This is a genomic window from Mesorhizobium sp. M6A.T.Cr.TU.016.01.1.1, assembly GCF_003952585.1.
In the GTDB taxonomy this organism is placed as follows: Bacteria; Pseudomonadota; Alphaproteobacteria; order Rhizobiales; family Rhizobiaceae; genus Mesorhizobium; species Mesorhizobium mediterraneum.
The window spans coordinates 2,845,114-2,899,302 of sequence record NZ_CP034452.1 but is presented as its reverse complement, the minus strand read 5'-3'; the positions used below and the strand labels follow the sequence as shown (position 1 = coordinate 2,899,302).

General features: G+C 61.4%; 62 protein-coding genes, 1 tRNA gene, 2 pseudogenes and 1 riboswitch (2 of these 66 cut by a window edge). Of the genes and pseudogenes, 32 read left to right on the top strand and 33 right to left on the bottom strand.

Going from position 1 to position 54,189, the window contains the following annotated elements; genetic code table 11:
• Nucleotides 1-311, top strand: partial view of a zinc-binding dehydrogenase gene (locus tag EJ075_RS13975; RefSeq protein WP_126104731.1) — the 3' portion only. The gene continues 670 nt to the left of window position 1, outside the view; the window shows 311 of its 981 coding nt (coding positions 671-981); its start codon lies beyond the left edge, outside the window; the stop codon is at nt 309-311.
• An 82-nt stretch (nt 312-393) separates the two neighbouring features.
• On the opposite strand, the gene EJ075_RS13970 is transcribed toward EJ075_RS13975, so the two are convergent.
• Entirely contained in the window at nt 394-942 is a 549-nt protein-coding gene (locus EJ075_RS13970) for a gamma-glutamylcyclotransferase (protein WP_126104730.1), read from the bottom strand.
• Between the two features lie 120 nt (nt 943-1,062).
• Between EJ075_RS13970 and EJ075_RS13965 the strand changes: the two genes are divergently transcribed.
• Entirely contained in the window at nt 1,063-2,061 is a 999-nt protein-coding gene (locus EJ075_RS13965; protein WP_126104729.1) for a DUF2125 domain-containing protein, read from the top strand.
• 56 nt (nt 2,062-2,117) lie between these two features.
• Nucleotides 2,118-3,043, top strand: a pseudogene (locus EJ075_RS13960) (sugar kinase).
• A 21-nt stretch (nt 3,044-3,064) separates the two neighbouring features.
• On the opposite strand, the gene EJ075_RS13955 reads toward EJ075_RS13960, so the two are convergent.
• Both EJ075_RS13955 and hisC read right to left on the bottom strand, forming a co-directional pair.
• A complete protein-coding gene (locus EJ075_RS13955; RefSeq protein WP_185928137.1) occupies nt 3,065-4,000 on the bottom strand; it encodes a prephenate/arogenate dehydrogenase family protein in 936 nt (311 codons plus the stop codon).
• Nucleotides 4,001-4,021: 21 nt separating this feature from the next.
• Nucleotides 4,022-5,131, bottom strand: a complete 1,110-nt coding sequence (gene hisC / locus EJ075_RS13950; RefSeq protein WP_126104727.1) for a histidinol-phosphate transaminase — start codon at nt 5,129-5,131, stop codon at nt 4,022-4,024.
• 157 nt (nt 5,132-5,288) lie between these two features.
• A riboswitch (SAM riboswitch) is annotated at nt 5,289-5,366 on the top strand.
• 120 nt (nt 5,367-5,486) lie between these two features.
• Between hisC and EJ075_RS13945 the strand changes: the two genes are divergently transcribed.
• Both EJ075_RS13945 and metW read left to right on the top strand, forming a co-directional pair.
• The gene (locus EJ075_RS13945) at nt 5,487-6,656 is read left to right on the top strand and encodes a homoserine O-acetyltransferase (RefSeq protein ID WP_126104726.1); all 1,170 of its coding nucleotides are present in this window, start codon (nt 5,487-5,489) and stop codon (nt 6,654-6,656) included.
• 115 nt (nt 6,657-6,771) lie between these two features.
• Nucleotides 6,772-7,386: a methionine biosynthesis protein MetW gene (gene metW, locus EJ075_RS13940; RefSeq protein WP_126107333.1), complete on the top strand. Its 615-nt coding sequence runs from the start codon at nt 6,772-6,774 to the stop codon at nt 7,384-7,386.
• A 15-nt stretch (nt 7,387-7,401) separates the two neighbouring features.
• Here metW and EJ075_RS13935 read toward each other — a convergent pair whose 3' ends face one another.
• Nucleotides 7,402-7,722: a DUF1330 domain-containing protein gene (locus tag EJ075_RS13935; RefSeq protein ID WP_095485946.1), complete on the bottom strand. Its 321-nt coding sequence runs from the start codon at nt 7,720-7,722 to the stop codon at nt 7,402-7,404.
• Nucleotides 7,723-7,963: 241 nt separating this feature from the next.
• On the opposite strand from EJ075_RS13935, the pseudogene EJ075_RS34120 reads away from it, so the two are divergent.
• The 4 genes and pseudogenes from EJ075_RS34120 to EJ075_RS13920 form a co-directional block, all read left to right on the top strand.
• A pseudogene (locus EJ075_RS34120) lies at nt 7,964-8,043 on the top strand (methionine biosynthesis protein MetW); the annotation flags it as partial.
• Between the two features lie 11 nt (nt 8,044-8,054).
• The gene (locus EJ075_RS13930) at nt 8,055-8,237 is read left to right on the top strand and encodes a methionine biosynthesis protein MetW (RefSeq protein WP_245329896.1); all 183 of its coding nucleotides are present in this window, start codon (nt 8,055-8,057) and stop codon (nt 8,235-8,237) included.
• Nucleotides 8,238-8,359: 122 nt separating this feature from the next.
• A complete protein-coding gene (locus EJ075_RS13925; RefSeq protein ID WP_126104725.1) occupies nt 8,360-9,352 on the top strand; it encodes a glycosyltransferase in 993 nt (330 codons plus the stop codon).
• A gap of 239 nt (nt 9,353-9,591) precedes the next feature.
• Nucleotides 9,592-10,524 carry a glycosyltransferase family 2 protein gene (locus tag EJ075_RS13920; protein ID WP_095485944.1) on the top strand — a complete coding sequence of 311 codons (933 nt, stop codon included), beginning with the start codon at nt 9,592-9,594 and terminating at the stop codon, nt 10,522-10,524.
• Between the two features lie 116 nt (nt 10,525-10,640).
• Here EJ075_RS13920 and EJ075_RS13915 read toward each other — a convergent pair whose 3' ends face one another.
• The 3 genes from EJ075_RS13915 to EJ075_RS13905 all read right to left on the bottom strand — a co-directional run bounded on the left by EJ075_RS13915 (nt 10,641) and on the right by EJ075_RS13905 (nt 14,376).
• Entirely contained in the window at nt 10,641-11,453 is an 813-nt protein-coding gene (locus EJ075_RS13915) for a DUF1194 domain-containing protein (RefSeq protein ID WP_280953369.1), read from the bottom strand.
• 199 nt (nt 11,454-11,652) lie between these two features.
• Nucleotides 11,653-13,479, bottom strand: a complete 1,827-nt coding sequence (locus EJ075_RS13910) for an ABC transporter ATP-binding protein/permease (protein WP_126104724.1) — start codon at nt 13,477-13,479, stop codon at nt 11,653-11,655.
• Between the two features lie 120 nt (nt 13,480-13,599).
• Nucleotides 13,600-14,376: a methyltransferase domain-containing protein gene (locus EJ075_RS13905; RefSeq protein ID WP_126104723.1), complete on the bottom strand. Its 777-nt coding sequence runs from the start codon at nt 14,374-14,376 to the stop codon at nt 13,600-13,602.
• 97 nt (nt 14,377-14,473) lie between these two features.
• On the opposite strand from EJ075_RS13905, the gene gloB reads away from it, so the two are divergent.
• Nucleotides 14,474-15,241 carry a hydroxyacylglutathione hydrolase gene (gloB, locus tag EJ075_RS13900; RefSeq protein ID WP_095485941.1) on the top strand — a complete coding sequence of 256 codons (768 nt, stop codon included), beginning with the start codon at nt 14,474-14,476 and terminating at the stop codon, nt 15,239-15,241.
• Between the two features lie 23 nt (nt 15,242-15,264).
• Nucleotides 15,265-15,705, top strand: coding sequence for a cupin domain-containing protein (locus EJ075_RS13895; RefSeq protein WP_126104722.1), 441 nt, complete (start codon nt 15,265-15,267; stop codon nt 15,703-15,705).
• Here the strand turns inward: EJ075_RS13895 and EJ075_RS13890 are convergent.
• The 3 genes from EJ075_RS13890 to EJ075_RS13880 are packed head-to-tail and all read right to left on the bottom strand — an operon-like array spanning nt 15,680 to nt 18,052.
• Nucleotides 15,680-16,348: a lysoplasmalogenase family protein gene (locus EJ075_RS13890; protein ID WP_126107332.1), complete on the bottom strand. Its 669-nt coding sequence runs from the start codon at nt 16,346-16,348 to the stop codon at nt 15,680-15,682. The genes EJ075_RS13895 and EJ075_RS13890 overlap by 26 nt on opposite strands.
• Entirely contained in the window at nt 16,348-17,235 is an 888-nt protein-coding gene (locus tag EJ075_RS13885; RefSeq protein WP_126104721.1) for an EamA family transporter, read from the bottom strand. The genes EJ075_RS13890 and EJ075_RS13885 overlap by 1 nt, the downstream gene beginning before the upstream one ends.
• 28 nt (nt 17,236-17,263) lie before the next feature.
• Nucleotides 17,264-18,052 carry a DUF3108 domain-containing protein gene (locus EJ075_RS13880; protein WP_126104720.1) on the bottom strand — a complete coding sequence of 263 codons (789 nt, stop codon included), beginning with the start codon at nt 18,050-18,052 and terminating at the stop codon, nt 17,264-17,266.
• Between the two features lie 254 nt (nt 18,053-18,306).
• On the opposite strand from EJ075_RS13880, the gene rpmB reads away from it, so the two are divergent.
• The 3 genes from rpmB (at nt 18,307) to EJ075_RS13865 (ending at nt 20,070) form a co-directional block, all read left to right on the top strand.
• Complete coding sequence (gene rpmB, locus EJ075_RS13875; RefSeq protein ID WP_006328411.1) at nt 18,307-18,603, top strand: 50S ribosomal protein L28; 297 nt, start codon at nt 18,307-18,309, stop codon at nt 18,601-18,603.
• 81 nt (nt 18,604-18,684) lie between these two features.
• Nucleotides 18,685-19,365 (top strand): queuosine precursor transporter, encoded by a 681-nt coding sequence (locus tag EJ075_RS13870; protein WP_095485934.1) that lies wholly within the window; start codon nt 18,685-18,687, stop codon nt 19,363-19,365.
• Between the two features lie 3 nt (nt 19,366-19,368).
• Nucleotides 19,369-20,070 carry a hypothetical protein gene (locus EJ075_RS13865; protein ID WP_126104719.1) on the top strand — a complete coding sequence of 234 codons (702 nt, stop codon included), beginning with the start codon at nt 19,369-19,371 and terminating at the stop codon, nt 20,068-20,070.
• Between the two features lie 41 nt (nt 20,071-20,111).
• Here the strand turns inward: EJ075_RS13865 and EJ075_RS13860 are convergent, their stop codons facing one another.
• From EJ075_RS13860 to EJ075_RS13845, 4 genes are all read right to left on the bottom strand, one after another.
• Nucleotides 20,112-21,143 carry an esterase-like activity of phytase family protein gene (locus tag EJ075_RS13860; RefSeq protein ID WP_126104718.1) on the bottom strand — a complete coding sequence of 344 codons (1,032 nt, stop codon included), beginning with the start codon at nt 21,141-21,143 and terminating at the stop codon, nt 20,112-20,114.
• Nucleotides 21,140-23,038 (bottom strand): cobaltochelatase subunit CobT, encoded by a 1,899-nt coding sequence (gene cobT, locus EJ075_RS13855; RefSeq protein WP_095485931.1) that lies wholly within the window; start codon nt 23,036-23,038, stop codon nt 21,140-21,142. Before cobT ends, EJ075_RS13860 begins: the two co-directional genes overlap by 4 nt.
• Nucleotides 23,039-23,050: 12 nt before the next feature.
• Nucleotides 23,051-24,037, bottom strand: a complete 987-nt coding sequence (gene cobS / locus EJ075_RS13850; RefSeq protein WP_095485930.1) for a cobaltochelatase subunit CobS — start codon at nt 24,035-24,037, stop codon at nt 23,051-23,053.
• Between the two features lie 123 nt (nt 24,038-24,160).
• The gene (locus tag EJ075_RS13845) at nt 24,161-24,790 is read right to left on the bottom strand and encodes a J domain-containing protein (RefSeq protein WP_095485929.1); all 630 of its coding nucleotides are present in this window, start codon (nt 24,788-24,790) and stop codon (nt 24,161-24,163) included.
• Nucleotides 24,791-24,983: 193 nt separating this feature from the next.
• Here EJ075_RS13845 and EJ075_RS13840 point away from each other — a divergent pair, with 193 nt between their 5' ends.
• Nucleotides 24,984-25,286 carry a BolA family protein gene (locus EJ075_RS13840; protein WP_126104717.1) on the top strand — a complete coding sequence of 101 codons (303 nt, stop codon included), beginning with the start codon at nt 24,984-24,986 and terminating at the stop codon, nt 25,284-25,286.
• 3 nt (nt 25,287-25,289) lie between these two features.
• Here EJ075_RS13840 and EJ075_RS13835 read toward each other — a convergent pair whose 3' ends face one another.
• The 4 genes from EJ075_RS13835 to EJ075_RS13820 all read right to left on the bottom strand — a co-directional run bounded on the left by EJ075_RS13835 (nt 25,290) and on the right by EJ075_RS13820 (nt 28,828).
• A complete protein-coding gene (locus EJ075_RS13835; RefSeq protein ID WP_126104716.1) occupies nt 25,290-26,093 on the bottom strand; it encodes an alpha/beta hydrolase in 804 nt (267 codons plus the stop codon).
• 82 nt (nt 26,094-26,175) lie between these two features.
• Nucleotides 26,176-27,069, bottom strand: coding sequence for a transporter associated domain-containing protein (locus tag EJ075_RS13830; RefSeq protein WP_126104715.1), 894 nt, complete (start codon nt 27,067-27,069; stop codon nt 26,176-26,178).
• Nucleotides 27,066-28,226 (bottom strand): 3-dehydroquinate synthase, encoded by a 1,161-nt coding sequence (gene aroB, locus EJ075_RS13825; RefSeq protein WP_126104714.1) that lies wholly within the window; start codon nt 28,224-28,226, stop codon nt 27,066-27,068. The genes EJ075_RS13830 and aroB overlap by 4 nt, the downstream gene beginning before the upstream one ends.
• Nucleotides 28,223-28,828 carry a shikimate kinase gene (locus tag EJ075_RS13820; protein WP_126104713.1) on the bottom strand — a complete coding sequence of 202 codons (606 nt, stop codon included), beginning with the start codon at nt 28,826-28,828 and terminating at the stop codon, nt 28,223-28,225. The genes aroB and EJ075_RS13820 overlap by 4 nt, the downstream gene beginning before the upstream one ends.
• A 147-nt stretch (nt 28,829-28,975) precedes the next feature.
• Between EJ075_RS13820 and EJ075_RS13815 the strand changes: the two genes are divergently transcribed.
• The 5 genes from EJ075_RS13815 (at nt 28,976) to EJ075_RS13795 (ending at nt 32,949) form a co-directional block, all read left to right on the top strand.
• Nucleotides 28,976-29,128, top strand: coding sequence for a histidine kinase (locus EJ075_RS13815; protein WP_095485924.1), 153 nt, complete (start codon nt 28,976-28,978; stop codon nt 29,126-29,128).
• 24 nt (nt 29,129-29,152) lie between these two features.
• Entirely contained in the window at nt 29,153-30,070 is a 918-nt protein-coding gene (locus tag EJ075_RS13810; protein WP_126104712.1) for a site-specific tyrosine recombinase XerD, read from the top strand.
• A gap of 99 nt (nt 30,071-30,169) precedes the next feature.
• A complete protein-coding gene (locus tag EJ075_RS13805; RefSeq protein ID WP_126104711.1) occupies nt 30,170-31,120 on the top strand; it encodes an acetyl-CoA carboxylase carboxyltransferase subunit alpha in 951 nt (316 codons plus the stop codon).
• A gap of 198 nt (nt 31,121-31,318) precedes the next feature.
• Nucleotides 31,319-32,647 carry a murein L,D-transpeptidase family protein gene (locus tag EJ075_RS13800; protein ID WP_126104710.1) on the top strand — a complete coding sequence of 443 codons (1,329 nt, stop codon included), beginning with the start codon at nt 31,319-31,321 and terminating at the stop codon, nt 32,645-32,647.
• A gap of 11 nt (nt 32,648-32,658) precedes the next feature.
• Complete coding sequence (locus EJ075_RS13795) at nt 32,659-32,949, top strand: sulfurtransferase TusA family protein (protein ID WP_126104709.1); 291 nt, start codon at nt 32,659-32,661, stop codon at nt 32,947-32,949.
• 14 nt (nt 32,950-32,963) lie between these two features.
• On the opposite strand, the gene EJ075_RS13790 is transcribed toward EJ075_RS13795, so the two are convergent.
• A complete protein-coding gene (locus tag EJ075_RS13790) occupies nt 32,964-34,076 on the bottom strand; it encodes a GTP-binding protein (protein ID WP_126104708.1) in 1,113 nt (370 codons plus the stop codon).
• 4 nt (nt 34,077-34,080) lie between these two features.
• Entirely contained in the window at nt 34,081-35,253 is a 1,173-nt protein-coding gene (locus tag EJ075_RS13785) for a D-alanyl-D-alanine carboxypeptidase family protein (protein WP_126104707.1), read from the bottom strand.
• 231 nt (nt 35,254-35,484) lie between these two features.
• On the opposite strand from EJ075_RS13785, the gene EJ075_RS13780 reads away from it, so the two are divergent.
• Complete coding sequence (locus tag EJ075_RS13780) at nt 35,485-36,648, top strand: M20 aminoacylase family protein (RefSeq protein WP_095485917.1); 1,164 nt, start codon at nt 35,485-35,487, stop codon at nt 36,646-36,648.
• Between the two features lie 101 nt (nt 36,649-36,749).
• On the opposite strand, the gene EJ075_RS33130 is transcribed toward EJ075_RS13780, so the two are convergent.
• Entirely contained in the window at nt 36,750-36,896 is a 147-nt protein-coding gene (locus EJ075_RS33130; RefSeq protein WP_164547102.1) for a hypothetical protein, read from the bottom strand.
• A gap of 78 nt (nt 36,897-36,974) precedes the next feature.
• On the bottom strand, nt 36,975-37,274 hold the full coding sequence (locus EJ075_RS13775) for a DUF768 domain-containing protein (protein ID WP_126104706.1): 300 nt from the start codon (nt 37,272-37,274) through the stop codon (nt 36,975-36,977).
• Between the two features lie 236 nt (nt 37,275-37,510).
• Between EJ075_RS13775 and EJ075_RS13770 the strand changes: the two genes are divergently transcribed.
• Nucleotides 37,511-37,587 (top strand) — tRNA-Arg (locus tag EJ075_RS13770).
• Nucleotides 37,588-37,854: 267 nt separating this feature from the next.
• Here EJ075_RS13770 and EJ075_RS13765 read toward each other — a convergent pair.
• Entirely contained in the window at nt 37,855-38,085 is a 231-nt protein-coding gene (locus EJ075_RS13765) for a hypothetical protein (RefSeq protein WP_126104705.1), read from the bottom strand.
• Nucleotides 38,086-38,466: 381 nt separating this feature from the next.
• Here EJ075_RS13765 and EJ075_RS33350 point away from each other — a divergent pair, with 381 nt between their 5' ends.
• Nucleotides 38,467-38,682: a hypothetical protein gene (locus EJ075_RS33350; protein WP_206437548.1), complete on the top strand. Its 216-nt coding sequence runs from the start codon at nt 38,467-38,469 to the stop codon at nt 38,680-38,682.
• Nucleotides 38,683-38,930: 248 nt separating this feature from the next.
• Nucleotides 38,931-39,467: a J domain-containing protein gene (locus EJ075_RS13755; protein ID WP_126104704.1), complete on the top strand. Its 537-nt coding sequence runs from the start codon at nt 38,931-38,933 to the stop codon at nt 39,465-39,467.
• On the opposite strand, the gene EJ075_RS13750 is transcribed toward EJ075_RS13755, so the two are convergent.
• Both EJ075_RS13750 and EJ075_RS33125 read right to left on the bottom strand, forming a co-directional pair.
• A complete protein-coding gene (locus tag EJ075_RS13750) occupies nt 39,455-39,910 on the bottom strand; it encodes a hypothetical protein (RefSeq protein ID WP_126104703.1) in 456 nt (151 codons plus the stop codon). The two genes, EJ075_RS13755 and EJ075_RS13750, sit on opposite strands and share 13 nt — an antisense overlap.
• Nucleotides 39,911-40,189: an HNH endonuclease gene (locus tag EJ075_RS33125; protein ID WP_164547101.1), complete on the bottom strand. Its 279-nt coding sequence runs from the start codon at nt 40,187-40,189 to the stop codon at nt 39,911-39,913. It lies immediately after the preceding gene.
• A gap of 124 nt (nt 40,190-40,313) precedes the next feature.
• Between EJ075_RS33125 and EJ075_RS13740 the strand changes: the two genes are divergently transcribed.
• The gene (locus EJ075_RS13740) at nt 40,314-40,619 is read left to right on the top strand and encodes a hypothetical protein (protein ID WP_164546993.1); all 306 of its coding nucleotides are present in this window, start codon (nt 40,314-40,316) and stop codon (nt 40,617-40,619) included.
• A 173-nt stretch (nt 40,620-40,792) separates the two neighbouring features.
• On the opposite strand, the gene EJ075_RS13735 is transcribed toward EJ075_RS13740, so the two are convergent.
• From EJ075_RS13735 to EJ075_RS13700, 8 genes are all read right to left on the bottom strand, one after another.
• A complete protein-coding gene (locus EJ075_RS13735; protein ID WP_164547100.1) occupies nt 40,793-41,818 on the bottom strand; it encodes a phosphatase PAP2 family protein in 1,026 nt (341 codons plus the stop codon).
• Nucleotides 41,815-42,537, bottom strand: coding sequence for an isoprenylcysteine carboxylmethyltransferase family protein (locus EJ075_RS13730; protein WP_164547099.1), 723 nt, complete (start codon nt 42,535-42,537; stop codon nt 41,815-41,817). Before EJ075_RS13730 ends, EJ075_RS13735 begins: the two co-directional genes overlap by 4 nt.
• On the bottom strand, nt 42,509-43,306 hold the full coding sequence (locus EJ075_RS13725) for a sterol desaturase family protein (RefSeq protein WP_126104698.1): 798 nt from the start codon (nt 43,304-43,306) through the stop codon (nt 42,509-42,511). The genes EJ075_RS13730 and EJ075_RS13725 overlap by 29 nt, the downstream gene beginning before the upstream one ends.
• Nucleotides 43,307-43,411: 105 nt before the next feature.
• Nucleotides 43,412-43,936 carry a prepilin peptidase gene (locus tag EJ075_RS13720; protein WP_126104697.1) on the bottom strand — a complete coding sequence of 175 codons (525 nt, stop codon included), beginning with the start codon at nt 43,934-43,936 and terminating at the stop codon, nt 43,412-43,414.
• Between the two features lie 9 nt (nt 43,937-43,945).
• On the bottom strand, nt 43,946-44,479 hold the full coding sequence (locus EJ075_RS13715; protein ID WP_126104696.1) for a tetratricopeptide repeat protein: 534 nt from the start codon (nt 44,477-44,479) through the stop codon (nt 43,946-43,948).
• A 67-nt stretch (nt 44,480-44,546) separates the two neighbouring features.
• Nucleotides 44,547-45,497, bottom strand: coding sequence for a type II secretion system F family protein (locus EJ075_RS13710; protein ID WP_126104695.1), 951 nt, complete (start codon nt 45,495-45,497; stop codon nt 44,547-44,549).
• Between the two features lie 18 nt (nt 45,498-45,515).
• On the bottom strand, nt 45,516-46,487 hold the full coding sequence (locus EJ075_RS13705) for a type II secretion system F family protein (RefSeq protein WP_126104694.1): 972 nt from the start codon (nt 46,485-46,487) through the stop codon (nt 45,516-45,518).
• Nucleotides 46,487-47,875 carry a CpaF family protein gene (locus EJ075_RS13700; protein ID WP_126104693.1) on the bottom strand — a complete coding sequence of 463 codons (1,389 nt, stop codon included), beginning with the start codon at nt 47,873-47,875 and terminating at the stop codon, nt 46,487-46,489. The genes EJ075_RS13705 and EJ075_RS13700 overlap by 1 nt, the downstream gene beginning before the upstream one ends.
• Nucleotides 47,876-48,406: 531 nt before the next feature.
• Between EJ075_RS13700 and EJ075_RS13695 the strand changes: the two genes are divergently transcribed.
• The 7 genes from EJ075_RS13695 to EJ075_RS13665 all read left to right on the top strand — a co-directional run.
• Complete coding sequence (locus EJ075_RS13695; protein WP_126104692.1) at nt 48,407-48,580, top strand: Flp family type IVb pilin; 174 nt, start codon at nt 48,407-48,409, stop codon at nt 48,578-48,580.
• Nucleotides 48,581-48,675: 95 nt separating this feature from the next.
• Nucleotides 48,676-49,716: a Flp pilus assembly protein CpaB gene (cpaB, locus tag EJ075_RS13690; protein WP_126104691.1), complete on the top strand. Its 1,041-nt coding sequence runs from the start codon at nt 48,676-48,678 to the stop codon at nt 49,714-49,716.
• Nucleotides 49,717-49,758: 42 nt separating this feature from the next.
• Complete coding sequence (locus EJ075_RS13685; RefSeq protein WP_126104690.1) at nt 49,759-51,204, top strand: type II and III secretion system protein family protein; 1,446 nt, start codon at nt 49,759-49,761, stop codon at nt 51,202-51,204.
• Nucleotides 51,191-51,475, top strand: a complete 285-nt coding sequence (locus tag EJ075_RS13680) for a hypothetical protein (protein WP_095485896.1) — start codon at nt 51,191-51,193, stop codon at nt 51,473-51,475. Before EJ075_RS13685 ends, EJ075_RS13680 begins: the two co-directional genes overlap by 14 nt.
• Nucleotides 51,476-51,539: 64 nt before the next feature.
• Complete coding sequence (locus EJ075_RS13675) at nt 51,540-53,021, top strand: pilus assembly protein TadG-related protein (RefSeq protein ID WP_126104689.1); 1,482 nt, start codon at nt 51,540-51,542, stop codon at nt 53,019-53,021.
• A 5-nt stretch (nt 53,022-53,026) separates the two neighbouring features.
• Nucleotides 53,027-53,560: a TadE/TadG family type IV pilus assembly protein gene (locus EJ075_RS13670; RefSeq protein WP_245458151.1), complete on the top strand. Its 534-nt coding sequence runs from the start codon at nt 53,027-53,029 to the stop codon at nt 53,558-53,560.
• Between the two features lie 2 nt (nt 53,561-53,562).
• A protein-coding gene (locus tag EJ075_RS13665; protein ID WP_095485893.1) for a TadE/TadG family type IV pilus assembly protein crosses the window boundary here: on the top strand, nt 53,563-54,189 show its 5' portion. The gene runs 9 nt beyond the window's last position; the window shows 627 of its 636 coding nt (coding positions 1-627); its start codon is at nt 53,563-53,565; its stop codon lies beyond the right edge, outside the window.

Sequence of the window (54,189 nt, the reverse complement as noted above, 5' to 3'; positions counted from 1 at the left end):
GCGAATTGATCCGCGCCCTCGCGATGGGCGGGCAGATGGTCATCAATGGCGGCATGAGCGCCGAGCGTTTCGAACTGCACAATTTCGACGTGCTGCTGAGCGGCGTCGAGATCAGGGCAAATATCTACCGCTACTTCTTTTCGCCGCCTGTCGAAGCCGACCGGCCAGTATTGCACGAGATTGTCGATACCTTCGGCCAACCCGATTTCCATGTCCCTGTCGGCGGCATCCATCCGCTGTCGGAGTTCAAGCTCGCCGTGACAAACAGCCTGGACCGCACCGATCTCGGAAAACAGATTTTCAGGATGTAGCCCGGACCATCACCCGAACCGAAGGTCAGCGAAAAAGTGGGAACCGGTTTTCGGAAAAGATCATGGTCAACAGCGAAAGCGATCACGACCCGATCCGTTTCGCCACCTCTTCCAGCCAGTGGTCGCGGATCCCCAGCGCCTCGAGGTGCTCCAGCGTGCTGAGCACATAATCCTCGTTCTTTCCCGACTGTCCGACGGCGCCGGAAACGACGGTCGCCGCATCAGCCGCATCGAGCGCGCCGGCATATTGCTCGTGGGCACGGTCGACGACATAGGCGACCGCCGAGACCGTCTCGCCGCCGTTCGTATCGCCCCCGTTCATACCGCCACCGTCGAGCCGAATGCTAAGTGTGCGCTCGAGATAGACATTGGTGACCAGCTCGCGCTCGCGCAGATAGCTGATGACCTCGTTGCGCAGATCGCCGGGGACGCGGAAAGCCAGCCCGATGCAGGAGCCGCCACGGTCGAGGCCGAGCACCAGGCCGGGCCGTTCGCGTGTGCCGCGATGCACGAAGGAGTAGACGCACAGCGACCGGCGATAGCCGTGAAGGCGGGCGCGCCGCGTCTCGACATGCGCAAATCCCGGCCGCCAGATCAGCGAGCCGTAGCCAAAAACCCAAAAATCGCCCATATCGCCAAGCCTGGTTGCAGCACCGCACTGGAATCGGTGTTTTTAAAATCCGTCTCCGTCTACCCGATGTTGCCGGAAACGACAGTCCCCTCTGCAACACGCGTTAACGAGAGCCGCAGCATGACGTCAAGTGACGAGCGCCCGCCGAATTTTCGCCGCCGCCTCTTCTGGCTTGGCGCTTTCATCGTCGTGCTGTTCGGCCTCTACAGCGCCGGCTGGTTCTACCTGGCAGACAAGGTCAAGAGCGAAGCCGCCAAAGCAGTCACCGAGCTCAACGGCAATGGCATCGAGGCGGACTGCGCCAATCTCACGGTTAGCGGCTATCCCTCGAGCTTCGCCATTTCCTGCGACAGTCTGGCTTATCAGGACGACACCAGGAACGTCGCAGCCTCGCTCGGCAGTCTCAACGCGGTTACGCACATCACCCAAATCCTGTCGCCTGGCGCCGACTTGCGCGGACCGCTCAGGACCTCAGCCCCGGGGATGACGCCGCTGTGGATCGACTGGGATAATCTGCGAGCGAACCTGAAATTGTCCTGGCCGCTGCCCCGGGGCGTTTCACTGGAGGCAGAGGGCCTGTCCGGCCAGACCGATCCGGCGGATGGCACAGATCCGGTCGAGCTGTTCAGCGCCGGGACGGCGGCCGGACAATTGCGTCCGAACGGTCAGGACATCGACTATGCCGGGAGTTTTACCGATCTCGAAATCGATCCAGGGGCGATCGATGGCCGCGTGTTGCCGCCGCTCGACGGCAGCGGCGACGTGACGCTGAAGAACGGCGTGGCGCTGATCAAGACGCAGCCAAGGAGCTTGCGCGGCCAGGCGGTCGATATCGGCAAGCTCGATCTATCGTCGGGGACCGCGCGCGTCACCGTCTCCGGACCAGTTTCGGTCGATGCCGATGGGCTGATCGACGCCGACCTGATGATCAAGCTCAGTGACCCGAAGGCCGTGGCGGCCATCCTCGGCAAGGCCATTCCCGAGCAGAAGAGCCAGATCAAAACCGGCTTTGCCGGGCTGGCGCTGCTTGGCAACGAACCGTCGATGCCCCTCAAGATCGTCAAGGGCAAGGCCTCGCTCGGTTTTATCCCGCTGGGCAGGATCAAACCGGTCGATTAGACCCATGATTGCGAATCCTCCAGTTCGGAAAAGATCACGGTCAAACAGGAAGATAAATGAACAGCCCGGTGAAGCTCCTGAGTGTTGGCGCGCTGACGCTCGATACGATCCTTCGCGTCGACACGCTTCCGACACGTCAGGGCAAGTTCATCGCGTCCGACGGCGTCCAGATCGCCTCGGGCATGGCTTCGAGCGCGGCCTGCGCCGCGCGCCGCCTCGGCGCGGACGTATCGCTGTGGGCGAGCGCGGGGGACGACTCCGTCGGCGATCAGCTGGTCGCCGGGATCGAGGCCGAGGGCGTCGATTGCAGCTTTGTCCGGCGCGTCAGCGGCGCGCGGTCGGCACTGTCGGCCATCTTGGTCGACACGCATGGCGAGCGCATCATCGTTCCTTTCTATGACAAGCTCGCCCAGGCCGACCCCGAGGCGCTCCCCACCCAGATCTCACCGCATTCGACGCCGTCCTGGTCGACGTGCGCTGGCCGGGCGCAGCAGCTGTGGCGCTGGCGGCGGCGCGCGCAATCGGCCGTCCGGCCATACTGGACGCCGACACCGCGCCACGGGACGTGCTGGAACGTCTGTTTCCGCTGGCCTCGCACGTCGTCGCGTCGGAGCCGGCAGCGTTCATCCTCTGCGGCGAGGAGCAAGGCCCGCAAAGGGCCTGTGAAGCGCTGGCCAGACGCATCGATGCATTTGTCGCGGTGACGGGCGGCGCTGCGGGAAGCTGGTGGTTCGACCGCTCGGCGGGTTCCGTGCGCCATGTCGCGGCGCCAAGGATCAAGGCAGTGGATACGCTTGCCGCCGGCGACGTATTTCACGGCGCCTTTGCCGTCGGGCTGGCGGAGGCGATGCCGATCGAACGGACATTACGCTTTGCCAGCGCCGCCGCCGCGCTCAAATGCCTGCGCTTCGGCGGCAGGCTGGGCGCGCCGGACAGGGCCGAGACGCTGGCCATGATGGCGGCTCACTGGCCGGCGGACTAACGGCCTGGCGGTCGAGACAGGCTACTGTTTGGCTGGATGCTCGACCGCCTGCCGGCCAAAGTCCGGTACGTCGATGTCCTGGCCGGCCTCGATGATCGAGCGACGGACGGCGCGGGTGCGGGTGAACAGGTCGAACAGCTTTTCGCCGTCACCCCAGCGGATCGCCCGCTGCAGCGAGGCCAGATCTTCCGAGAACCGCGCCAGCATTTCGAGGATGGCATCCTTGTTGTGCAGGCAGACATCCCGCCACATGGTCGGGTCGGAAGCGGCAAGGCGCGTGAAGTCGCGAAAGCCGGAGGCTGAATATTTGATGACCTCGGATTTCGTCACCGACTCCAGGTCGTCGGCAGTGCCGACGATGTTGTAGGCGATGATGTGCGGCAGATGCGAGACGATGGCCAGTGTCATGTCGTGATGCTGGGGATCCATCGTGTCGATGTTGGAGCCGCAGCGGCGCCAGAATTCCGAGAGTCTTTCCAGCGCCTCGGGATCCGTGCCGGGCAACGGCGTGAAGATGCACCAGCGGTTTTCGAACAGTTCGGCAAAGCCGGCGTCCGGGCCCGATTTTTCAGTGCCGGCCAACGGATGGCCGGGGATGAAATGCACGCCATCAGGCACATGCGGTTGCATCTGCGCAATGACCGATGCCTTGGTCGAGCCGACATCGGTGAGGATGGCGCCCTGCTTTAGCGCCGGTGCGATTTCCTCGGCGACCTCGCCCGAAGAGCCGACCGGCACCGAAACGATAACCAGGTCGGCATCGCGGACCGCCTCTTTCGCGTCCATCGTGTAGGAGGAGCCGAGGCCGAGTTCGCTTGCCCGCGCCAGCGTCGTTTCGCTGCGTGTCGAGATGGCGACGTGGCGGGCCAGACCTTCGCGGTGGATGACGCGGGCCAGCGACGAGCCGATCAGGCCGATGCCGACCAGCGCGATCTTTTCGAACATCGGTGATGTCATTGTTTCAGCTTTTCGGGGGTTTCAGCTTTTCAGAAATGTCGTGAGTGCGGCGACAACGCCGCGATTGGCCTCTTCGGTGCCGATGCTCATGCGCAGTGCATTCGGGAAGCCGTAGCCGGAGACGCGCCGCAAAATGTAGCCGCGCGCGGAGAGGTAATCGTCCGCAGCTGCCGCCGAATGTTTTTTGTCCTCGGGAAAATGGATGAGGACGAAATTGCCGACGCTCGGCGTCACCCGTAGCCCGAGCTTGGTCAATTCCTCGCTCACCCATGACAGCCAGGTCTCGTTATGCGCCACGCTGCGCTCGACATGGGCACGATCGCGGATCGCTGCAATGCCGGCCTCGATCGCCGTCGCGTTGACGTTGAAGGGACCCCGCACGCGGTTGATCGCGTCGATGATATGCATCGGCGCGTACATCCAGCCAATCCGCGCGCCGCCGAGGCCGAGCTTTGAGAAGGTGCGGGTCATGACCACGTTTTCCGCGCCAGCCACCAGTTCGACGCCGGCTTCATAGTCGTTGCGGCGGACATATTCGGCATAGGCGCCATCCAGCACCAGAAGCACGTTTCGAGGCAGGCCGGCATGCAGGCGGCGCACCTCCTGGAACGGCAAATAGGTGCCGGTCGGGTTGTTGGGATTGGCGAGGAAGATGATCCTGGTGCGCGGCGTCACCGCAGCGAGGATCGCATCGACGTCGGCGCGCTCATTGGTTTCCTGGACCGACACCGGGACAGCACCTGCCGACTGGATGTAGATCTTGTAGACCATGAAGGCGTGTTCGGTGATGACAGCTTCATCGCCGGGCGCGAGGTAGGTCTGCGCAAGCAGGCCCAGAATCTCATCGGAACCGTTGGAACAGACGATGTTCGCAGGGTTGAGGCCATGCACCTCGGCGATCGCCTCCCGCAGGCGCCTGGCGGTGCCATCGGGATATATGTCGAGTTTGGCCGCGACGTCACGCGCGGCTTCTATCGCCTTCGGCGAGGGGCCGAGCGGGTTCTCGTTCGACGACAATTTATGGACCTTGGCAACGCCGGCCGGCGCCGTGCTTTTGCCCGGCACATAGGCTTCGATGTCAATGATCCCCGCGCGGGGCGTTGGACGTGCCTGATCCGATGCCTGGTTCATATTGCAAAAATCCGTCGAGAACGCTTCCGCCTGGGGAAGCCGCAGCGGAAATACAAGCCGTGGCCTGGAATGTCGAGAGGCGGCTATCATGGGTGAACGACTGGCATGGGTGAGCGACTGGCCGTTGACGCCGGGCCGCGCCGGTCCTAGAAGAAAGGCGAAATCCCGTGGTGATTTGGCCGGTCGGCTTGCAGCCACGTTAAACAACTCGCTAAAGGGCCGTTTGCATCCTGTAACCGGCTTTGCGAAGGCGATGCCGGTTTTTTGTTGTCCGTAGCCGGCCGGACAATCGCATCGACCCGAAAATCGGTATCGATTTTCGGAAAAGCGCGATGGGTTGATGTAAGAGGATGCGATGGTCGCGCTACGCACTAAAAGAACCAACAACGAGGCCGACGAGCCGTCGAGCCCCGTGTTGCGTTTCGGTGCCGACAAGCCGCTCAAGCTCGACGCCGGCACGCTGCTGTCACCGTTCCAGATTGCCTACAAGACCTACGGCACGCTCAACGACGCCCGCTCCAACGCCATCCTCGTCTGCCATGCGCTGACCGGCGACCAGCATGTCGCCAGCACCAATCCGGTGACCGGCAAGCCGGGCTGGTGGGAGGTGCTGATCGGCCCCGGCAAGATCATCGACACCAGCCGCTTCTTCGTCATCTGCTCAAACGTCATCGGCGGCTGCCTCGGCTCCACCGGCCCCGCCTCGACCAATCCCGCCACCGGCAAACCCTACGGGCTCGACCTGCCGATCATCACCATCCGCGACATGGTGCGGGCGCAGTTGATGCTGGTCGACCATTTCGGCATCGAAAAACTGTTCTCGGTGCTTGGCGGCTCGATGGGCGGCATGCAGGTGCTGCAATGGGCGTCGAGCTACCCGGAGCGCGTTTTCTCGGCACTGCCGATCGCCACCGGCGCGCGCCATTCCTCGCAGAACATCGCTTTCCATGAGGTCGGCCGGCAAGCGGTGATGGCCGATCCGGACTGGCATGGCGGCAAATATTTCGAGCAGGGCAAGCGCCCGGAAAAGGGGCTGGCTGTGGCGCGCATGGCCGCTCACATCACCTATCTGTCGGAAGCGGCCCTGCACCGGAAGTTTGGCCGCAACCTGCAGGATCGTGAAGCGCTCACCTTCGGTTTCGACGCCGACTTCCAGATCGAGAGCTATCTGCGCCATCAAGGCATGACCTTCGTCGACCGCTTCGACGCCAACTCCTATCTCTACATGACCCGGGCGATGGACTATTTCGACCTCGCCGCCGACCATGGCGGACGGCTGGCCGACGCCTTTGCCGGCACCAAGACCCGTTTCTGCCTGGTCTCCTTCACCAGCGACTGGCTGTTCCCGACCGAGGAGAGCCGCTCGGTGGTTCACGCGCTGAACGCGGCCGGCGCCTCGGTGTCCTTTGTCGAGATCGAGACCGATCGCGGCCATGACGCCTTCCTGCTCGACGAGCCGGAGCTGTTTGCCGCAATCAACGGCTTCATCGCCTCGGCGGCCCGCGCCAGGGGGCTCGGCGCATGACCTCTGACGTTTGCAGGCCTTCCGGACCGGGATCATGCGCCAGGCATTCGCGCATGACGCCGAAAAGTTGCAGACTTTTCGGATCAGGATCATGCGCCAGGCAAAAGGCACGATCATGAGTGTCAACCACGCCCAGCGCGTCGACCTCGAAGTCGTCGCCGATCTCATCCCGGCGCAGGCGCGGGTGCTCGACGTCGGCTCCGGCGATGGTCTGCTGCTCGAATTGCTGCAGGCGACGAAGCAGGTCGACGGCCGCGGGATGGAACTGTCGCAACGTGGTGTCAACGAATGCGTGGCGCGCGGCCTATCCGTCATCCAGGGCGACGCCGACAAGGACCTCAAATTCTATCCCGACAAGGGTTTTGACTTCGTCGTCCTGTCGCAGACCTTGCAGGCGACCCGCAACCCGAAGCTGGTGCTCGACGAGTTGCTCAGGATCGGCAAGCACGCCATCGTCTCCTTCCCCAATTTCGGCCACTGGCGGGTGCGCCTTTCGCTGTTCCTCGACGGGCGGATGCCGGTGACCAAGGACCTGCCATACTCCTGGTACGACACGCCCAACATCCATTTCTGCACCATCCGCGACTTCGTCAATCTCTGCGATGAGCTCGGCGCAACGGTGGAAAAGGCAACCGCGCTCGACGCCAATGGCCAGAAAATCGGTCTGTCGATGCCGTGGTGGTTCTGGAATTTCTTCGGCCAGCAAGCGGTGTTCTTGTTGAGACGATGACGGCCGCATTTCATCCTATCCGAGCACGTCGGTGGCCTTGTGCGGGTGCTGGACGCCGTCGACCAGGACCACATCGGACTGGGAATTCTCGGTGCGCAGGGGCAATATCTCCTGATAGGCGGGCGACTGGTACCATCCGCGCGCATGCTGCATGTCCGGAAATTCGATGATTACGAGGTGCCCCGGCCAGGTGTTTTCAACCACTTCCACCTCGCTGCCATGCACAATATAGCGCCCGCTAAACGGCTCCAGCGTTGCATCGATTTTCTGCAAATATTCGACAATCTGCGGCCCTAACGTGACTTGGTGCATATGGGCAACGGCGTAAGCGGTCATGGCTGAGATCCTTGCTGATCGAAGCCAACAATAGGCGGCTTCACGAACGACAATTGCCTATGCGCCCTACGGTGGTCGATTACCTCTGAAGTTATAAGAATGCATACAGGACCAACTCAGCGCATGACCCCTGAAGATTGTAGGCTTTCCGGACCGGCATCATGCGCCAGGCATTCGCGCGTGACTCCGAAAAGTTGCAGACTTTTCGGACCGGCATCATGCGCTAGCCAAAGGCACGATCATGAGTGTCAATCACGCCCAGCGCGTCGACCTCGAAGTCGTCGCCGACCTCATCCCGGCGCAGGCACGGGTGCTGGACGTCGGCTCCGGTGATGGCCTACTGCTCGAATTGCTGCAGGCGACGAAGCGACTTCGTCAACCTCTGCGACGAGCTCGGCGCGACGGTGGAAAAGGTAACCGCGCTCGACGCCAATGGCCAGAAAATCGGTCTGTCGATGCCGTGCTGGTTCTGGAATTTCTTCGGCCAGCAAGCGGTGTTCCTGCTGAAACGGTAGCTCGCTCCAAGGATTGCAGTGTTTCTTGATCAGCAGGCGTTGCTATGTATAACTAACCTGAACCGGTATCGTCGCGAGCCGCGTCGAACAAAGTGACCTCTGATAAATTTTGCGGTGTAAAGATGGTTGAAGAACAGCCAACTTATTCCCTCGTTGTGGAAATGGATAACGCCAAGTCGATCGACTGGGACGAGATCGGCGTTGGGTTGACTGCCTTGGCTCGAGAAATCGCCGTGGTTTCCTCAGCTGGTCTTGCAAGACCGCAGGTTGTCATCTCCCACGGCGGGCGAGATGAGGACGCCGCCTCGCTGCGTAGCAGTATCACAATTGAAGCGCCGCAGTTGGAACGGGTTGCCGACCTGATCTTCACCGCTTGCCCAGGCGGTCGATATTACGACCTCAAGAACAACGGCATCCTGTCAACCAATGGAGATATCGTCATCTTCGTCGACTCGGATACCGTGGCAGAATCGGGCTGGCTCCCAACTCTGCTTGACCCGTTTCAAGATCCTGAAATTATTTGCGTGAACGGATATACATATCTTTCGTACGATGATTTCTTTTCCAGGACGTTCGCGCTGCTTTGGTTTTTCCCTATGCCTGAGGCAGATGCACGATTTGCTAACAAGCGAGCGATCAACGCCAATAACAGTGCCTTTCGGCGCGACTGGATTGTCAGCCATCCCTTTGCGAAACACAATGGATTCAAGGTTTCTTGCACTCTGCTGACGCATGAGCTTCGACGTGAAGGCCACAAAATTCTGAACGTCAACGCACGCGTCTATCATTACTCGCCACGTGGTTGGCGGTTCTTTTTCTGGCGCGCGTTGGTAACAGGCCGCGATGCCGACCGGAAGTTTGTGGAGCTGAAGTCGCCCAGCCGCACGCAGCGGATTGTGAAATCGTTCAGCCGATGGTTCACCATGTCGTGGCGCACAATGCGACGCGTAACTGGCCATGCCCGCCAGACAGGCATGCCGCTTTGGCAAATTCCATTTTCCCTGATTGTCGGTCTGGCATTCTACAGCTTGGCGTTTTGGGGCCAACTCAGTTTCGCTGCGGGTCTCGTTGGCGATGAAATCGAAGTCGTGCCTGATTATGTCGGACATAGTTAGGCGCTGCTGCGTTCGTGGTTTCGGTCGTTTCTTTGAATGGATTAGGAAGCGGCCACCAAACGGCTTTAGCGTGGCATCAAGAATTCGCCAATGCCCGACGAGTTCCGCCGCAATAACTTGTGATGACATGATCGCTTCTTTTTTGTAGCGTCGAATCGAACGCAATCCTGGGGGCGGGCATGGAAACGAACATCCAATCCATTCGATGGCTGTGGAACGCGGGGCGTAGCTGAGGCGACATGCCCGAGATGGACCCTGCTCCACTCATCACGGTGATCACGCCGACCCACAATCGGCGTAGCACGGTCTTGCGCGCCGTGGAGAGCGTGCTTGCGCAGAATCTTACCCGCTTCGAGCACATTGTCGTCGACGACGGCTCGACCGATGGCACGGAAGCGGCGCTGGCTGCCATCCGCGACCCTCGCCTTATTTATGTCGGCGCGAAATGGCGAGGCGCCAACGCCGCCCGCAATGCCGGCATTGAACGGGCGCGGGCGCCTGTGGTGACATTCCTGGATTCCGACGACGTCTACTTGCCGAACCGGCTGGAGCGGACACTGGCGTGGTTCGAGGAGAATCCGACGCTTGAAGTGCTCATCAGTTCGTTCGTGTCCCTGAAGGGCGACCGCAGCAGCAAATGCATCAACCGCGGCGCGTTCCTGACACGGAACACGCTGGAAAGGGCGTTGGTCGCGCAGACGATCTTCATAGCCGGATCGGCGATTACCGCCCGGCGAGAGGCCTTGCTGGCGATCGGCGGCTATGACAGCGACATAGCACGGATGCAGGATCGCGAGTTGCTGTTGCGCTTCGCCGGGCGCAGTGGCGCGCAACTGTCCGAAGAGGTCGACTGGAAAAAGTACAATTCGGAGAATTCGATTTCGCGACAACGCGACGGCTATGTCGAAGCCTACGCAAACCTGATCTGCAAACACCCCTACATCATCGACCGTTATCCCGACATTCCGCCTTACATGATCGCACGGCAGATCATCGCCGATACGATTAAGGGCAGGATTTCGCAGGCATTTGCCGGTTATCTGGCCAACCGGTCGTCGAAAGCGCTCGGCTACTCGCTGCCGCAACTGTTGCGCGGCTATGTCGGCGGCCGGCGCTGGCGTCGTGATCTCTACGATGAGTTCCGCACCAAATATGGCGCACGGCCAGCCTAGAGCGCTTCCTCGTTTCACGGAAACGCCGAACCGATCTAAGTATTTGTTTTTACGCAATTCCGGACGGAAAACCGCTCCGCACTTTTCCTGGAATTGCTCCAGAGCCAACCAGAAGCTCATCGGTTAAGTTCCGGAAAATACGGATCGGAGAAAAACCGCCGGCCGCGCTCGCCTTGCAAACAGTCGACTGGTGCTGCCGCGCCGATCCGGATCGTTCCGGGACCGGCCTTGGGATCAGCCCAAGGGTCGGCAACACCGCTTACCTCTAGGACCAGCTTGCGGCGTATGGCGGTCACGAATTCGGAAGCGGCGTAGACCGGCAGCACGAAAGAGCCAGGCCCGCCGGTAACGCACTCGGCATAGTATTGGTCGAGATGGCTGAAGCTGGGCGATGGGCTGATCAGGATCGGCAGGCCGTTGATGACGATGCCGTTTGCCACCGCGGCGTCGCGTGTCGTGGTGACGGGCATGCCGATGTTGTTGGGGCCATCGCCTGAAATGTCGATCACCCTGCGTGTCGCGTCGAAAGCGGTTCCACCGAGAAGCTTCGCGCCGAAGGCGAGCGCACCAGAAATCGAGGTGCCGCGAAAGCTCCTGAACGGGCGGGCCTCGATCTTGTCGGCAAAAGCGCTGGCGCTCTCGGCGTTGTCGATGACCTGCCAGGCAATGAGCGCATCGTCGCGGACGGTGCCTGCCCATTCGAAATAGGCGAGCGCGATGCGGCCCTTCACACCCGAGCGTACCGCCTTGATGAAGTCGGGATGGCGCAGCGCCTCGACATAGCCGGCGCGCTGCAGGGCGAATTCCCTTTCGTCCATCGAGTGCGAAATGTCGACCGCCAGCACCAGTTCGACGTCCACGGCAATGGTATCGGCAGGCGCGGCCAGTGGTGCGGCCTGAGCCCAGGCAAGGCAGGCAAGCAGGCTAATGCATGTCGCCCAAAAGTGCGCAGCGGTTCTGGGGTAACGACATGCATAGAAACAAAGACTTAAAGCGTGTCGCATGAATCTCTTCAACGGGACGCGCTTTAAGCGCGTCAAGCATGGGTTCAACGCCGCAGACCTCCGAGCGATACCGGCAATCTTTCGCTGCGATCACGGCGAAATAAAGCTTGGCTGGGATGGCCGGCTATGTCTCTTGGTAGGCTGCGGCGACGGCCGGGGGAGGCTCGATCGCGCCGGCCCTGACACGGACTGGCTTGAGGGCTGGTCGGCCGACATCTCTCACGATCGCCAAAGAGCGCGGAAAGAATTCACTGTTATGTTGGCCACGGCCGATATTGAGGATCGCGGCGTCGGCAAGACGGGCCTCCAGCATCGACAGCACCCGCCTCAGCGTCGCGCCGTCGAACGTGTCCAAAGCCTCGTCGATGATCACCCATTTCGGCTGCCGCAGGACCAGCCGGGCAAAGGCAAGCAGGCGCTGCTCGTCATCGCTCAATTCACGCTCCCAGCGCGCGGAGCGGTCGAGCGAGGAGGACAGACGCTCGAGGCCGACGTCGGCGAGCACCGCCGAGATCTCGGCATCGCTGACAGCGGCATTAGCGTGGTCGAGCACCTCGCGCAGTGTGCCGAGCGGAAAATAGGGCTTGCGGGGAACGAAGGCGGGCACCTCTCCGGCCGGCATGCCGATCCGTCCGTTTCCCCACGGCCACAGACCGGCAATGGCGCGAAAGAACAGCGTCTTGCCGGCGCGCGGATCGCCAGTGATCATGACGCGCTCGCCGGCGCGGATTTCGACATGGGCCTCGGCCAGCTTCGTGCATCCATCCCGCGATGCAATCTCAAGGTTCTCGAATGTCAGCCTGCCATTCGGGTTTTCGCCGATCGTGATGCGTTCTTCGGTGTCGTGCAGCACATCCGTTTCAACAAGCGCGATGCGGAAATCGGCGACGCGCATCAGCGTGGCGCGCCAATCGGCGATACCGCCGATATTGTTGATGAACCAGCGCAACGAGGAATGCACCTGGTTGAAGGCGCCGACAGCCATCATCAGCCCGCCGAAGCTGATATCGCCGGCGAAATAGACCGGCGAGGCGACGAGGATCGGCGCGACGACGGTGATCCAGCCATAGGTATCGGTCACCCAGGAAAGATTGATCTGGGCGCTGTAGATGCGCCGCATCGCGCCCAGCACCGTGCCGAGGTCGAACTCCAGCCGTCGTCTCGCGTCGGCCTCGCCGTGCGCTAGCGCTATGGCATCGACATTCTCGTTGACGCGGACCACCGAGGAGCGCAGCTCCGCTTCACGCGTATAGCGGTCGCTGTTGAAGCGGATGAGCGGCCGTCCGACCAGCCAGCTCAGCCAGGAGGCGGTGCCGGCATAGAGGATCGCGGCCCACACCATGTAGCCCGGAATGGCCAGCGAATAGCCGCCAATATGGAAAACGAAGCCCGAAGACAGCGACCATAAGACGCCGACGAAGGAAACAAGCAGAATGAACGACTGCAATAGCCCGATGCCGAGACCGGTAGAAAGATCGGAGAGATGCCCGGCATCCTGCTGCAGGCGCTGGTCGGGGTTGACGCCGATGGCACCGGCGTTGGCGAGCCGGAAGGCGCGCGCCGGCCGCATCCATTCGCCGATCAGGTCGAGGGTCAACGCCTCACGCAGCTTCAGCCGGATCATCTGGTCGAGCCAGGTCTGGCCGACATTGAGCACCACAAGCCCGCCGGCGATGGCGGCAAAGATCATAAGCTGGTGTAGGAAACCCTGCATGTCGCGCCGCGCCAGCGCGTCGTAGAAGGGCTCGTTCCAACGATTGAGCAGGACCTGCCCGATCGAGGTTGCCACAATGACGGCGACTATGCCGATGCAGGACCAGTGCAGTTGCTTGCGGATCGGCGAGGTACCCAGCGCCAGCTTGATTGTCGCCAGTTGGTCGCGCAGGCTGCTGGCCTCGATCGACGCGGCAACCGGCTTGGCCCTGGCCTCGACATCCGGATGATCAGCCATTGATGAAGTCCTTGAATTCGAAAAGCGGTGCTGAAACCGGCGAACAAGTCGACTCTATCGGGTAGCGAGCCCGTCCTCGACAGATAGGTGAGAAAAAGCGCGATTCCGATCACGAAAATGTCATCGACGGACTGGCAATGTTATGGTCCCGGCCCGCGCTAACCGGCCGAGCCTTGTGGCGCCGTGCGGGGAGAAAACCGGCACGAAGACGCGGCGAGAGGCGCGCTGGACGACTGGCACGCCCTGATAGAGCCGCTTCTGCGCCTCGACCACGATGACGCCGGAAAAGATCGGCCAGAGCCTGCGGCCGGCGCGTTCCAGCACGTTGTGGAGCTGCATCATGAAGCGTCGCCGCGATGGTGGGAAAAACAGCGCATCGGACCAGGCGGCGGGCGTGAAGTTTGCTTCGCGCAGCAATTCGGTGAGCTGGCCGCGCGAGAAAGGCCGGCCGCTGCCGAACGGCGTATGCTCGAAACGGGCCCAGACACCGCGCCGGTTTGGCACGACGATGACGACGCGGCCGGCGGGCGACAGCACCCGCCAGATTTCGTTCAGCGTCTCGCGCGGGTTCTCGGCATGTTCGAGTGAATGGACGAGCAGCATGCGGTCGATGGAAGCATCGACCAGCGGCAATTCCTCATCGAAGACCAGCGCAGTCGCGGTCGGCCCCGTGGCCGGCCAGACCACCGCGCCTTGCGTCGCCGGCATGAAGGCAAAGACACGCTCCGCATCGGTGCCGAATCGCTCCAGCCACGGCAAGGTGTAGCCAAGGCCAACCAGCCGCTCATTGGGCACTACAGCCCATATCGAAGACAACGCCATGGTGATCGAGCGTTCGGCCAATTGCCCGAGCGTGGTCGAATAGAAAGAGCGGAGATCGACGATATCGGAATGCATGCGCGGGACGGTATCTTCGATGCAGTCCAAGTTCAACAAAGGCGGATGACATCCGCGGGCAAGCGCCCTATGTCTGCGGCGATAAAGGAGAGATGCGATGCCGGTCGAAATCGAACAGTTCATGTGCCGCAGCGACAATTTCGGTGTGCTGGTGCACGACCCCAAAAGCGGCCAGACCGCGATTATCGACGCGCCGGAGGAGGCGCCGATCCTGGCTGCGATCGAGCGTACCGGCTGGACGCCGACGATGATCCTGACCACCCATCACCATGTCGACCATGTCGAAGCCAATCTGGCGCTGAAGGAACGTTTCAAGCTGCGCATCGTCGGGCCGGAGGCGGAAAAGGCCAAGATCCCCGGCATCGACGAAACCGTGGAGCAAGGCTCGGTCATCCACCTCGGCGAGGAGAGGATCGACGTGATCGCCACGCCCGGCCACACGGCGGGCCATGTCTCCTATCATCTGCCGGCATCGAAAGTGGCGTTCACCGCCGACACGCTGTTCGCGCTCGGCTGCGGCCGACTGTTCGAATGCAAGCCGCCGGTGATGTACGATTCGTTGAAGAAGCTCGCGGCACTTCCGGCCGAGACGGTCGTCTATTGCGGCCATGAATACACGCTTTCCAACGCCCGCTTCGCGCTGACCGTCGACCCGACCAATTCGGCACTGAAGGAACGCGCCGCGAAAATCGAGGCGCTGCGCGCCGATGGCAAGCCGACGCTGCCAACCACGATCGGCGAGGAACTGTCGACCAATCCGTTCCTGCGCTGGCATGATCCGGCAATCCGCAAGCATCTCGGCATGGAGAAAGCATCCGACGTCGAAGTGTTCGCCGAGATACGCAAGCGCAAGGATAATTTCTGAGCGCCATTGATGGTCTGGAAACCGTGACCACCTCCGCCGAAATCATCGCAACGCTCGGCCTGAAACCGCATCCGGAAGGCGGCTGGTATGCCGAGACCTTCCGCGATGGCGTGGAGGGTGCGCGCGGCCATTCGACCGCGATTTATTTCCTGCTGGAGCAAGAGCAACTGTCGGCCTGGCACCGCGTCAAGGATGCGGCCGAGGTCTGGCACTTCTATGCCGGCGCCCCGCTGGCGCTGTCGATGCATGAGGAAGACGGCCCGGTGGTCGAGCAGGTGCTCGGCACGGCACTGGCGGCGGGCGAGCGGCCGCAGATCGTCGTGCCGGCAGGCTGGTGGCAGTCGGCACATAGCCTGGGCGAATGGACGCTGGTCGGCTGCACCGTGGCGCCGGGCTTCGATTTCGCGGCCTTCGAGCTGGCCGCACCAGGCTGGAGTCCTAACCCAGCAGGAAACCCATCGTGATCCCCAGTTGGGCGGCGTAATATAGCGCCCAGACCGCGTAGCGCATCCAGGCGCGGTGCGGCGAGATGGCGGACAGCAGGAACTTTTCCGAGGCGAGCAGCCCGTCGGACGCCATGAACAGCACGGCGCCGCCGATAACCCAGACATTGCTCAGGGTGAGTGCTGAAATCCCCATAGCAAGGATTGCCGCGATATAGACGCTGACGGGAAGGCGCAAGGCGGGACCGACGCGGCGCCAGAGCGCAAAAAGCATGGCGAGCGCGAAGACGATCATTGCCACGGCAATCGCCGCACGCCACGGCTCGGCCGAGAGCAGGCCGATCCCACCGCCGGAACGCAGGAACAGCGCGATGTAAAGCCCATGCGCAACGAGAAAACTGGCCAGCCCGCCGAGAAAAGCCTTTTCAGCGTCGCGCGACAGGAATGCATCGCCGGTGGCGCTGAGCGCCAGCGCCGCGACGAGCAGCCAGGGACCGCCCTGCAGCGATGCCAGCACGGCAAGCATCGCCACGGCCAGCGTCTTTGCCGCCGAGCGCGCCAGCGTTGGTGACATGTCGATGGTGAAGGCGTAGATCACGGCCGCCACCAGCGAAAACAGCAGCGTCGCATTGGCGTTGGCGTCGATGCCGCCGGGAAACGGCATCACGCCCCGGCCTCGCTCGTTGTCTGCTTGCGTAAGAACAGCGATTTCGCCGCAAGGGCTGCCCCGCCGGTGATCAGCACGCAGGCAGCGAGGATGCGCAAGGACGGCTCGGCGAAACCGGCCGATATCAGCACCAGCGTCGACAGCAGCGGCGCGGCATAGCTCGCCGCGCCCAGCACCTGGATGTTGCCGCGCTTGACGCCGATATCCCAGGCGTAGAAGGCCGCGCCCACCGGCATCAGCCCGAGGCCGAGCACGGCCAGCCACTGGCCGGCGCCGACGGGCAGCACCGTCTCTTCCAGCATGAGATGGCAGATAAGCGAAAGCGCGGCCGTAGCCGCACAGAACCAGGTGACGATGCTTGTAGGCACCGACGGGAAGCGCCGCGACAACAGCGAATAGGACGACCACAGCACGGCGCAGATGCCGGCCATCGCATAGCCGAAGGCATAATGTGCGTCGAAGGCAAGCCCGCCGCCCTTGGTGACGATCAGGAAAGTGCCGGCAAGGCCGAGCAGCGCGCCGACGACATGGTTCCAGGCCAGCCGCTCGCCCGGCATCAGCGCCGACCCGAGCACAATCAGCAGCGGCCATAGATAGGCGATGAGGCTCGCCTCCACCGCCGGCGCGTTGCGCAGCGCGGTGAAGTAGAAGAAATGATAGCCGAACAGGCCGGCAATGCCGATCATCCACACTCGGCGCGGTATCTTCTCGCTCCTGTCGGCGGCCGGCATGAACAGCCGCGCGACGAGCCCGACGCCGGTGCCGATCGTGAAGGTGATCGCCGAGAGCAGGAACGGCGGCACCGCGCCGGAAGCGTCCGTAAGCAGCGCCAGCAGCGCCCACATGGCGACCGCCGAGAAGCCGATCAGTGTTGCGCGCCCCATGTCCGTCTCCGGCGGCGCGCGATCGCGCCTATTCTGTTGCTTCGAACCGCTCCGCGCTGACGGTGAGAGTGCCGATTTTCGTCGTGACCGTGGCGTGGATCGGCGCATATACGCCGGTTTGGCCAAGCGGCGCAAACGTCACCATGATGCGGCTGCGCTTCTTCAAGTAATTCAATGCCTTGCGGTTCTTGCGATAACCCGCCACCGGCTCAAAACCCATCCTGCAAGTGACGGTATCGCCCTTGTAGCCGCGCACCGAGGTCGAGCCCTTCGAATCGTAGGTCAGCGTCAGATTGGCGCGCATCTCGCCGTCGTAGAGTTTCACCGTGCGCCCGCAGACCTCGTCGAGACTATCGGCATGGATCACGGTGGCGGCCATCGGATCGAGCACCGACGCGAGATCGCCGGCGCCCAGCGGTATCCAATTCTTCGGATTGCGCTTCTTCGGCGCCGGCACGACCTTTGTCGCGGTAACAGTGCCATTGGCGAACTGGATATCGATCATCGACGCCTTCTCGCCCGACTTGTAGTCGGCGCGGAACGCCTGCGGCTGCAATCGCTTGCCCAAAATCTTGCCCTTTGATGAGATCGTGCCACGCGTGTCGTCGAACATTGTGGCGAGGCCGGCGCTGGAGACGCTGCCATCGATCGAATAGGTGTCGCCTTGGTAACTGCTGGAAAAGGTTGCCTTCGCCACAGAGAGGCCGAGGATCGACACCGTATACTCGCCCTTGAAGGATTGCGGCGTGGCGGCAGACGTTGCCGTCGGCAGCGCCACGGCAAGCGAGGCAAGGAGAGCATGAGACGAACGAAGCATGGCGGGATCGGTCCTCGATTTTTGACCGGAGATGGCAACTCCGGCCTGGCATGTCCCTGTGCGACCGCTTATAGGCTGAATTCCGGCCTTTATGTGAAAGGCGCCGTCACACCATGCGCAAGCCGGAGCTTGACGCATCGGCGAAATGCAACTAAGGAACGCCAACTTTTCCATAAGGCCGCCTGACCGAAACCGCGCGCCACCCGGCGCGGGCTCAAAGGTTTGGCCAGACCGAGAACTGAAGGTTTAGAACCATGTCCCGCACCTGCGAACTCACTGCCAAGGCAGTCATGTCCGGCAACAATGTGAGCCACGCCAACAATAAGACCAAGCGTCGCTTCCTGCCGAATCTCGTCAATGTGACGCTGATCTCGGAAGCGCTGAACCAGAATGTGCGCCTGCGCATTTCCGCCAACGCGCTGCGTTCGGTCGAGCATCGCGGCGGCCTTGATGCGTTCCTGGCCAAGGCCGACGCCAAGGAGTTGTCGCAGCGCGCCCGCCTGCTGAAGAAGCAGATCGCCAAGAAGCTGGCCGAACAGCCGGCCGCTTAATTTTTCAAGCGGCTGCCTTCCAAGGAGTGTCGTCCGAACTCGGCATGACACCCCGCTGGTTCCATTACCCAGGATAAAAAAATGAGTTTCTTCTCCCGATATCTACCCTTTGTTGCGGCCATGGCGCTTGTCGTCGTGGCGTCGAACATCCTCGTGCAGTTCCCGGTGCAAGGTGCGATCGGCGGCCTGTCGCTGGCCGACATTCTGACCTGGGGCGCCTTCACCTACCCCTTCTCGTTCCTGGTCACCGACCTTGCCAATCGCCGCTACGGCCCGGCCGTGGCGCGCCGGATCGTCTTTGTCGGCTTCATGGCGGCGGTGATCTGCTCGATCCTCATCCCGCCCTTGCTGTTCCACCACGGTCTGATCGAATTCGAGACGGCCGCCGACCGGCTGGTGCGCATTGCGGCGGCTTCCGGCGCCGCGTTCCTGATCGCGCAATTGCTCGACGTGACCGTATTCAACCGGCTGCGCCGGCAGAGCTGGTGGCGCGCGCCGATCGTCGGCACGCTGGTCGGCTCGGTGTTCGACACCGCCGTGTTCTTCACCGTCGCCTTTTCGGCGGCCTTCGCCTTCGCTGGCCCGAACGATGGCTTTGCGCTCGAAACCGCGCCGCTGATGGGCGTGCTGCCGGTCGAGACCATGCGCTGGGTGTCATGGGCGCTCGGCGACCTCGGCGTGAAGCTGATCATCGCCGTGGTGGCGCTGATCCCCTATCGGCTGCTTGCCGCCCGCTGGAGCCAGCCGGCACTGGCGGCATAGGCAGTGATCCCATGGGTCCAGCTCGACACTGCAAAAACGCCTGACGGCGGCCAGGAGCTTCGCCTGAAACGGCGCGGCGCCGAGTTCTCGATCATGCTTGGCTCGAACGAGCTGATGAACAGCCGCCTCAGCGGCTCCGAGGAAGCGCTGGCCAGCCTGACTTGCCAAAGGATTGCCGGCCGTAGCCAGCCGAAAATCCTGATCGGCGGGCTGGGCATGGGCTTCACGCTGCGCGCTGCCCTTGCCGAGCTTGGCGCCGATGCCGGTATCGTTGTTGCCGAGTTGGTGCCCGCCGTCGTGGCGTGGGCACGCGGCCCGATGGCCTCGGTGTTCGGCGGCTGTCTCGACGATCCGCGTGTGATTGTTCGCGAAGCGGATGTCGGGCAGCTCATGCGATCGGAAGCCTCTGCCTGGGATGCCATTCTGCTCGACGTCGACAACGGGCCGGAAGGAATCGTCCACAAGGCCAACGATGCTCTTTACAGTCTAGCCGGGTTGAACAGCGCGAGAGCAGCGCTCAAGCCCGGCGGCGTGCTGGCGGTCTGGTCGCAGGGACCCGACAGCGGTTTTACCCGCAGGCTCAAGCAGGCAGGCTTCGCGGTCGAGGAAGTCAAGGTCCGCGCCAACGGCAAGCGTGGCGCGCGCCACGTCGTCTGGGTCGCGATCAACGGACTCCGGCCTGCGGCAGCCAGCGCGAAGCTTTAGACTTCTTTTCGGCTTATCGGCCATCCCTCGCCGACCGCCTCTCAATCCTCGTGCAGGACGAATTCCAGGTAGAGGTTGCGTTGCAGCATCGAGTGGTTGTCGTCCGAGATCAGCGACACCATCAGCGCGCCATCGTCGCGGGTCCAGACGTCGAGCCCTTCCATATTGTCGATCTGGTAGGCCATGTCGGCTTCCATCAGCACCGGCCCGTCGGCGACGGCGCCCTTCTCGACGCTTTCACCATAGATGCGCCTCAGCCGCATCTTGACGCCGCCGGCCATCGAGAAGCTGCGCTCCAAAAGCAGAAGGTCGCCGTCCGGCAGGAACGCACCGTCGGTGATGTCGAATTCACCGTTGCGCTTGACGGTGAAGACGCCCTTGTGCGGCCCTTCGATGACAGCCGCATAGATATTGCCTGATTTGTCGAGGCTCTTTTCCGACACCACGACCAGCCCGCCCTCGTGCTGCCCGTGAGGATTGGCATGGGTGCCTGTCTCAAAGCCGCGATTCCGACGAAGCTCCCAGGCCGGAATCAGGAAGTCCAGTTGCTTCAACGGCGCCTTCATATCGTGCGGATCGAATTTGAACTGGGCGACACGGTGGTTGCGCTCGAAGCCGACCGTGGCAATGCCGTCCTTGACCGCAAGGCCTTCGGCGTCGACCTCCCATTTCTCGTCGATCGGCTGGCCTGATGCGTCGATCATCTGCTGCATGCGGAAATTCTGGATGCCCGACGGGCGCTTGTCGGCATCATGAGTGACCGTGCCGAAGAACCAGAAACCGGTGTCGGCGACGCCGATGAAATCACTGCCGGGCTTGAGGAAGCGAAACGCCGACAGCGCGCCGAAATCGCGTGACGGCGAAGTCATTTCCAGCCCGCCGACGAATTCGAGCGGACCGAACCGCTTTTCGTCACGGCCGATGTGAAACCGGGTTATCGGCCGTGCCGAGATTTCGATCGGCTCGACCGAAACCGGGCCGAGGGCGATGGAAGGCGACAAGGCGATGCCGGCAACGAACAGCGCTGTGGCGGCGAAAAGCGTCTGCCGAAAGCCGCCCCGCAAAAAAATCATCCGGCACGCCGCATGCCGCCGCGTCGCGTGTCCCGCGCGCTTTCCTCGCCAAACAGCGACGCGAGCTGCTCGGTCATGGCGCCGGCCAGTTCCTCGGCGTCGACGATGGTGACGGCGCGCCTGTAATAGCGGGTGACGTCGTGGCCGATGCCGATGGCCAAGAGCTCGACCGGTGAGCGCGTCTCGATCAGTTCGATAACGGCGCGCAGATGCCGTTCGAGATAGTTGCCCGGATTGACCGACAGTGTCGAATCGTCAACCGGCGCGCCGTCCGAGATCATCATCAGGATCTTGCGCTGCTCCGGCCGGGCGATCAGGCGGTTATGCGCCCACAGCAACGCCTCGCCGTCGATGTTTTCCTTAAGCAGGCCCTCGCGCATCATCAGGCCCAGATTGCGGCGTGCCCGCCGCCACGGATGGTCGGCGGATTTGTAGATGATGTGGCGCAAATCGTTGAGCCGCCCGGGATTCGGCGGCTTGCCTTCCTTCAGCCATTTCTCGCGTGCCTGACCGCCCTTCCAGGCGCGGGTGGTGAAGCCGAGGATCTCTACCGAGACGCCGCAGCGCTCCAGCGTCCGCGCCAGAATGTCGGCGCAGGTGGCGGCGACCGTGATCGGCCGGCCGCGCATCGAGCCCGAATTGTCGAGCACCAGCGTCACCACCGTGTCGCGGAATTTGGTGTCCCGTTCCTGCTTGAAGGACAGCGGCTGCATCGGATCGATGACGACGCGCACCAGCCGCGCCGGATCGAGATAACCCTCTTCGAGATCGAAATCCCAGGACCGGTTCTGCTGCGCCATCAGGCGGCGCTGCAGCCGGTTGGCCAGCCGGCCGACAACACCCGACAGGTTGGCAAGCTGCTTGTCGAGGAAGGCGCGCAGCCGATCCAGCTCCTCTTCCTCGCACAGGTCTTCCGCACCCACCGTCTCGTCGAAGGCGGTGGTGAAGACCTTGTAGTCGATCTCCTTCGACAGATTGGCGAAGGGATTGTCGTTGCGGCGCGCCTCGCCGGGCGTCTCGGCATCGGCGTCGTCATCGTCGGACAGGTCGTCGGCGGTGGCATCTGACGCCTCCGTCTCGGCCGATTGCTCGTCGTCGGACGACGCCTCGGTGTCGTCGGACTGCGACTGCTCGGAGCCGGAATCGTCCTCGCCGCCCTCCTCGCTCTGCTCCTCGCCTTGCGGCTGGTTGTCATCATTGTCCTCGGAGTCTTCGGTCTCCTGGTCGTCGCCGAGCTCCTCGGCCATTTCCATGGAAGCCAGCATCTCGCGCACGACACGGGCGAAGGCCTGCTGGTCGTCGAGCTTTGCCGACAGCCCGTCGAGATCGGCACTGGCCTTCTCCTCGACCCACGGGCGCCAGAGGTCGACCAGCCGCTCGCCGCTCTTCGGGACAGTGCGGCCGGTCAGCTTTTCGCGCACCATCAGGGCCAACGCCTCCTCGATCGGAGCATCCGCCTTGTCCTTGACGTCGATGAGGTTGGCTCTGGCGTATTTGTCCTCGAGCATCGAGCCGATATTGTCGGCCACACCTTGCATGGCGCGGGAGCCGATCGCCTCGACGCGGGCCTGCTCGACCGCATCGTAGATGGCGCGGGCCTGCTTGCCTTCCGGCGCCAGCCTGGTGTGGATGCGCGCGTCGTGGCAGGCGCGCTTCAGCGCCATGGAATCGCCGAGACCGCGGGTGATGGCGATATCGGCCTTCGACGCCTTCTTCGGCAGTTCAGGCAGACGGGCGCGGCTGCCGGCGAGCGCCGGCCGGTCCTTGGCGAAACCGACCTCGAGTTCTTTGTCGCCGGCAATCGCGCGCATGCAGACGGTGACGGCACGCTTGAAGCTGTCGGCTTCAGACCCCGTCTTCGACTTGTTGCGCGTGTTGTCGCCCGGACCCGCCATCGAGAACTCTGTTTAGCCCAGCACCACATTGGCCGCCGATTCCGGCAGATCTTCGCCGAAGGCACGCTGGTAGAACTCGGCCACGAGCGAGCGTTCCAGCTCGTCGCACTTGTTGAGGAAGGTCAGCCGGAACGCCATGCCGATATCACCGAATATCTCGGCATTCTCGGCCCAGGTGATGACCGTGCGCGGGCTCATGACAGTCGAAAGATCGCCGTTGATGAAGGCCGAACGCGTCATGTCGGCGACGCGCACCATCTTGTTGACGATCTCCTTACCCTTGCCGTCGCGGTAGTGCTTGGCCTTGGCCAGCACGATGTTCACCTCATTGTCGTGCGGCAGATAGTTCAGCGTGGTGACGATCGACCAACGGTCCATCTGCGCCTGGTTGATCTGCTGGGTGCCGTGATAAAGGCCGGTGGTATCGCCCAGCCCGACCGTGTTGGCGGTGGAAAACAGCCGGAACGCCGGATGCGGGCGGATAACCCGGCTCTGGTCGAGCAGCGTCAGCCGGCCGGACGATTCCAGCACGCGCTGGATGACGAACATCACGTCCGGACGGCCGGCATCGTATTCGTCGAAGCACAGCGCGACATTGTGCTGGTAGGCCCAGGGCAGGATGCCGTCGCGGAACTCGGTGATCTGCAGCCCGTCCTTGACGACGATCGCATCCTTGCCGACGAGATCGATACGGCTGACATGGCTGTCGAGATTGACGCGCACGCACGGCCAGTTGAGACGGGCGGCGACCTGCTCGATATGCGTCGATTTGCCGGTGCCGTGATAGCCCGACACCATCACGCGGCGGTTGTAGGCGAAGCCGGCGAGGATCGCCATCGTCGTGTTCTTGTCGAACAGATAGTCCGGATCGATGTCGGGCACATGCTCGCTCGTCACCGAGTAGGCCGGCACCACCATCTTGGACTCGAAGCCAAATTTCTCCTTCACCGACACCGTGGTGTCGGGCAGGTTGGCGATGTCGCGATCGACCTTGTTCATCACTATCAACGTCTCCACGGGCGAAACGCCTGATTTCGCCGGCAATCTATTTTGTCCGGGGGCGGTCTTAGAGCCTTTTCCAACCTTATGAAAGTTGGAAAACGACACGAACCGTAAGGTCGCTCAGCACAATCCTGCCTGCTTGAGCACGCGATATGCCTGGAGCACATCGCGGAACCGGTCTTCCGAACCTCTGTCGCCGCCATTCGCATCCGGATGGTGGCGTTTCACCAGTTCCTTATAGCGCGCCTTGATATCCTTGCCAGTCGCCTTTGTATCAAGGCCAAGCGTTTCCAGCGCCTTGGCCTCAAGCGGCTTGGCCTTGCGCTCGCGCACCTCGCGCGGATCCTTCGGACCTTTGAACAGGTCGAACGGATCGCGCATGCGGTTGTAGTAGCCGGCGCGGCCGGAACGCTGCTGGGCGAAATCCGGCGAGGAGCGCGTCGAGGCGCCGTTGACGCCCATCTTCCATGTCGGCCGGTGGCCGGTCATCGCTTCCTTCTGGAAGCGGGCGATCTCGGTGTCGGGGACGCCGGAGAAATAATTGAAGCCCTTGTTGTACTCACGCACATGATCGAAGCAGAACTGAAAATATTCGCCCTCCTTCATGCGCCCGACCGGCGCGCGATGGGTGCCGGCCTCCTTGCAACCGTCCCACTGGCAGATCGGCGAGCGCGACTTCAGCTCCGCATCCTTCTCCGGGCGGATGCGGATTTTCTCGAAATATTTGGGGTACGGTTTCATCTCACCCATTTATGGGCTGTTCGCCGGTGCGAAACAAGAATTGACATTTTCGCGATGATCGCCCTAACCGCTGAATCGCGGCATAAAGCGGGCGATTGGCGAATTTTGTCGCGGCGACGGCATTGCGCGTCCTCCTGGACACGCAAAGAGCACCGATTTTCGGGGGTCATGCGCCAGCCATATGTGGTGAAGGGAAGTACGAATGTCCATACAGTCAACGATGGAAGGCAAGTTGAAGAAGGCGTTCTCGCCGGAGCGGCTGATCGTCATCAACGAAAGCCATCTCCATGCCGGCCATCACCATCAGGACTCCGACCATCACGGCACCTATGACGGCACCGGCGAGACGCATTTCCGCGTTCGCATCGTCTCCTCAGCCTTTGCCGGCATGAGCCGCATCGAGCGCCACCGCGCGGTCAACGAATTGCTGGCCGACGAGCTGAAGGCCGGTGTCCATGCGCTGGCGATCGAGCCGGCCGCGCCGGACGAAAAGACCAGGTGGTAGGCATCAGCCGAGCGCTGCCTTCAGGAAAATCATCACCGCACGGGTCAAGGCGTCGCCTTCGTCGCCGAAATCGCGATTGATCGACATGTGCGAATAGGCGCTGCCGTCGAACAAAATGACTTCCGTTCCGGTTGCCCGCAGGCGCTCGGCGAAGGCCTGTGAGGCTGCCGCACGACCCGCTGCGCGCGAATAGGCGACGAAGGCAGGCGGATGCTTGCGGCTCCCGACGTGGAAGGCTGGCGACAGCGCGCGCCATTGCGCCGGATCGGGAAAGGCCCGGGCATAGGCGCGTGTCATGTCGCCGCTTCTCGCAAGCGCCTCCAAATCATAGGCCCTGGTATCGTTCAGTACCAGCGCCGCGACGCCGGGCAGACCGCCGCGCAGCCCGGTCAACGCAGCGAGATGGCAGCCGGCCGAATGGCCCATGACCGCTATCCGGTTCGGATCGCCGCCGTGTCTGGCGATGTTGGCGCGCACGTAGCGATATGCCTGCTCGACGTCGTCGGCCTGGGTGGCGACATCGGCCTTGGGCAGCATCCGGTAGTCGATGGAGACGAAGCAGAAGCCATTGTCGAGCAGGAAGCCCGGCTTGACGTCGACGTTGGTGCGGTTGCCGGCCCGCCAGGCACCGCCATGGATGAAAATGACCACAGGCAGGCCGCTTGCGCCATCGCGCGAGTAGATGTCGAGCTTGGCCGGTCCGTAGTCGAAGGTTTGCGGAGACGGCGAGCGCCGGCGCGATGACGCTGAAGCGCTGGCCGGCAGCAAAGCCATAGACATCAAAAGCAGGGTTCGTCGATCGATCACCGTCATCTCCAGACAGCCCAGTCGAAAGTGCACGCGAGCGCGGCGAGCGTCCAGTCAAGGATTGGTTAGCCGGGACAAGAAGCTAAATGTCGCCGGCCGGCCTGATCCTCAGCCTTGCGATCCGGTTCTTGTCGCGCTTCATGACGACGAAGCGCTTGCCGTGAAAGGTGAAAGCCTGCTTCTCGTCCGGGATCAATTGCGTCTCGTGGATGACGAGACCGGCAATGGTGGTGGCTTCCTCGTCCGGCAAGTCCCAGTCGAGCGCCCGGTTCAGGTCGCGGATCGGCACAGTGCCGTCGACGACGACGGAGCCGTCGGCTTCCTGCTTGACGCCCTGAATGTCGATATCGTGCTCGTCGGCGATCTCGCCGACGATCTCCTCGATGATATCCTCCAGCGTCACCAGCCCCTCGACCTCGCCGTACTCGTCGACGACGATGGCGAAATGCGCCTTGCGACGCAGGAAGGCGTTGAGCTGTTCCTGCAGCGTCGTGGTGTCGGGCACGAACCACGGTTTTGTCGCGATCTTCATCACGTCAATCTGGGAAAAGTCGTTGCCGACATCGTTCAGCGCGCGCAGCAGGTCCTTGGCATGCAGCACGCCGACGATGTTGTCGAGTGAGCCCTTCCACAAGGGCATGCGGGTATGCGGGCTCTGCAGGATCTCGCGCACCACCGCTTCCGGCGGATTGTCGGCGTTGACCGAGCGCATGTTGGTGCGGTGGACCATGACATCGGACACTTCGAGCTCGTCGAGATCGGACAGGCGGCCGATGCGGGCGCGCTCCTCGCGCATCGCCTGGCCATTGCGCCGAACATCATCGACGGCGCCACGCGATTCATCATGGTTCGAATGCTGCGGCTCGACGCGCTGCAGTTCATAGCCGAAGGCGGCGAGCAGGCGCGCGCGAAAGGCGAAAGCGAGCAAGCCGAGCCCGGCTAGGACAGCAGCGACAATCCAGCCGGTCTCGTTCATCCCGGGCGGCTTTTTTGCGGACCCGGGCGGCTTTGCTGACCCGGGTGGTTCTCCCCCAGAAACGACAGCACTTCCGACGCCGGCACATCCCTGGCGATGAAGGCTTGGCCGACGCCGCGCGTCAGGATGAAGGTCAGCGCGCCGCGCGACACCTTCTTGTCCTGGGTGATGAACGCAAGCAGCGCCTCGGCATCAGGCAATTCGCCCGGAATATCGGCCATGCGCCAAGGCAGGCCGACGGCGCGAAGATGCGTCTCGACGCGCGCCGCATCGTCGGGACTTGCCAGATTGAGGCGTGACGAAAAGCGATAAGCCAGCGCCATGCCGATGGCGACCCCTTCACCGTGGACGAGACGGGCGCTGTCATAGCGGGTGGCGGCCTCCAGCGCGTGACCGAACGTGTGGCCGAGATTGAGCAGCGCGCGGTCGCCGGTCTCGAACTCGTCGCGGGCGACGACATCGGCCTTGGCGCGGCAGGCTTCGGCGATGGCTTCGGCCCGCTCCGGGCCGCCGGCAAACACTTTGCCCCAGTTTTCTTCCAGCCAGGCAAAGAAGCCGGGGCGATCGATCAGCCCGTATTTGGCGAGTTCGGCATAACCGGCCCTGAATTCCCGGATCGGCAGCGTGTCAAGCACTTCGGTATCGGCCAGCACCAGTTTCGGCTGATGGAAGACGCCGACGAGGTTCTTGCCGCGCGCGCTGTTGATGCCGGTCTTGCCGCCGACCGAAGAGTCGACCTGCGCGAGCAGCGAAGTCGGTATCTGCACGAAGTTCATGCCGCGGCGCACGATGCCGGCGGCAAATCCGGCCAGGTCGCCGATGACACCGCCGCCGAGCGCGATGACGACATCGCCGCGCTCAAGTCTGGCTGCCAGCACGCCGTCCACCACCTCCTCGAGATGCGCGAAACTCTTGGTCTTTTCCCCAGCCGGCAACGTGATGACGGCAGGCTGAATGCCGCCCTTTTCGAGGCCGGCCTTCAACGTTTCGAGGTGTGCTGCGGCGACATTGTCGTCGGTGACCACCGCGGCGCGCGTGCCTGGAAGGCGACGCGAAATCTCGGTGCCCGCGCGCGAAAGCAGGCCGGAGCCGATTAAAATGTCATAGGCACGATCGCCAAGCCCGACTTCGACGGTGACTGTCGCATTGACGCTCACGACCGCACCTCGCCTGTCGCGGCCGCAACGCCAAAATACCCGCAAAGCGCACTCACCACCTCGGCCGCAATGACCTCCTTGCGATCGTCGCGGGTCGGCACGGTGACATCGGCGCCTGCGTAGACCGGATAGCGCTCGGCCATCAACCGCTCGATCACGGCGCGGGGATCGGCGCTTTTCAAGAGCGGCCGGTTCTGCTTCTTGGAAACGCGGTCCATCAAGAGGTTGATATCGGCCTTCAGCCATACCGACAGGCCATGGCCGGCGATCGCCTCCCGCGTCTGCGCGCTCATGAAGGCGCCGCCGCCCGTCGACAGCACCTGCGGGCCGTGCTCCAGCACGCGCAGGATGACGCGCTGCTCCAGCGCCCGGAACTCGGTCTCGCCATAGCGTTCGAACAATTCCGGGACACTCATGCGCGACACGCTTTCGATCTCCTGATCGCTGTCGATGAAAGGCAGTCCCAGGATCGCCGCCACCTTGCGGCCGATCGCCGTCTTGCCGGCGCCCATGAGGCCGACAAAGACGATGGAACGGCTGCCCAGCCGGCCGAGCAGCGCGGCATGGCTCTCATCAGGAGGATTTGCTGGTAGCGCGTTCATACGGACCTCGTTGCCGGCGTATCGACATCAAAAGCCTGTTTGCGTCAAGCGTGGCGCGCGCCGAGCTTCGTCCTTGAATTGGCCGGATTGGCGTCTCATAAGGGCACAGGGTTTGGAAACGCAGAACAAGAAGACGGGCGAAAATTGATGCCGACACTGTTCCGCTTTGTCGTGACGCTCACGATTCTGGCCGGCATTGTCTATGGCGCGATGTTCGCTCTGGCGATGTTCGTCGAGCCGAGAAAGGCCGAAATGAGCGTGCGCATTCCTCCGGAAAAGCTCAATCCCAAGAAAAACTGATCCCAGGAAAACTGACCCAAAGAAATGAACAGCGCAGCCCGCATCGAAGCCTTTCTGGAAATGATGAGCGCCGAGCGGGGCGCAGCCGAAAACACGCTTTCCAGCTATCGCCGCGACCTCGAAGACGCTTCGGCCGAGATCGATGGCGGGCTTGCGGGCGCCGCCGCTGGCGATATCCGCGCCTATCTCGACGATATCGCCGCGCGCGGTTTTGCCGCCACCTCGCAGGCACGCAAACTGTCGGCGATCCGCCAGTTCTTTAAGTTCCTTTACGCTGAAGGCCTGCGCCGCGACGACCCGACCGGAACCCTGGACAGCCCGAAGAAGGGCCGGCCGCTGCCGAAGACGATGAGCGAGGCCGACACCGGCCGGCTGATCGACCGTGCGGCGCAAGAGGCAGCTGACGCCTCGCTGAACGATGGCGACAGCCTGGCGGCGCTGCGCCTGCATGCACTGGTCGAGGTGCTCTACGCCACCGGCCTGCGCGTTTCCGAACTGGTCGGCCTGCCGGTGACGGTAGCGCTGCGCGACGATCGTTTCTTCATGGTGCGTGGCAAGGGCGACAAGGAACGCCTGGTTCCGCTGTCGGCAAAGGCGCGCATGGCGATGCGGACCTGGCTCTCTGCCCGGGCAACGGTGCCGGCTCTCGCAGACAGCCCATTCCTGTTTCCGGCAGCAGGCGATAGCGGCTATCTCTCCAGGCAGGTCTTCGCCCGCGACCTGAAGGGCCTTGCGGCGCGGGCCGGCATCGCCTCGGCGAAAATATCGCCGCATGTGCTGCGCCATGCTTTCGCCAGCCATCTCCTGCAGAACGGCGCCGACCTCAGGGCCGTGCAGCAGTTGCTTGGCCATGCCGATATTTCAACGACGCAGATTTACACGCATGTGCTGGAGGAGCGGCTGGTGCGGCTGGTCAACGATCATCATCCGCTTGCCGACTAGGCGTCATATCGCTATGTGAGGACCACGTTCCATCGCCCGGAGCCTCTATTTCCTGGGTTCCGCCAGTCATTGCCTCCCGGTCTATCGGTCCGCTCAAGAATGTACAATTACCTCGATTTCGAAAAGCCGGTCGCCGATCTCGAGGGCAAGATCCTCGAGCTGAAGAAACTCGCCGAGAATGGCGAGGCGGTCGATGTCGGCGATGAGATCCGCCGTCTTGAGAAGCGTTCGCGCGACGCCCTGCGCGACGCCTACAAGGCGCTGACCCCGTGGCAGAAGGTGCAGGTGGCGCGCCATCCGGACAGGCCGCATTGCATCGACTACATCAAAGGCCTGTTCAACGATTTCACGCCGCTTGCCGGCGACCGCAATTTCGGCGAGGATCAGGCGATCGTCGGCGGCTTTGCCCGCTTTCGTGGCGAGCCGGTGGCGATCATCGGCCAGGAAAAAGGTTCGGACACGGCCAGCCGGCTGAAGCACAATTTCGGCTCGGTGCGACCGGAAGGCTACCGCAAGGCGGTGCGGCTGATGGAACTCGCCGACCGTTTCAACATCCCGTTGCTGACGCTGGTCGACACGGCCGGCGCCTATCCCGGCGTCAACGCCGAGGAGCGTGGCCAAGCGGAAGCCATTGCCCGCTCGACATCGGCCTGTCTCGGCCTGAAGGTGCCGTCGATCTCGGTGGTCATCGGCGAAGGCGGGTCGGGCGGTGCCATCGCCATCGCCACCGCCAACCGCGTCTACATGCTCGAGCACGCCATCTATTCGGTGATCTCGCCGGAAGGCGCCGCTTCGATCCTGTGGCGCGACACCACCCGCTCGAAGGATGCAGCGACCAATATGAAGATCACCGCCCAGGATCTGCTGGAGCTGAAGATCATCGACGCCATCATTCCCGAACCGCTGGGCGGCGCCCATCGTGGCCCGGAAGCGGTCATCGCCGCCACCGGCGACCTCATCGCCAAGACGATGAAGGAGTTCTCCGGCGCCAACACCGATTTTCGTGAGCAGCGCCGCGAGAAATACCTGGCTATGGGGCGAAACCTTTAGCAAGACGAGGTTCGGCGCCGCAATGTGGCGAGATTGAGCACGTCCGCCACAAAAATGCCGCGGCATTCGGTTCAATCAAATTGCCGTAAGGGGATGCGCCCGGCGCTTGCGGTAAGGAATTTTCAAGGTTAACGGGCTTAGGGTTGGGCCTGGCGGCGCTGATGCCTGCGGTCCGAAAGAAAAGACATAGCCATACCCATGTTTGCCAAGCTCGCCCGCACCGGACTTCTGATTGCCGCGATAGGGGTCGCCGGCTGCAATGATTCTTCGATGAAGGATTTTGCCCCCCAGGCCAACAAGCCGCTGCCCGACAAGATCCTGGCCGGCATGAAGGCCAAGGGCATGACCCGCACCTCGCCGGTGATGGCCCGCATCTTCAAGGAAGAGGGCAAGCTCGAAATCTGGAAGGCCAAGACCAACGGCCGCTACGACTTGGTCGCCAGCTACGACATATGCAAATGGTCGGGCAAGCTGGGTCCCAAATTCACCGAAGGCGACCGCCAGGCGCCGGAAGGCTTCTATACGGTCCGTCCGGCGCAGATGAATCCGCGGTCGAACTACCACCTTGCCTTCAACATCGGCTATCCCAACGCCTACGACCGCGTCAATGGCCGCACCGGTTCTCATCTGATGGTCCATGGCGCCTGCTCGTCGTCGGGCTGCTATTCGATGACCGACGCGCAGATCGAGCAAATCTACGCCTTCGGCCGCGATGCGTTCCAGGGCGGGCAGACCGAATTCCAGATCCAGGCCTTTCCGTTCCGTATGACCGCCGCCAACATGGCGCGTTATCGCAAGGATCCGAACTACGAATTCTGGAAGATGCTGAAGGTCGGCTACGACAATTTCGAGATCACCAAGGTGCCGCCGAAGGTCGACGTCTGCGAGAAGCGCTACGTCTTCAACCAGGTCGCGGCCGACGGCACGACGTTCGATCCGGCCGGCGCCTGCCCCACGACGACGCAGCCGGATTCGTTGAAGAGCGCCTTCAATGCCTACCAGAGCACCTACGAAGCGGCTTTCAACGGCGCGGTCAAAGCCAGCGTGCCGGCCCCAAAGCCAACCATCGCCGGCATCAAGGAAGCCAGCATCGTTTCCGAGTGGTCGAAAAAGCGCGCCCGTGGCGAACGCGTGCCGATCGAGCCGCCGTCGTTCAACGCCGACGGCTCGGTGACAGAGACGGCGCGCATGGGCCGCATCGATTCGCCGGCCGGCCGCAAGATGGCCGCGCTGGATGCGGAGAAAGCCGCCAAGCAGAAGGCCGAAGAGCAAAGGCTTGCCGCCATAGAGGCGGCCAAAGCCGAGAAAGAGGCGGCCAAGGCTCAGGCTCTGGCCGAAACGGAAGCGGCCAAGATTAATTCACTGGCCGAAGAGGGGGATGCCATGGCCGCGGCCGAAGCGCCTGTCGCCACCGCGACAATCGCGTCGCCCCAAGCTGCCGCCCCGGCCGAAACGCAGGCGGCCAATGCCGATCAAAGCAGGGTGACAAAGCTGAAGAACAAACTGCTCGGCATGTTCGGCGGCTGAGGTTCTCGCGCTTGGCCAAGCCTAGTTCCGTCTATGACCTCAAGGGCCTGAACTGCCCCCTGCCTGTGCTGAAAGCAAAAAAGCGGCTGGCTGCGATGCGGCCGGGCAGCAGGCTCTGGCTGGAAACCACTGACCCGCTGGCCGTCATCGATATTCCTGCTTTCTGCACCGATGCCGGCCATCGCTTGGTCGAAACGGCAGCGGTTTCGGGCGCCCATCGCTTTCTGGTCGAGCGCGGCGAGCAGTCGCTAGACCATGATCCCGAAAAGTGGAATCCGGTTTTCGGAAAAGATCGTGGTTAACCAATAGGTTAAAATCAACGCCCGGCGATGGCCAGCGGGTTGTTTTCCAGCGCTGCGCGGTCGGGTGTGTCGATCGACGGCCGGTTGGTGAAGGCGGCAAACAGCCGGCGGACATAGTCCTCCGGCATGTCGAGCGTGATCAGCACCAGCCTCGTGCCACGTTGGCCGTCCGGCCAGGACGGCAGCCGCGCCGGCGGATGCAAGATCTTCTGCACGCCGTGGACGACCAGCGGCCGCGCCGGGTCTTCCAGCAATTCGATGACGCCCTTCATGCGCAGCAGGCGCTCGCCATGCGCCGATCGCAACAGGTCGAGGAACATCTCGATCGCCGAAAACGGCACCGGCCCGTCATGAACGAGCGAGTAGGAGCGCACGCGGGAATCGTGCCGATGGTCGTGATCATGGTCATGGTCGCCGTGGTCGTGGTCCCCATGGCGGTGGTGATCATGGGCGGCTTCTTCGCCGAGCCAGCGTTGCACGTCGGCGGACTTGGTGGCTGGGTTGTAGAGGCCGCAATCGAACAGCGCCGCTACATCGGTCCTTTTGTCACCGGCGTCGAGCAGCTCGGCACCCGGATTGATCTGTCGCAACCGGGCTCGCAAGGCCTCGACGTCGCGCGGATCGGTGGCCAGATCGGCTTTCGTCAGCACGATGCGATCGGCGACGGCCACCTGCTTCACCGCCTCGACATGGGCGTCCAGCGTCGCATTGCCGTTGACCGCGTCGACCAGCGTGATGACGCCGTCGAGCCGAAAAGCCTGGACCAGCGCCGGATGCGCCATGATCGACTGCAGCACCGGCGCCGGATCGGCGAGGCCGGTGGTTTCGATGACGACGCGGGCAAGCCGGGCGATGCGGCCGGTCTGCAGCCGGTCGACGAGATCAGCCAGCGTGTCGACCAGCTCACCGCGCACCGTGCAGCAGAGACAGCCGTCGGAGAGCTGGATGATGCCGTCGGAGGCCTGTTCGACCAGGAGATGGTCGATTGCCACCTCGCCGAACTCGTTGATGATGACGGCGGTATCGGCGAGTGCTGGATCCCTGAGCAGCCGGTTGAGCAGCGTCGTCTTGCCGGCGCCGAGAAAGCCGGTCAGCACCGAGACAGGGATTGGGAAGCCGCTGCTCATCAGGCTAGTTCAAGGCCTTGGCGGGCTGGCCGCCTTTGGCCGCCGTGGCGGAACCGATAACTGTGGGCTCGGCACCGGGCGGCGTCGGCAGGTCGGGGCGCCAGCTCGGCAACGGCACGTCGGCATATTCCCGGCCCGATGTATCGAGCATCGCCTTCGGCTTCGGCCCGGTGGCGCCGCCAAGGCCGACGGCGACCAATGTCGGCACATGGTCGAGCTTTTCCCGATAGGGCGATTTTGGCGCATCCTTATCGCCGACGGGGACGGCAGCTTCCGACTGCTCCTTAGCCGGCTTCTTCTTGCAAAGCTCGTCACGCAGGTCATTGACCGATGTCGTGTCGCCATAGGCAGGCAGCGCCTCGACCGTGACCCAGTTCGGCTCTTGCGCCGTGAAGCCCTGGTCGAGCAGTCTCGCCGTGGTCTCGGCGCGGGTGATGGTCGACTGTTCGCCAAGCACGACGGCGACCAGCGTGCGGCCGTTTCGCGTTGCCGAGCCAATCATGTTGAAGCCCGAGGGGCAGACGAAGCCCGTCTTCATGCCGTCGGCGCCCGGATAGCGGCCGATCAGAAGATTGTAGTTCGAGATCTGCTTCTTGCCGACGGCGAGGCCCTCGATCGAGAACCATGGGGCATATTGCGGGAATTCCGTGCGGATCGCCATCACCAGCAAACCGAGGTCGCGCGCCGTCGTATACTGGTCCGGCGAAAAGAGCCCGTTCGGATTGACGAAATGCGATCCGGTCATGCCGAGCCGGCGTGCCTCGGTGTTCATGCGTTCGGCGAAAGCGGCTTGCGAACCGCCAATGTTCTCGCCGACGGCCATGGCGACGTCATTGGCCGATTTGACCAGCATCATCTTCAGCGCATTGTCGAGCCGCATGACCGAGCCCGGCTTGAAGCCCATTTTGCTCGGCGGCTCGCTGGCGGAACGTTTCGTGACCTTGATCGGCGAATCGAGCTGGACCTCGCCCGCGGCAATCGCACGAAATGCCACATAAGCGGTCATCAGCTTGGTCAGCGAGGCAGGATACCAGCGCTTGAAAGCCTCCTGATGCTGGAGGATCTTGCCATTCTCCAGGTCGAACACGATCGTCGGATTGGCGAGAGCCGGCCCGGCCAGCACCGGAAGCGCCACCGCGCCCGCCAGCAATAGTCTAGGGAAATGCCTGTACCGCATGGTGGAATCCGAAATCGCCTCTTGCCGCAGTCGCCTCTGGCTCCGTAAGATTTGTTACGCGATCGCCAGCATAGTGATCCGGCCCTCTATCCGGATCCCGATCTTGCGGTGCTATTTACCCTATGTGACGTCAAGATGGCAAAGTGCCTGAATGACAATTGTAAAACAGTAGGCACAATTGCAAAAGCAGCAGGCAGAACCCGTCTGCTCCAACAGCGAGATGGAACCATCATGCCGATCCTGAACCGCGCCGCCGAAATGCAAGACGAGGTCGCCGGCTGGCGCCGCCATCTGCACCAGACGCCAGAGCTGAATTTCGACGTCTTCAAGACCGCCGCCTTTGTCACCGAGAAGCTGAAGGCCTTCGGTTGCGACGACGTGGTGACCGGGCTCGGCAAGACAGGCGTCGTCGGCATCATCCGCGGCCGCCTGGGCGAAGGCACGACCATCGGCCTGCGCGCCGACATGGACGCGCTGCCGCTCAATGAGATCACCGGAAAACCCTATGCCTCGACCGTTCCGGGCAAGATGCACGCCTGCGGCCATGACGGCCACACCGCGATGCTGTTGGGTGCTGCCAAATATCTCGCCGAGACACGCAATTTCGCCGGCTCCGTTGCTGTGATCTTCCAGCCCGCCGAAGAAGGCGGCGGCGGCGGCAACGAGATGGTCAAGGATGGGATGATGGAGCGCTTCGACATCTCCAAAGTATTCGGCATGCACAACATGCCGGGCCTGCCGGTCGGCCAGTTCGCCATCAAGCCGGGCCCGATCATGGCGGCGACCGCCGAATTCACCATCACCGTCAAGGGCCGGGGCGGGCATGCGGCGATGCCGCACGGCACGATCGACCCGATCGTCATCACCAGCCAGCTCGTCGGTGCTCTGCAGACGATCGCCTCGCGCAGCACCGATCCGGTCGAAGCTGTCGTGGTATCGGTAACGAAATTCCACGCCGGCGACGCCTACAACATCATTCCCGAGAGCGCCGAGATCGCCGGCACCGTGCGCACGCTGAAGAAGGAGGTCGCCAGGAAGGCGGAAGAGCGCGTGCGCGCCATCTGCGAGGGAGTAGGCGCGGCCTTCGGCGCAACGATCGAGGTCGATTACAAAGCCAATTATCCCGTCACCTTCAACCATGCTGAAGAGACGGTCTTTGCCAGTGACGTCGCGGCTGATATCGCCGGCGACGCCCATGTGCACCGAGCCATCCAGCCGGTGATGGGCGGCGAGGATTTCTCTTATATGCTGGAGGCGCGGCCGGGCGCCTTCATCTTCATCGGCAATGGCGACACCGCGGGTCTGCACAACCCGGCCTACGACTTCAACGACGAGGTCATCCCGCACGGCATGAGCTATTGGGTGAAGCTGGCGGAGACGGCGCTGGCCGCCTGATGAATGTGCCTGAGCCCGTCCTCGGCTTGACCTGAGGGTGCGCTGCGATTTTGAGATGGCGACAAGGCCATCGAGCTCAGGACGTGGCGATGCTCCGATCGTCACTTCCGACCGGACGGCTTCCGCGCAAGACCGAAGGCAATGCCTAGCGCAATGCCGATCCCGATGCCTGCAATGATGTTGTCCAACGCGACGCCGATTGCCACGCCGATCACAACACCGAGTGTGATGTGTTTGGCATCTATCATGCCGGGTCATGTAGAGTGGAAGGGGAGAGCCGCAACCGCAGGCCATCCGTCGGCTACCAACCGGTGTTGCCTGGATCACTACGGGCCGCTCTTCGAGTCGTCGACCTTCAGCGCCTCCATGACGGGCGCCAGATCACTCTCTTCGACTGGCTCTGTAGCCTGCGGCTGTTCGCCTGTCCGGGCCTTGTGCAGAGCTTTCTCAATGGCCTCTTCGATGTCGCCGATCTCGTCTTCGCGTACCTCGTGACCATAGCCGGCCGCGTCGGCATCTTGCTCGAATTGCTGCACCAGGACGGCCACGCTCACTTCGCTCTCGGCGGGCAGATCGCCGACGTTCTCCCGGAGCCAGGTTTCAAAGAACTCTTTTGTGGCGCTCATGCGGTATCTCCTTCGGCACACTAAATCGCAGCGGTGGTCCGAAGTTCCGCCATCCCCAGGTTATCTTTGCGGTCCAACCCTCCCGGATCAGTCTATAGAGTGGTGAGGATCAATTTCGAATTGTGAGCAGAAGCCTCTCGACGGCTGTGCTTCAACGGCCATCGTCGAAACCGACCGATTGGGTGCAGAGCGCCTCTTGGCGAAACGGTCCGAAGCGGCTATGTGTCGGGCCGCGTGGTCCCGTAGCTCAGTAGGATAGAGCGGCAGATTCCTAATCTGTAGGTCACAGGTTCGATTCCTGTCGGGATCACCATAGTTTTCAACTACTTTGCGACCAATCGCCGTACTTTTTTGCTAATTAAGTGCGACGAATTTCATAGGCTTTCAGACTTTGGGCGCGCATGCCCCAAGTACGAGTGGAGAAATGCCGGCCGCAGAAGCGCAGGACACCCTTGCGCGACATGGCGGAATAGCATGGAAGCCCAGGAGAACATCTACAACACCTGGGCCTCCTCAAGCTGGTTCGCATGGCTATTGAACAGACCTGCCGGCCGGCGTGCTGCCGAGCGCGGAAGCCGTGCTACTGCCCTACGGCCGCGAGTCTGCCCATGAAGGCGAAGCCCTTGCCAAAGCCATCATTGAGACGGTTGAAAGGCTGGCCCGATGATTCGCCTTGAATCAGTGCCGCGATGAGGAGCGAGCAATCGAGCTCCTCCGGAAACGAAACATTTAAGTCACTCTGAGTCGCCATACGAAGCGACCTCAATCTTGCTGTCTTCGCGGCGCGTTCGGCGCGCTCAGCCTCAGCCATCACCTTCGCGGAGCGCCTAACTGTGCTATTTCCCAGCCAACACATCTATTCGATCCAGTAGAATTCCGATGCCCCGGTCATGCCCTGACTCATTGAGATTGTCGCCGTTCATTGTGATGAAGCCGGTTCGATCGGTGAGGTTAAGATCCGCGTTGCCGCCAGGCGCGGGCCGATCGCCTTGGCAGTAGCCGTGGGCGCGCGCCGCCAACGCGCGAGTAGCCCGAGCCGTGCAAATCATACTGCTTACGCTCGATGTGGCTGCGCTCGGCCGGCGCCTATCTGGGCCATCACCAAGATCACCGCGGCAAATGACTAGCGGAACAGATATTTTGATACCTCTGGATTGCCTCGTCTCCACATAACGTTATCCAGAAAGTAGTGATGCACGTTGATGAATATCCACGCTATGAAGAGGAACAGCGACGAGCCGAACACCTCTTTGTTGTAAGGAACCAAAACGGACAACGCGATCGGGACCAGCCAGAAACCGAGAATCCCCAGAATTCCACCAATGATGATAAATCCCAGCACCCGAAAACGGTCTTGGGCGTCATTGAACTGAACCTACGGTCCATCGACCTCAACACTGGCGTCTGACGCGAGCCGACGTATATCGGCGGATGACCGGAATGAGGGCAACCCTTTGCAGGGGCGAAGCTTGCGCGCTAGTATCTGCAAAACGGGAGGGGGGACTAATGCCACGAATTGAGCGAGTAGAGACCCGCAAGCGCGGATTTCTGGCCTTCAACGTGTTGATGGGCATCATCGACTAGCTATGACCGCAAGACACTCCGGCGACGGTCTCTCGACTGTGTGCGCAATAGCGATGTTGTGGGAGCACCACTTTGTTCATTGACTACTACGAACTCCTAGAAATCAGCCCGAACGCCAACTCGGAAACGATAGAACGGGTATTTCGTTATTTTGCTATGCGCTACCATCCCGACAATCAGGATACCGGCGATGCATCACGCTTCAGTGAAATCGCGGAGGCCCATAATACTCTCAAAGATCCTCTCAAGCGCGTGCAGTACGACATTCAGTATAAAGACAATTTGAAACTTCGCCGCGAGTTGATTGAGGAAGTCAGCAACACTAAAGGAATCGAACGGGACGGCGTCATTCAAGCCAAACTGCTCTCGCTACTTTATGTCAAACGCCGACAAGACGTCAACAATCCTGGAATTGGCGATGAAGAACTCGAACGCATGTCGGGCTGTCCGCGTGAACATCTGGAGTTTCATCTCTGGTATCTAAAAGCAAAAGGCTGGATAGGAAGGGTCGAAAACGGGATGTTCGCGATTACCGTAGAAGGCATCGATCGCGCCAATACCGAACATCGTCGTGACACCTCCACCAGACTACTGAATCATACAGGCTGAAGAGTGGAAGCTCGCGTGCCAGTGCCCCTTGGATTAGCCCTTAGGAGCCCCACCAGCGCGCGTTCCGGCTGGCCGCTCTCAGCGCCTCGCGCACGCCGGCGCTTCTCGCTGGCCTGAATGAGGCGCTGCAAAGCCCTGGCCTGAACTCCGGCCTGGAATCGCTCTATCCCCGCCAGCTTTTCCTCCTCGCGCGCCAATCGGTAGACGTCGGGCAAAGGCTGCCAGTCGGCCGGCTTCTTCCGCATACACCATTGAGGCTGGCGATATCCCCAGTACTCGATACCGACGCGATCGGAACCGTCGAACCAGCATAAAACGTTCAGCTTGGGGAAGTGCAAGACCCTTGCCGCCCACCAGATCTTATCGATGGCGCTCTCGCCGGTGCCTTCCGCCCAGGGCGTCCAGCCGCGGCCTGGACGATCTGTCAGTTCGCTGTCGCGCATTCAGACTCCGGGCGCATTCGAGCGCTCGGCGCCCATAGCTTTTCGTTGCTTGGCAGCGTTCATTCGCCGGCCGGCACTCTGATTGCACTTACGGCAAGCGGCGGCCAGATTGGACCGCTCGTTCGTGCCGCCAAGCATTTTGGGCTTCTTGTGCTCTAGGGTGGCTTGCTTCGGTCCGGTCTCGGTGAACGGTTCCCTGCAATAGTAGCATTTCCCGCCTTGGATCTCGACCAGTTCGCTTCGGACTTTGGCTGAATTGAATTTCAGCTTCTTCTTCATGGGGGTTGGTTCCCTCCCTTTTTGGTAAAGGGACCACGACCTCGATCCAAGGTCAAGCCTTGCATTGGCAGCCGCTTGACGAAGCCGCCGGCCCAACGCATTCTCCCCTGGGGGAGAGATGGCAATGGCCGATCTTCCATGGGGCAAAGCAAAGCCCCGCAACAGCATTCCATATGGCTGGATACTTGTCGCTGCCATGGGCGGCGCTGCAGCGGGCAATTACCTGTGGTCGAACTCATCCAATCTGGCGAATGCGGTAAGTGCATTCGTCTCGTCTGCTGGCTGTGACATCAAGGGCAATATTTCAATCGACACCGGTGAGCGCATCTATCATGTCCCCGGCCTGACGACGGACGCCTACGGCCACCTGTTTCCTCGGGCCGATGACGCCGCAGAATTGGCCAACGCCGAGGCGGCTCTGCTGCAGTGACTGCGACATGGACGCGACATTGGCCAGACAAAGCCCTTGCGCTGCAAGGATTGTAGGAAGTTTCCTAATCCGTAGGTCACAGGTTCGATTCTTGTCGGGATCACCATATTTCAGGCACTTAGAGAGCCTCCGCCGTACTTTGTCTGTGATTGATGTACGGCGAACTTTCCGATTCAGCGGCCCGCTTCCGAACCCACCGTTGATCTCGCGACGCTGTCAGCCTTTCTGCGGACATAGCTCGGAATTCTGATTGCAATGATGGAGAGAACGCCAATGACTGTGCCGGCGACTACATCTATTAAATGATGACCGCCCTCCGGCAGCGTAGCCACGACCATGGCGGCATTCAGCGGGGCCAACACGACAAAAAGCGCCCGGATGTCCCGCGCGGCATAGACCACTATCAATCCAAGTGCCGTGTGGAACGACGGGAACGTGACGAGCCCTGTACCATTGGTCATAATAAGACCAAACGGCTCGCCTGATCGCAACGCCATAAGCACATGATGGTGCCACATTCCGGCATCAGCGGTGAAGTTCGAAAATAGCCCCCGCGCTGGCTTGAAATAGGCATAAGCGCCCTCTGCTGGCGCCAGAGCCATCATTGCGCCAGTGAAGACCGAGGAAACCGCCAGAAGAGCGACAAACTCCAGTGCTCGGTCTCGTCGGTTGCTCACGGCGTGGAGAAGCAAAACAAGCGGCATCTGAAACGCGAGCGCGTGGTAGGCAAAGACCAGGACGGATGCCGTGATTGGCTTGTTGGTCGTCGCCAGGAACCACTGCCAGTCGAAACCGAGAGCGGAATCGATAGAGGCTAGAAACGGGTCCGCCAGAGGCCTTGAGGTGGCTGACGCCAAGTACATGAATACGGTCGTTGAGATGGCGAGCGGAATGAATGCCGCTGCCGACACGACCACGATCCGCAGGCAGCCGCAAAGATATTTGATGACGTTGGCGATTGGGCTTGTGTCAGATCGCAGTCTATGGAGCGAAATTGCGGATGCCATCCAGGATGCGCTGAGGACCATGGCGACCTTGCCTATGTCGATCCAGTTCCTCGGTGAAAAATTGACCGTAGAAAATGGTAACCAAATAAGGTCGATCAGCCCGAAAAGAGCTGTGACGGAGGCGATGATCACAAGGTGATTTAGACTCGCTGCGCCCGCATTGGCGAATGAAGTAACGCCGTGCGGGATCATCCGAAACGGTCCGGCGTCCTGCCTCGAGGAGCAGCATGAGGTGTATTCAACCCGACCAAGAACGATATGGATGGTATGAGCATTGGCGTGGTCTGCCCATAGGCGGCGTATTCGGGAAACGTCGCTCGCAATACCCTTTCCTCGTTGATAATCCGCCGATATTGAAAAGCGAGGGCGATCGCGCAGATTGCGACCGTCGCCCATGTCGGATTACCGAGAAGAATGCCGAGCAGGACGATCGCTTCGCAGGCGTAGAGTGGGTGGCGCACGATTTGATAGGGGCCTGCGGTGACGAGCCGTCTGGCCTGGGCAGCGATGCTGAACGATCTGCCGAGCCACCATAGGCACCAAACGCAAAGAGCGAAGCCGATGATGGTAATCAGGTCCGCAGTGAACTCAAGCTGCGGAAGTATCGCGACTCGAGGGACGGCGATCAATGTTACGGTCGCAAAGCATCCGATCAGCGCCGAGATTCGGGGCTCCAGTCCCTGCGCTGTCTTCAGCGGCGGAAGACGCGCCACTGTCGTTGCAACAACGAGAACGAGGAAGCCGAGAGCGGCAACGTCTGCTACGAGCCCGATAATTCGCGCTATTGGCCATTCAGCGCCGCGAAGAGCTATAACCAATGCTCCGGCCTTCAAAGTCGCGCAGACCGTGAAGTAAAGTATCATCATTGCGCGCCCGATGAAATCACGCGTCGCCGCTGGTGGGAGATTCATGGATTTTGCCCTTCGGAATAAATGGATAGGCGAGTTGCTCGACGTAAGTTGGTGGAATGGGATCATCGACGCCATAGCGCTCCGGCACAGCCTTACCGGGCAGGTACATCGTTCCAAAGAGCGCGTCGATGAATGAAAGTTGACCTGCGAAGTTCTTGTCGTATGCGGCTCGCTCATGAGCATGATGCCAATGATGGAACTGGGGCGAGGCGATCAGCCATCGAAGCGGTCCGATGTTTAGCTTTACGTTGGCGTGCAGCAGCAAGCCGTGGGCGTGATACATCAACGCGAACAGGGCGATCGCCGGGCTGCTGAAACCCAGCAGGTAAACTGGCACGAGTGACGCGCCCTTCGTCAGAACCTGATCAACAGGATGAACCCTGTGCGCCGCCAGCCAGTCAAGTTCTTCAATACTGTGATGAATCGCATGGAAGCGCCATAAAAACGGGACGGCGTGGAACATACGATGCGCCAAGTAAAAGCCAATATCCGCGATGACTATGATTTCAATAACCTGGAGCCAAAATGGCTGTGATGAAACTGAGCTACTGATGTAGACTGGTATCAACTGCCCCACCGTGCCTGTCGCCAGTGTAACAGCCGCGATCAGACCAAGGCTTATAGGAACGCCATTGAACAGAGCGTAGATGAGATCGTTGAAGAAGGCTTTCCTGAGGATCTTTTGACCTGGCCTTAGAGCGAACAGGCGCTCGATCGGAACGAAGATCAGAACCGCAATCAAAAGCGCTTTGAGATTGAAAATGTCCATACGGCGCCCCGCCGGCAAGATCCAATCCAAGCACTTCGCCGATTTGAGCGCAAGTTAATGGTTTCCGAAAGGTTAATTGAGAAGGTGATTTGCGCGCCACGAGTGTCAGACCGAGAGGCCGCCTAGCACCGTCAAGTTGCTATAGACCTGAAATGCTATCGTGCAGATCGCTGCGAGCGAGATCGGCACCCCAAACGGCACAACGCCTTTGCGGTCCAGGTGCTGGACATACAGGCGGAAAGCGCCCGCGGGCAGCATGAACGGATTTTTCACGATCAACGCTGTGGCGAGTGCGAAACCCAGCAGCAGTGCGGAGAACACAAGGAGGCCGCTGCCGCCGATCAGCAACGGCACCACCGCCATCAGCTTGACGTCGCCAGCCCCGATCTTGCGCATGGCCCAGAACGGAAAGAGCGCAACAAACAGCAAAAGACCGGCAAGCGCACTCAGGCCCATGTCCCACCACGACCCGGATAGCACCGACAGGAGCTGCAGCGAGCCCAAACCCAAGCAAAGCAGCAGCAGCACATTCTGGTTGGATATCTTCTGGGTGGTGAAGTCGAGCCAGGCGATCCTTGCCAGCAAAGGAATGGCTAGTCCCTTCAGCAGCACCGATGCGGCGACCAACATGCTGTCGCCTTACCGCTCGAGATTCTTCACGCTGGACGACAGGAGCTGCAGATTGTTGGCCACCGTCGGATCGTTGGGCGCCAGTTCATAAGCCTTGAGGAAATTGCTGCGTGCGTCCTGCAGCTTGCCGCGCAGCAGATAGGAATAGCCGACATTGTTGTAATATTCGGGCGTCCCGCCGACCAGCCGGAAGGCCTGGCGATAGGCGTGGTCGGAGAGGTCGAAGCGGCGGATCCGATCGCTGCAGGCGGCCAGGCCCATCCAGGCACCACCATCATTGGGCGCCAGTTGCGTCGCCTTGTAGAACAGGGCGCCGGCATTGCCGTAGTTTTCCGCGCGGAACTGGTTCTTGGCTTCGGCAACAGCCTGGTCCGAGGCATAGTATTCGACGTCGCTGACCGTCTTCAGCCCGTCGAAGGCATCGCCAAAGGCTGTCACATCACCTTTTGAGGGCTCGTTGGTGCGGACGACGCCGCTGGTATCAGCCGTCTGACAGCCGGAAAGCACGATAAGCAGCAAACCGGCTACGGCTGCGAGGCGCATTGGCCCTGTCATTTCGTCCCCCAAAAGAGTTCTCTGACTCTGTATTTCGACCAAAGCATATACCTGCCTAGAAGAAAATGCCCTTCATTCGAATGATGACAGGTAGCATGACGACCATCATCACCACCGGAAAGATGCACAGCCCCAATGGAATCATCATCTTCACCGGCAAGGCATTGGCGCGTTCCTCGGCGCGAAGGATTCTCTGTCCACGCATTTCGTCGCTGTAGACACGCAGGGCTTCTGTCAAACTTGTACCGAGTTCCTCGGATTGCCGGAACAACACCGCCAGCGCCCGCGCCTCTTCAAGCCCGATTCGGTCAGACAGTTCGCGTAGCGCCTCGCGCAATGGCTTGCCGGCGCGCAACTGCAGAGTCATGATCGAAAGCTGGATACCAAGCCATTTATGGGTGCCGGCCAGTTCGTTGCTGACGCGCTCGACTGCCGCCTCGAGGCTCATGCCCGCGTCGGCGCAGGTGATCATCATATCCATGAAATCCGGAAAGCCACGACGATAGATCTGCTTTTGCCCATTCTCGAACCGGTCGAGCGCGATACTTGGTATGACAATGCATGCCAGCCCAAGCAAGGCTGAACCTCCAAAAGCGACAAGACTGGGCAAGTGGGGCGGTAAAATCTGGGACAGGAATGCATAGGTCGCAATAAAGCCGGCGCAGACTGCCCCGAGCCGCGACAGGGTATAAATGAGCGGCGCGCTTGACTGGTAGAAGCCGGCGCGAAAGAGCTTCGCGTCGAGGGCGCTGGGCTCGTCCCGCTCCTTTTCGAGCGATCGAAAATACGCCTCGACTGGCCGCTGCGCTGAAATCCTGGCCAGTTCTTCCTGTCCGACAAGTGAGCGGCGGTTGGGAATACCCTCTGCCAGCAGGCTTTGCGCAACCAGTTTCCTCGTCTGCAGTGCCGGCAAGAACACGAGCGAGCCAACCAGGAAAAGCGCTACGGCCGCCAGGAAGACAGCAATGGAAACCAGAAGGCTCAGATCCTCGGTATACGAAAACAGGTCTATAGCCTCGCTCCTTTAAAAATCGAAATTGACCATACGGTACATGATGAAGTCACCCAGCAGCGCCCACAGCCCGAAAATCAGGAACACAGGCATGATCAGCGGATTGTCCCATACATCACCGTAGTAGCTCGGGGCGAGGCCTGTGAGGATGGCGAACATCAAGAGCGGAAACAGGGAAATTATCCACGCGGACATTCGGCCCTCAGCCGAGAGCGCCCTGATTTTCAACCGCAGTTTCTGCCGTTCGCGCAACACCGATGAGAGGTTCGACAAAATCTCAGTCAAATTGCCACCGGTCTTGGCCTGAATCGACAGCGACACAGACAGCAGTTGAAGGCCCTCGAAGCCGACGCGTTGCGAGAGTTTCCGCACCGCGTTTTCAAGGCTAAGGCCAAAGGTGATTTCGTCGGAAACGATGCCGAATTCGGTGCCGAGCGGATCAGGCATTTCACGGGCGACAAGACCTATCGCCACGGAAGTCGGATGACCGGCGCGCAGCGAACGCACGATCATGTCAAGTGCATCCGGCAATTGCTTCGCGAATCTCTGGATTCGCTTGGCGCGCGCGCGGCGGAGAAACAGAAACGGCAGGACGAACCCGACGAGAAGAAAGATGATGCACGAAACCACCGCGGAAAAGTGCAGCAGGAACGCAAATACCAGTGCCAGTACCAGTCCAGCGAGAATAAATATCGCGACAAACGACAGCGGATTCCCGGTAATGCCGGATTGAGTGTATAGCCTGTTCAGCCCGACGGTATTAAACAGAAAATCGCCCGAGCCGGTAAGCCCACGTTCTCGCAGCAATCCCTGCAAGGTCTGTTCGGCCGGAACCTCGTCAGCGAGCCGCTTCAGCCGACGATTGATCGTGCTGACCGTTGAGCGGCGCTTGGCGTAGCTCACGTATAGAGCCTCGGCCGCGAGAATAACCGACGCCGCCGCCAGCACATAAATGAGGTAAAGCAAAGTCTGGCCCGACGGCATCAAAGCGCAACCTGCGGGTTGAAGGCATCCTTGGCGAAGTGGTGGCCGAGCGTCGCCGCTTCCTGGGCAAAGCGTGGACGGATGCCGGTGGCGCGAAATTCACCGACGATCTGACCCTCCGCATTCACATCGCGGCGAACGAAATGGTAAAGCTCCTGAAGCTGGACGACATTGCCTTCCATCCCGGTCAGTTCCGATATGGAAACGACCCGCCTTCCCCCGTCGGAGAGGCGTTGCGTCTGCACGATGATGTCGATCGCCGACGCGATTTGCGCCCGGATTGATTCATGGCTCATCGGCATGCCCGCCATTCCGACCATCTGTTCCAATCGCGATATCGCATCGCGCGGTGTGTTGGCATGGATGGTGGTCATCGAACCTTCATGGCCGGTGTTCATCGCCTGCAGCATGTCGAAGGCTTCTTCACCGCGGACCTCGCCGACGATGATGCGGTCGGGCCGCATGCGCAGCGCGTTCTTGAGCAACTCGCGCTGGCGGACCTCGCCCTTGCCCTCGACATTGGGCGGGCGGGTTTCGAGGCGGCCGACATGCGGCTGCTGCAATTGCAGTTCCGCCGCGTCCTCGATGGTGATCAGGCGCTCCCTGGACGGGATGTAGCTCGACAGGGCGTTGAGCAAGGTCGTCTTGCCGCTGCCGGTGCCGCCTGAAACCAGGATCGACTTGCGCGCCTGCACCGCGATCCGCAGCAGGTCGATCATCGGCTGGCGGATCGAATTGAACGCCAACAGGCGTTCGAGCGAATAGGGATTCTTGGAGAATTTGCGGATTGACACCAGCGGGCCATCGACCGAGATCGGCCGCACCGCGATGTTGACACGCGAGCCATCTTCTAGCCGCGCGTCCACCATCGGCGCGGATTCATCGACGCGTCGGCCGATCGCCGAGACGATCTTGTTGATGACACGCAGCAGATGCGCCTCGTCGCGGAAACGGATCGAGGTCTCCTCGATCACGCCGCGCCGCTCGATGAAAACGCGACTGTGGGTGTTGATCAGTATGTCGGAAATTGAGTCGTCTTTCAGCAGCGGCTCGATCGGTCCCAGCCCAAGCATCTCGTCGGCGGTGTCGCTGGTCAATTGATCGAGCTCGCGAGCATTCAGCGGCACGTTGCGAGCCCGGACAAATTCCCGCACGATCGGTCGGATCTCATTCAGGATTTCATCCTTGGACGCGTTTTCAAGGGCGGTCAGGTTGAAGCGATCAATGAGGTGGCGGTGGAGCTCGACCTTGAGCGACAGGAAATCGTCACCATGCGGCTGGAGGTCGACAACAGGAGAAACCGTCGGGGTGGCGGGCAAAACCGCCATCGGCTCGAGCTTTGGCTCGACTCGCAACTCGCTTGGTCCTTTGGTGAACCGCCCCAGCATATCGCGTTATACTCCCCCGTAGAATCCGTCGCCACGGAAACTAAACGTTAACCACGCAGGGCACAAGCGCCAGCCGCGCACCATGCAATTTAATACTTCAGACATAGTTAAGATCAAGGATCAGAAAACGCGATGTTTATTTGGTCAGCGGCGCTGTCCTAATCGAACACGAGGACTCGCTTTCAATGCCAAGTGCTTTTTTTGCCACAAAGGCGTCATGGAGCCCCCCTAAGGCCTTAGATATAAAGGAATATGCACTATCGCTAATATCGCCCCATTTCCGCCATACCCACGGCCAAATTATGAACGAATGGTTAAGATGGGTTGAAAAATGAGCCGAATCAATGTTTTGGTCCGCCTGAGATCGGCAATATTCTTGCCAAACCATGTATAGGAAAGTTAAGAAACCCTTAATCCCGTTTGACTCTGATTTTCGCCGGGACTTAGATCGAGATGACGGGGGATGCTTGGGTATGGATTTCATCCTTGGCTCGTCTCGTCGGGTTCAAACCTCCAAAGGGAGAAATTGGCATGAAGAAGCTCATGACGATGACCCGGCAGTTCCGCGACGACGAAAACGGCGCTGCCATGGTCGAATACACCATCTTGCTCGGCATCATCACCGTGGCGGTGATCGCCACCATCATCCTTGTCGGCACGTGGGTCACCGGCCAGTGGACGACGCTTCAGGCGGCGCTGCCGTGATATCTTGATCTAATCATCGACGCCGGTGACATCCCGGCGTCGATGATCAAGAATAATGCAGTGAGCTGTGCAAACGCAGTCGGGTGGGGCAAGAAATGCGCGCAAACAGTGTCATCATGATCGTTCTCGCCGGCGTGTTCGGCGTGCTGGCGGTGGTGCTCGCTAATATTTGGCTGGCTAGTCAGCGCAGTGCAATGGCGCGGACGGATGATGTCCAGCGCGACACGGTCGTGGTGGCCGCGATGCCGTTGAAGTTCGGCGACACGCTTTCGGCGGATAAGTTGCGCGAAGTCGCCTGGCCCTCAGGTGCGGTCCCGACGGGAGCCTTCAAGACAACGAAAGAAATGCTGGAGGGCGAAGGCACCAAGCAGGCGCTGCAGGCGATCGGTGTCAACGAGCCTGTTCTCGCCACCAAGATCACTGGCCCCGGCCAACGCGCCACACTTTCGGCGGTGCTCGGCGAAGGCATGAAGGCCGTTTCCATCAGGGTCAACGACGTGCTTGGCGTCGCCGGGTTTGTTTTCCCCGGCGACCGGGTCGATGTGCTGCTGACGCGCAAGGTGCGCACCTCCCAGGGGGCGGACCAGAGTTTCGTCGACGTGCTTTTGCAGAGCATGAAGGTGCTCGCCGTCGACCAGGTTGCCGACGAGAGCAAGGACAGCCCGACAGTGGTGAAATCGGTAACGCTCGAAGCCAGCACCAGGGACGCCCAGAAGCTTACCTTGGCTGCCGACGCCGGCCAGTTGTCGCTGGCGCTTCGCCAGGCTGCCGCCAGCAAGGGCGAGACGACCGAACGCATCACGCTTTCAGACTTGACCGGTGATACGCCGGACGACGTCGCCGCCAGGCAGGCCGAACTCGCCAAGCAGGCAGCAGCCGAGGCTGAGGCCGCAGCCGAGCGCAAGCGCGCTGACGACAAGATCAATGGGCTGACCCAGGCCGTGGAACGGGTGGGAAGCAGGCTCGACCTGTTGAGCAGCGCAAAACCTGCACCGGCAGTGGCCTCAGCACCCCAGATGCAAGAGGTGGTTAAGGAAGTGATCAAATATGTGCAGCCGGAACCGCCGGCGCGTGCAACAATCGGCGTCTTCAGGGGTGTGAAACTCGAATCTTACGACGTGCCGCGACAAAAATAACGCTAGGGTATTGCCGAACGAGTCGGCAAGGGGGTAGTCTAGATGCGTATGTTCCGGGGACCACTGGCGGCTGCTGCGCTGGCCTGTTCGGTCATGCTGCTGCCGATCGACCTTGCTGCTCATGCAGCCGACCGCAGAATCGATGTATCGAACCCCAGCGTCCATCGTGTTTTCCTGCCCATGTCGCAGTCGGTGACGATCCAGGTGAACGCCACGCTGGGCGACATCGTCGTCGGCGACGAGAAGATCGCCGACGCCCAGCCAATGACCGACCGAACGCTCTATGTCATCGGCAAGAGCGCCGGCACCACCACCGTCAATCTCTTTTCAGAAGACAAGCGCTCGCTTGGCGTGATCCAGATCGAGGTCGGCGTCGACGTGAGCGACATGGCGCAAGCGATCCGGCAGGTCGCGCCCAGGTCGCGCATCGATATCGGTTCGATCAACGGCAAGATCAGGCTTGGCGGCCATGTCAAGGACGGCGCCACGCTGGCGGCGATCATGCAGGTCGCCCAGCAATATGGCCCCGACGCGATCATAAACGCGGTGACGGTCGACGACAGCCAGCAGGTAAACCTCGAAGTGCGCGTGCTGGAGGCCAAGCGCAATGCCGGCCGCGATCTTGGCGTCTCAATCAGGAGCACCAACGGCAGCGGCACGACCCGCACAGGAACGGGCATAGCCGCCGTCGACGAGGACAATGTGGTGCTGGGGCCGGGCAATCTGCTTACCGGCCTTCTTTCGAACACCACCCCGTTCGCGGCGCTGATCACTCGCGTCATCGACAGCAACATCAAGGTCGACCTGATCATCGAGGCGCTCGAGGCCAAGGGCGTGGTGCGCACGCTTGCCGAACCCAACCTCACCACTCTTTCCGGTGAGGTTGCCAGCTTCAATGCCGGCGGCGAAGTACCTATCCGCGTCGACGACGGTGATGGCGAGATCAGTATCGAATACAAACAGTTCGGCGTTAATCTGCTGTTCACGCCGGTCGTGCTCAGCGACGACAAGATCAACATCAGGCTGGCGCCGGAAGTCAGCGACCTGACCGGTTTCACCACCGCCGGCGACCCGATCTTCACCAACCGCAAGCTGTCGACCGTCGTCGAACTGCGCGACGGCCAGAGCTTCGCTGTCGGCGGACTTTTGTCCAGCAAGAACACCAAGATCCAGAGGCAGGTGCCGTGGCTCGGCCAGGTGCCGATCGTCGGGACGCTGTTCCGGAATTCGAGCAACCAGAAGGAAGAGACCGAACTGGTCGTCATCGTGACGCCGCGTATCGTGCGGCCGGTAAAGCCTGGCGAGCAGCTGGCGACGCCGTTCGACAAGACACGGCCCGCCAACGACCCGGAGCTCTTCATTCTCGGTCAGCTCGAAGTGACCAAGGACATGGTTCGCAAATATGAACTCGGCGAAGGCGTGGTCGGCCCCTATGGCCACATGCTCGATCTGAAATCCAAGGACAAGATGATTTATGTCAAGAAATAGCGCCTTGATCCTGTTTTTGTGCGCCGGCGGGCTGACGGGCTGCGCCGCCGACTACCTGAACAATTACGAAACGGTGACACTGGCTGCCGGCGACACGCAGAAATACAATTCGCTGTTGCAGACGGTCGACCCGCTCAATCCGGCGTCCAGGAACACGACGATCGAAGGCGATGGCGCGCGCGCTGCCGCTGTTGCCCAGAATTACAAATTTCCACCACCACCACCGCCACCACCGGCCATAACGGTCAATGTCGGCGACACCGCGGATTAAACAAAAGGATGCGGGTTCAGCGCCAGGCAAAGCGACTGGCGTCAGGGGAGCTAAGAGTAAGGCCATGCTGCGGATTGTTCGCGCGTTCTGGCACGATCAGAGAGGAATAGCGCTGATACTGGTCAGCATCATGCTGCCGGCAATCATCGGTTTTTCCCTGCTGGCGATTGACATGAGCCGGGTCAACAACCTGCACAATGATCTTCAGAAGGGAGCTGATGCGTTTGCCCTAGCAGGCGCGGCTGAACTGGATGGGACGTCGAGCGCTATCACCCGTGCTGACAGGGCGATCGCTACGCTGGTACGCAATCGATACACCTTCTCGACCTCCGGCCCGCCTCAAACGCTAGCTGCCGGCGGAGTAACGCGTCGCTATCTTCGCTCGTTGCCGGCCACCGACAATCTCCCGATCGTGGCGGCCAATGTGATCACCGACGAACTGAACGACGCCAGACTTGCCCGTTTTGTGGAAGTCACGGTAACCCCGGTCGGATTTGCCGCGATCTTTCCGGCTTCCTTCCTGTCATCCGGCGCCAGCAACAGTTTCAATGTCGGGGCAGTCGCCGTGGCGGGCTTCACCTCCGGCGTCTGCGATTTTACGCCGGTCTTCATGTGCAACCCCTATGAGATGGTGAACGGGACCAATGCGGCTGGCGGGTACACACTTGAGCAGGCTGTTTCCAATCCGGCTGTCCATCGTCGGTTGATCGAACTGCGGAAAGTTGGAAATGGGGCTGCTGCTGGTCCAGGTAATTTCGGCTTCCTCGAGCCCCCAGCTGATGTGGGGAACGGCGCTCAAGCCCTCGCCCAGACGATCGCGACATCCAGGCCGATTGGCTGTTATAACTCCGCGAACGTTACCACCAAGACCGGTCAGAACGCCGGCCCGGTGCAGGACGCCTTCAACGTTCGTTTCGGAATTGGAGCCAACGGTAACCACTTCGATAGTGCTGAATACGGTCCGGCCGCCAATGTCCGAAAAGGGGCTATACAGACCACAGGTAGCGTCAATCAATGCGCCGCCATGAACCAGCTTTCGTTCACCGAAGCTGGAACAATGGGCCTTCCGCGCGATGCGACAACGCCGTATCAGGGCGGCAGGATGGGCGACGGAGATTGGAATTTTTCCGGCTATTGGAGCACCAACTTCGGTTCCGCCTCCTATCCATCGTCATGGGATACAACCAAGCCGACGCGCTATGAGGTCTACCGTTACGAGATATCGGCCGGGTTGGTGGGCACCGCGTCGACCGGTGGAGAGATCGGAACGCCGCCCGCAGCGTGCCAACCGCCGGTCACGACAGTTGATCGTCGCCTGATCTATGGCGCGATCCTGAATTGCACTGATCTCGAACGAAACAACGATCTCTCGGGCCACAGCACCAATCTGCCGGTCGAAGCCTTCGGCAGCTTCTTCCTCACTGAACCGGTTGCGTCACCATCGGATGATGCGTCGGTGATGGTTGAACTTGTCGACATTACCGGTCGCGGCGGCCAGGGCACCCTCGACAATTTCCTTCGCGACGAAGCCCAGCTTTATCGGTGATGGCGATGATCCGAACGCTATGCCGCCACCTCGACAGATTTCGACGCGACAGCCGTGGTGCGGTGCTCGTCGAAATGACGCTGATCACGCCGCTGATGCTGATCCTGTCGGCGGGCGTGTTCGAGTTCGGCAATCTGATCCATAACAAGCTGCTGATGGAGGCCGGCCTGTCGGACGCGGCACGCTTTGCCGCGCGCTGCAACAGCCAGTTGTACACCCAGGCCGGGCTGGCGGCGATCAACTGCGCGGATATCGCCACCAACATCGCTGTGTTCGGCAAGGCGGCGGTAACAGTGACAGACGTTCCGCGCGTCAGCGGCTGGCGGACATCGGATGTTACGGTGACCATCGCCGCCCCCGCTTCCTGTCGCCCCGCCGTCGTCAATGGCGTCACCCAATATCGCTCCACCACGGCACAAGTCTGCATCGTCCGAGCGGCCGGCAACTATCCATATGCCGGCGTCGGCATGCTGTCGTTCATCGGAATCGGTCCGATCACGCTGACCGGCTCTCACGAGGAGCGGTTGATCCGATTCTGATCATGATCAAGCGTTTTGCGAAATCGGAAGACGGCGCGGCGATGGTAGAAATGACCATCGTGGCGACGCTGCTGTTTGCCCTTGTTCTCGGTTTCGTCGATTTCGGCCATGCCTTCTATCAATGGAACGCCGCCACCAAGGCCGTCCAGTTAGGCGCGCGCCTGGCGTCTATTTCCGATCCGGTTGCCACCGCGCTAGCTACAGCCGCACCGACGACGACACCGGGCGCGCCGGTGGTGGCCGCCGCTTATGGACCCTTCGTCTGCGCATATACCGCCGGCACAGGGGCTTGCAGCAATGGCGGCACATTCAATGCTGCCAATTTCAGTCGCATCTTCCGCGGCGATACGGCAGTCACTAATGACGACGCCTGTCCCGCGTTGGCGACAGACCAGCGGCCGGGTATGTGTCATTTCTTTCCTGGCCTGCGGCGCGACAATGTCGTCATCGCCTATTCCGCCACCGGCCTGGGCTACCAGACTCGGTTCGGCGGACCGGTGCCGACAATCACCGTCAGCCTTCAGAACCGGACCTTCCAGTTCTTCTTTTTGCAAGGGCTGATGGGGTTTGCGAACATCACCATGCCCTCCATGCTGAGCACGGTCACGGGCGAAGACCTGAAGAGTACC

Coding starts and splice junctions, on each gene's coding strand:
- EJ075_RS13970 (WP_126104730.1), bottom strand. CDS start 942: ATGGGCGATTTTTGGGTTTTTGGCTACGGCTCGCTGATCTGGCGGCCG.
- EJ075_RS13965 (WP_126104729.1), top strand. CDS start 1,063: ATGACGTCAAGTGACGAGCGCCCGCCGAATTTTCGCCGCCGCCTCTTC.
- EJ075_RS13955 (WP_185928137.1), bottom strand. CDS start 4,000: ATGACATCACCGATGTTCGAAAAGATCGCGCTGGTCGGCATCGGCCTG.
- hisC (WP_126104727.1), bottom strand. CDS start 5,131: ATGAACCAGGCATCGGATCAGGCACGTCCAACGCCCCGCGCGGGGATC.
- EJ075_RS13945 (WP_126104726.1), top strand. CDS start 5,487: ATGGTCGCGCTACGCACTAAAAGAACCAACAACGAGGCCGACGAGCCG.
- metW (WP_126107333.1), top strand. CDS start 6,772: ATGAGTGTCAACCACGCCCAGCGCGTCGACCTCGAAGTCGTCGCCGAT.
- EJ075_RS13935 (WP_095485946.1), bottom strand. CDS start 7,722: ATGACCGCTTACGCCGTTGCCCATATGCACCAAGTCACGTTAGGGCCG.
- EJ075_RS13930 (WP_245329896.1), top strand. CDS start 8,055: ATGGCCTACTGCTCGAATTGCTGCAGGCGACGAAGCGACTTCGTCAAC.
- EJ075_RS13925 (WP_126104725.1), top strand. CDS start 8,360: ATGGTTGAAGAACAGCCAACTTATTCCCTCGTTGTGGAAATGGATAAC.
- EJ075_RS13920 (WP_095485944.1), top strand. CDS start 9,592: ATGCCCGAGATGGACCCTGCTCCACTCATCACGGTGATCACGCCGACC.
- EJ075_RS13910 (WP_126104724.1), bottom strand. CDS start 13,479: ATGGCTGATCATCCGGATGTCGAGGCCAGGGCCAAGCCGGTTGCCGCG.
- EJ075_RS13905 (WP_126104723.1), bottom strand. CDS start 14,376: ATGCATTCCGATATCGTCGATCTCCGCTCTTTCTATTCGACCACGCTC.
- gloB (WP_095485941.1), top strand. CDS start 14,474: ATGCCGGTCGAAATCGAACAGTTCATGTGCCGCAGCGACAATTTCGGT.
- EJ075_RS13890 (WP_126107332.1), bottom strand. CDS start 16,348: ATGCCGTTTCCCGGCGGCATCGACGCCAACGCCAATGCGACGCTGCTG.
- EJ075_RS13885 (WP_126104721.1), bottom strand. CDS start 17,235: ATGGGGCGCGCAACACTGATCGGCTTCTCGGCGGTCGCCATGTGGGCG.
- EJ075_RS13880 (WP_126104720.1), bottom strand. CDS start 18,052: ATGCTTCGTTCGTCTCATGCTCTCCTTGCCTCGCTTGCCGTGGCGCTG.
- rpmB (WP_006328411.1), top strand. CDS start 18,307: ATGTCCCGCACCTGCGAACTCACTGCCAAGGCAGTCATGTCCGGCAAC.
- EJ075_RS13870 (WP_095485934.1), top strand. CDS start 18,685: ATGAGTTTCTTCTCCCGATATCTACCCTTTGTTGCGGCCATGGCGCTT.
- EJ075_RS13860 (WP_126104718.1), bottom strand. CDS start 21,143: ATGATTTTTTTGCGGGGCGGCTTTCGGCAGACGCTTTTCGCCGCCACA.
- cobT (WP_095485931.1), bottom strand. CDS start 23,038: ATGGCGGGTCCGGGCGACAACACGCGCAACAAGTCGAAGACGGGGTCT.
- cobS (WP_095485930.1), bottom strand. CDS start 24,037: ATGAACAAGGTCGATCGCGACATCGCCAACCTGCCCGACACCACGGTG.
- EJ075_RS13845 (WP_095485929.1), bottom strand. CDS start 24,790: ATGGGTGAGATGAAACCGTACCCCAAATATTTCGAGAAAATCCGCATC.
- EJ075_RS13840 (WP_126104717.1), top strand. CDS start 24,984: ATGTCCATACAGTCAACGATGGAAGGCAAGTTGAAGAAGGCGTTCTCG.
- EJ075_RS13830 (WP_126104715.1), bottom strand. CDS start 27,069: ATGAACGAGACCGGCTGGATTGTCGCTGCTGTCCTAGCCGGGCTCGGC.
- EJ075_RS13820 (WP_126104713.1), bottom strand. CDS start 28,828: ATGAACGCGCTACCAGCAAATCCTCCTGATGAGAGCCATGCCGCGCTG.
- EJ075_RS13815 (WP_095485924.1), top strand. CDS start 28,976: ATGCCGACACTGTTCCGCTTTGTCGTGACGCTCACGATTCTGGCCGGC.
- EJ075_RS13810 (WP_126104712.1), top strand. CDS start 29,153: ATGAACAGCGCAGCCCGCATCGAAGCCTTTCTGGAAATGATGAGCGCC.
- EJ075_RS13805 (WP_126104711.1), top strand. CDS start 30,170: ATGTACAATTACCTCGATTTCGAAAAGCCGGTCGCCGATCTCGAGGGC.
- EJ075_RS13800 (WP_126104710.1), top strand. CDS start 31,319: ATGTTTGCCAAGCTCGCCCGCACCGGACTTCTGATTGCCGCGATAGGG.
- EJ075_RS13790 (WP_126104708.1), bottom strand. CDS start 34,076: ATGAGCAGCGGCTTCCCAATCCCTGTCTCGGTGCTGACCGGCTTTCTC.
- EJ075_RS13785 (WP_126104707.1), bottom strand. CDS start 35,253: ATGCGGTACAGGCATTTCCCTAGACTATTGCTGGCGGGCGCGGTGGCG.
- EJ075_RS13780 (WP_095485917.1), top strand. CDS start 35,485: ATGCCGATCCTGAACCGCGCCGCCGAAATGCAAGACGAGGTCGCCGGC.
- EJ075_RS33130 (WP_164547102.1), bottom strand. CDS start 36,896: ATGATAGATGCCAAACACATCACACTCGGTGTTGTGATCGGCGTGGCA.
- EJ075_RS13775 (WP_126104706.1), bottom strand. CDS start 37,274: ATGAGCGCCACAAAAGAGTTCTTTGAAACCTGGCTCCGGGAGAACGTC.
- EJ075_RS13765 (WP_126104705.1), bottom strand. CDS start 38,085: ATGGCTGAGGCTGAGCGCGCCGAACGCGCCGCGAAGACAGCAAGATTG.
- EJ075_RS33350 (WP_206437548.1), top strand. CDS start 38,467: ATGCACGTTGATGAATATCCACGCTATGAAGAGGAACAGCGACGAGCC.
- EJ075_RS13750 (WP_126104703.1), bottom strand. CDS start 39,910: ATGCGCGACAGCGAACTGACAGATCGTCCAGGCCGCGGCTGGACGCCC.
- EJ075_RS33125 (WP_164547101.1), bottom strand. CDS start 40,189: ATGAAGAAGAAGCTGAAATTCAATTCAGCCAAAGTCCGAAGCGAACTG.
- EJ075_RS13740 (WP_164546993.1), top strand. CDS start 40,314: ATGGCCGATCTTCCATGGGGCAAAGCAAAGCCCCGCAACAGCATTCCA.
- EJ075_RS13735 (WP_164547100.1), bottom strand. CDS start 41,818: ATGATCCCGCACGGCGTTACTTCATTCGCCAATGCGGGCGCAGCGAGT.
- EJ075_RS13730 (WP_164547099.1), bottom strand. CDS start 42,537: ATGAATCTCCCACCAGCGGCGACGCGTGATTTCATCGGGCGCGCAATG.
- EJ075_RS13725 (WP_126104698.1), bottom strand. CDS start 43,306: ATGGACATTTTCAATCTCAAAGCGCTTTTGATTGCGGTTCTGATCTTC.
- EJ075_RS13720 (WP_126104697.1), bottom strand. CDS start 43,936: ATGTTGGTCGCCGCATCGGTGCTGCTGAAGGGACTAGCCATTCCTTTG.
- EJ075_RS13715 (WP_126104696.1), bottom strand. CDS start 44,479: ATGCGCCTCGCAGCCGTAGCCGGTTTGCTGCTTATCGTGCTTTCCGGC.
- EJ075_RS13705 (WP_126104694.1), bottom strand. CDS start 46,487: ATGCCGTCGGGCCAGACTTTGCTTTACCTCATTTATGTGCTGGCGGCG.
- EJ075_RS13700 (WP_126104693.1), bottom strand. CDS start 47,875: ATGCTGGGGCGGTTCACCAAAGGACCAAGCGAGTTGCGAGTCGAGCCA.
- EJ075_RS13695 (WP_126104692.1), top strand. CDS start 48,407: ATGAAGAAGCTCATGACGATGACCCGGCAGTTCCGCGACGACGAAAAC.
- cpaB (WP_126104691.1), top strand. CDS start 48,676: ATGCGCGCAAACAGTGTCATCATGATCGTTCTCGCCGGCGTGTTCGGC.
- EJ075_RS13685 (WP_126104690.1), top strand. CDS start 49,759: ATGCGTATGTTCCGGGGACCACTGGCGGCTGCTGCGCTGGCCTGTTCG.
- EJ075_RS13680 (WP_095485896.1), top strand. CDS start 51,191: ATGTCAAGAAATAGCGCCTTGATCCTGTTTTTGTGCGCCGGCGGGCTG.
- EJ075_RS13675 (WP_126104689.1), top strand. CDS start 51,540: ATGCTGCGGATTGTTCGCGCGTTCTGGCACGATCAGAGAGGAATAGCG.
- EJ075_RS13670 (WP_245458151.1), top strand. CDS start 53,027: ATGATCCGAACGCTATGCCGCCACCTCGACAGATTTCGACGCGACAGC.